The 45,044-nt window shown below is 43.5% G+C and carries 49 protein-coding genes, 1 pseudogene and 1 riboswitch; of the genes and pseudogenes, 26 read left to right on the top strand and 24 right to left on the bottom strand.

Annotated features, from left to right (window positions below; all coding sequences use genetic code 11):
• From FD12_RS14190 to FD12_RS06170, 6 genes and pseudogenes are all read left to right on the top strand, one after another.
• Positions 1 to 373, top strand: a pseudogene (locus FD12_RS14190) (hypothetical protein); the annotation flags it as partial.
• 160 nt (positions 374 to 533) lie between these two features.
• The gene (gene rpmG, locus FD12_RS06185) at positions 534 to 683 is read left to right on the top strand and encodes a 50S ribosomal protein L33 (protein WP_054748082.1); all 150 of its coding nucleotides are present in this window, start codon (positions 534 to 536) and stop codon (positions 681 to 683) included.
• A 16-nt stretch (positions 684 to 699) separates the two neighbouring features.
• Positions 700 to 969, top strand: a complete 270-nt coding sequence (gene rpsN / locus FD12_RS06180) for a 30S ribosomal protein S14 (protein WP_054748085.1) — start codon at positions 700 to 702, stop codon at positions 967 to 969.
• 33 nt (positions 970 to 1,002) lie between these two features.
• Complete coding sequence (locus tag FD12_RS13865) at positions 1,003 to 1,128, top strand: putative metal homeostasis protein (protein WP_146986072.1); 126 nt, start codon at positions 1,003 to 1,005, stop codon at positions 1,126 to 1,128.
• Between the two features lie 357 nt (positions 1,129 to 1,485).
• Positions 1,486 to 1,677: a hypothetical protein gene (locus FD12_RS06175; protein ID WP_054748086.1), complete on the top strand. Its 192-nt coding sequence runs from the start codon at positions 1,486 to 1,488 to the stop codon at positions 1,675 to 1,677.
• Between the two features lie 60 nt (positions 1,678 to 1,737).
• Positions 1,738 to 2,073: a DUF5626 family protein gene (locus tag FD12_RS06170; protein ID WP_056982217.1), complete on the top strand. Its 336-nt coding sequence runs from the start codon at positions 1,738 to 1,740 to the stop codon at positions 2,071 to 2,073.
• Here FD12_RS06170 and FD12_RS06165 read toward each other — a convergent pair.
• Positions 2,066 to 2,587, bottom strand: a complete 522-nt coding sequence (locus FD12_RS06165; RefSeq protein WP_054748088.1) for a helix-turn-helix domain-containing protein — start codon at positions 2,585 to 2,587, stop codon at positions 2,066 to 2,068. The genes FD12_RS06170 and FD12_RS06165 overlap by 8 nt on opposite strands.
• Before the next feature lie 365 nt (positions 2,588 to 2,952).
• On the opposite strand from FD12_RS06165, the gene FD12_RS06160 reads away from it, so the two are divergent.
• Positions 2,953 to 3,489 (top strand): hypothetical protein, encoded by a 537-nt coding sequence (locus FD12_RS06160; protein WP_056982214.1) that lies wholly within the window; start codon positions 2,953 to 2,955, stop codon positions 3,487 to 3,489.
• 2 nt (positions 3,490 to 3,491) lie between these two features.
• On the opposite strand, the gene FD12_RS06155 is transcribed toward FD12_RS06160, so the two are convergent.
• The gene (locus FD12_RS06155) at positions 3,492 to 4,064 is read right to left on the bottom strand and encodes a helix-turn-helix transcriptional regulator (protein WP_056982212.1); all 573 of its coding nucleotides are present in this window, start codon (positions 4,062 to 4,064) and stop codon (positions 3,492 to 3,494) included.
• A 165-nt stretch (positions 4,065 to 4,229) separates the two neighbouring features.
• On the opposite strand from FD12_RS06155, the gene FD12_RS06150 reads away from it, so the two are divergent.
• The gene (locus FD12_RS06150; RefSeq protein ID WP_054748096.1) at positions 4,230 to 4,586 is read left to right on the top strand and encodes a DUF6483 family protein; all 357 of its coding nucleotides are present in this window, start codon (positions 4,230 to 4,232) and stop codon (positions 4,584 to 4,586) included.
• A 68-nt stretch (positions 4,587 to 4,654) separates the two neighbouring features.
• Here FD12_RS06150 and FD12_RS06145 read toward each other — a convergent pair whose 3' ends face one another.
• The 7 genes from FD12_RS06145 to FD12_RS06115 are packed head-to-tail and all read right to left on the bottom strand — an operon-like array spanning position 4,655 to position 6,471.
• Complete coding sequence (locus tag FD12_RS06145; RefSeq protein ID WP_054748098.1) at positions 4,655 to 4,957, bottom strand: hypothetical protein; 303 nt, start codon at positions 4,955 to 4,957, stop codon at positions 4,655 to 4,657.
• Between the two features lie 13 nt (positions 4,958 to 4,970).
• Positions 4,971 to 5,306: a hypothetical protein gene (locus FD12_RS06140; protein WP_054748100.1), complete on the bottom strand. Its 336-nt coding sequence runs from the start codon at positions 5,304 to 5,306 to the stop codon at positions 4,971 to 4,973.
• 13 nt (positions 5,307 to 5,319) lie between these two features.
• The gene (locus FD12_RS06135; protein ID WP_054748102.1) at positions 5,320 to 5,547 is read right to left on the bottom strand and encodes a hypothetical protein; all 228 of its coding nucleotides are present in this window, start codon (positions 5,545 to 5,547) and stop codon (positions 5,320 to 5,322) included.
• The gene (locus FD12_RS06130; RefSeq protein WP_054748104.1) at positions 5,531 to 5,734 is read right to left on the bottom strand and encodes a hypothetical protein; all 204 of its coding nucleotides are present in this window, start codon (positions 5,732 to 5,734) and stop codon (positions 5,531 to 5,533) included. The genes FD12_RS06135 and FD12_RS06130 overlap by 17 nt, the downstream gene beginning before the upstream one ends.
• Before the next feature lie 10 nt (positions 5,735 to 5,744).
• On the bottom strand, positions 5,745 to 6,032 hold the full coding sequence (locus FD12_RS06125) for a hypothetical protein (protein WP_056982210.1): 288 nt from the start codon (positions 6,030 to 6,032) through the stop codon (positions 5,745 to 5,747).
• The gene (locus tag FD12_RS06120; RefSeq protein ID WP_054748108.1) at positions 6,025 to 6,270 is read right to left on the bottom strand and encodes a hypothetical protein; all 246 of its coding nucleotides are present in this window, start codon (positions 6,268 to 6,270) and stop codon (positions 6,025 to 6,027) included. Before FD12_RS06120 ends, FD12_RS06125 begins: the two co-directional genes overlap by 8 nt.
• Before the next feature lie 18 nt (positions 6,271 to 6,288).
• Positions 6,289 to 6,471: a hypothetical protein gene (locus FD12_RS06115; protein ID WP_054748110.1), complete on the bottom strand. Its 183-nt coding sequence runs from the start codon at positions 6,469 to 6,471 to the stop codon at positions 6,289 to 6,291.
• Positions 6,472 to 6,755: 284 nt separating this feature from the next.
• Here FD12_RS06115 and FD12_RS06110 point away from each other — a divergent pair, with 284 nt between their 5' ends.
• Positions 6,756 to 7,058 carry a hypothetical protein gene (locus FD12_RS06110; RefSeq protein ID WP_054748112.1) on the top strand — a complete coding sequence of 101 codons (303 nt, stop codon included), beginning with the start codon at positions 6,756 to 6,758 and terminating at the stop codon, positions 7,056 to 7,058.
• Positions 7,059 to 7,834: 776 nt separating this feature from the next.
• On the opposite strand, the gene FD12_RS06105 is transcribed toward FD12_RS06110, so the two are convergent.
• From FD12_RS06105 to FD12_RS06095, 3 genes are all read right to left on the bottom strand, one after another.
• Positions 7,835 to 9,409, bottom strand: a complete 1,575-nt coding sequence (locus FD12_RS06105; RefSeq protein WP_056982208.1) for a hypothetical protein — start codon at positions 9,407 to 9,409, stop codon at positions 7,835 to 7,837.
• Positions 9,402 to 10,169, bottom strand: a complete 768-nt coding sequence (locus FD12_RS06100) for an ABC transporter ATP-binding protein (RefSeq protein ID WP_054748114.1) — start codon at positions 10,167 to 10,169, stop codon at positions 9,402 to 9,404. The genes FD12_RS06105 and FD12_RS06100 overlap by 8 nt, the downstream gene beginning before the upstream one ends.
• 327 nt (positions 10,170 to 10,496) lie before the next feature.
• Positions 10,497 to 11,318, bottom strand: a complete 822-nt coding sequence (locus tag FD12_RS06095) for a hypothetical protein (RefSeq protein ID WP_056982206.1) — start codon at positions 11,316 to 11,318, stop codon at positions 10,497 to 10,499.
• Between the two features lie 488 nt (positions 11,319 to 11,806).
• On the opposite strand from FD12_RS06095, the gene FD12_RS06090 reads away from it, so the two are divergent.
• From FD12_RS06090 to FD12_RS06080, 3 genes are all read left to right on the top strand, one after another.
• Positions 11,807 to 12,430 (top strand): helix-turn-helix transcriptional regulator, encoded by a 624-nt coding sequence (locus FD12_RS06090; protein ID WP_054748116.1) that lies wholly within the window; start codon positions 11,807 to 11,809, stop codon positions 12,428 to 12,430.
• A 95-nt stretch (positions 12,431 to 12,525) separates the two neighbouring features.
• On the top strand, positions 12,526 to 12,840 hold the full coding sequence (locus tag FD12_RS06085) for a rhodanese-like domain-containing protein (protein WP_054748118.1): 315 nt from the start codon (positions 12,526 to 12,528) through the stop codon (positions 12,838 to 12,840).
• A gap of 132 nt (positions 12,841 to 12,972) precedes the next feature.
• Positions 12,973 to 14,148 (top strand): CPBP family intramembrane glutamic endopeptidase, encoded by a 1,176-nt coding sequence (locus FD12_RS06080; RefSeq protein WP_054748120.1) that lies wholly within the window; start codon positions 12,973 to 12,975, stop codon positions 14,146 to 14,148.
• Between the two features lie 102 nt (positions 14,149 to 14,250).
• On the opposite strand, the gene FD12_RS06075 is transcribed toward FD12_RS06080, so the two are convergent.
• Positions 14,251 to 15,636: a class II fumarate hydratase gene (locus FD12_RS06075; RefSeq protein ID WP_054748122.1), complete on the bottom strand. Its 1,386-nt coding sequence runs from the start codon at positions 15,634 to 15,636 to the stop codon at positions 14,251 to 14,253.
• Between the two features lie 15 nt (positions 15,637 to 15,651).
• On the bottom strand, positions 15,652 to 17,271 hold the full coding sequence (locus FD12_RS06070) for a malolactic enzyme (RefSeq protein WP_054748123.1): 1,620 nt from the start codon (positions 17,269 to 17,271) through the stop codon (positions 15,652 to 15,654).
• Between the two features lie 124 nt (positions 17,272 to 17,395).
• Here FD12_RS06070 and FD12_RS06065 point away from each other — a divergent pair, with 124 nt between their 5' ends.
• The 3 genes from FD12_RS06065 (at position 17,396) to FD12_RS06055 (ending at position 24,582) form a co-directional block, all read left to right on the top strand.
• Positions 17,396 to 18,289: a LysR family transcriptional regulator gene (locus FD12_RS06065; protein ID WP_056982204.1), complete on the top strand. Its 894-nt coding sequence runs from the start codon at positions 17,396 to 17,398 to the stop codon at positions 18,287 to 18,289.
• A 151-nt stretch (positions 18,290 to 18,440) separates the two neighbouring features.
• Positions 18,441 to 23,327, top strand: coding sequence for a DUF5776 domain-containing protein (locus FD12_RS06060; protein ID WP_056982201.1), 4,887 nt, complete (start codon positions 18,441 to 18,443; stop codon positions 23,325 to 23,327).
• Between the two features lie 247 nt (positions 23,328 to 23,574).
• Complete coding sequence (locus FD12_RS06055) at positions 23,575 to 24,582, top strand: D-2-hydroxyacid dehydrogenase (RefSeq protein WP_056982220.1); 1,008 nt, start codon at positions 23,575 to 23,577, stop codon at positions 24,580 to 24,582.
• A gap of 234 nt (positions 24,583 to 24,816) precedes the next feature.
• On the opposite strand, the gene FD12_RS06050 is transcribed toward FD12_RS06055, so the two are convergent.
• From FD12_RS06050 to FD12_RS06035, 4 genes are all read right to left on the bottom strand, one after another.
• Positions 24,817 to 25,566, bottom strand: coding sequence for a gamma-glutamyl-gamma-aminobutyrate hydrolase family protein (locus FD12_RS06050; protein WP_054748130.1), 750 nt, complete (start codon positions 25,564 to 25,566; stop codon positions 24,817 to 24,819).
• Positions 25,567 to 25,831: 265 nt separating this feature from the next.
• Positions 25,832 to 26,371 (bottom strand): cob(I)yrinic acid a,c-diamide adenosyltransferase, encoded by a 540-nt coding sequence (locus FD12_RS06045; protein WP_056982199.1) that lies wholly within the window; start codon positions 26,369 to 26,371, stop codon positions 25,832 to 25,834.
• 371 nt (positions 26,372 to 26,742) lie between these two features.
• Positions 26,743 to 28,992, bottom strand: a complete 2,250-nt coding sequence (nrdJ, locus tag FD12_RS06040) for a ribonucleoside-triphosphate reductase, adenosylcobalamin-dependent (RefSeq protein ID WP_056982196.1) — start codon at positions 28,990 to 28,992, stop codon at positions 26,743 to 26,745.
• A 281-nt stretch (positions 28,993 to 29,273) separates the two neighbouring features.
• Positions 29,274 to 29,879, bottom strand: coding sequence for a helix-turn-helix domain-containing protein (locus FD12_RS06035; protein WP_082622181.1), 606 nt, complete (start codon positions 29,877 to 29,879; stop codon positions 29,274 to 29,276).
• A 194-nt stretch (positions 29,880 to 30,073) separates the two neighbouring features.
• On the opposite strand from FD12_RS06035, the gene FD12_RS06030 reads away from it, so the two are divergent.
• From FD12_RS06030 to FD12_RS06020, 3 genes are all read left to right on the top strand, one after another.
• A complete protein-coding gene (locus tag FD12_RS06030; RefSeq protein ID WP_054748132.1) occupies positions 30,074 to 30,586 on the top strand; it encodes a helix-turn-helix domain-containing protein in 513 nt (170 codons plus the stop codon).
• 143 nt (positions 30,587 to 30,729) lie between these two features.
• Entirely contained in the window at positions 30,730 to 32,118 is a 1,389-nt protein-coding gene (locus FD12_RS06025) for an MFS transporter (RefSeq protein ID WP_054748134.1), read from the top strand.
• Positions 32,119 to 32,178: 60 nt separating this feature from the next.
• Complete coding sequence (locus FD12_RS06020; RefSeq protein ID WP_056982194.1) at positions 32,179 to 32,610, top strand: RrF2 family transcriptional regulator; 432 nt, start codon at positions 32,179 to 32,181, stop codon at positions 32,608 to 32,610.
• 94 nt (positions 32,611 to 32,704) lie between these two features.
• Here the strand turns inward: FD12_RS06020 and FD12_RS06015 are convergent, their stop codons facing one another.
• The 5 genes from FD12_RS06015 to FD12_RS05995 all read right to left on the bottom strand — a co-directional run bounded on the left by FD12_RS06015 (position 32,705) and on the right by FD12_RS05995 (position 34,952).
• A complete protein-coding gene (locus FD12_RS06015) occupies positions 32,705 to 32,974 on the bottom strand; it encodes a type II toxin-antitoxin system RelB/DinJ family antitoxin (RefSeq protein ID WP_056982192.1) in 270 nt (89 codons plus the stop codon).
• A 112-nt stretch (positions 32,975 to 33,086) separates the two neighbouring features.
• Complete coding sequence (locus FD12_RS06010; protein WP_054748136.1) at positions 33,087 to 33,782, bottom strand: hypothetical protein; 696 nt, start codon at positions 33,780 to 33,782, stop codon at positions 33,087 to 33,089.
• 22 nt (positions 33,783 to 33,804) lie between these two features.
• Positions 33,805 to 34,191: a hypothetical protein gene (locus FD12_RS06005; RefSeq protein WP_054748138.1), complete on the bottom strand. Its 387-nt coding sequence runs from the start codon at positions 34,189 to 34,191 to the stop codon at positions 33,805 to 33,807.
• Entirely contained in the window at positions 34,192 to 34,575 is a 384-nt protein-coding gene (locus FD12_RS06000) for a hypothetical protein (RefSeq protein ID WP_056982190.1), read from the bottom strand.
• Positions 34,572 to 34,952 (bottom strand): hypothetical protein, encoded by a 381-nt coding sequence (locus tag FD12_RS05995; RefSeq protein WP_054748142.1) that lies wholly within the window; start codon positions 34,950 to 34,952, stop codon positions 34,572 to 34,574. The genes FD12_RS06000 and FD12_RS05995 overlap by 4 nt, the downstream gene beginning before the upstream one ends.
• A gap of 122 nt (positions 34,953 to 35,074) precedes the next feature.
• Positions 35,075 to 35,173, top strand: a riboswitch (TPP riboswitch).
• Positions 35,174 to 35,234: 61 nt separating this feature from the next.
• Here FD12_RS05995 and tenA point away from each other — a divergent pair.
• The gene (tenA, locus tag FD12_RS05990; RefSeq protein ID WP_056982188.1) at positions 35,235 to 35,933 is read left to right on the top strand and encodes a thiaminase II; all 699 of its coding nucleotides are present in this window, start codon (positions 35,235 to 35,237) and stop codon (positions 35,931 to 35,933) included.
• Positions 35,934 to 36,105: 172 nt separating this feature from the next.
• Here the strand turns inward: tenA and FD12_RS05985 are convergent, their stop codons facing one another.
• Entirely contained in the window at positions 36,106 to 38,625 is a 2,520-nt protein-coding gene (locus FD12_RS05985) for an LPXTG cell wall anchor domain-containing protein (protein WP_054748144.1), read from the bottom strand.
• Between the two features lie 398 nt (positions 38,626 to 39,023).
• Here FD12_RS05985 and FD12_RS05980 point away from each other — a divergent pair, with 398 nt between their 5' ends.
• From FD12_RS05980 to FD12_RS05950, 7 genes are all read left to right on the top strand, one after another.
• Positions 39,024 to 39,920, top strand: a complete 897-nt coding sequence (locus tag FD12_RS05980) for an ABC transporter ATP-binding protein (protein ID WP_054748146.1) — start codon at positions 39,024 to 39,026, stop codon at positions 39,918 to 39,920.
• Positions 39,913 to 41,136, top strand: a complete 1,224-nt coding sequence (locus tag FD12_RS05975) for an ABC transporter permease (RefSeq protein WP_056982187.1) — start codon at positions 39,913 to 39,915, stop codon at positions 41,134 to 41,136. Before FD12_RS05980 ends, FD12_RS05975 begins: the two co-directional genes overlap by 8 nt.
• 140 nt (positions 41,137 to 41,276) lie before the next feature.
• Complete coding sequence (locus FD12_RS05970; RefSeq protein WP_056982185.1) at positions 41,277 to 42,140, top strand: hypothetical protein; 864 nt, start codon at positions 41,277 to 41,279, stop codon at positions 42,138 to 42,140.
• On the top strand, positions 42,140 to 42,415 hold the full coding sequence (locus tag FD12_RS05965; protein WP_056982184.1) for a helix-turn-helix domain-containing protein: 276 nt from the start codon (positions 42,140 to 42,142) through the stop codon (positions 42,413 to 42,415). Before FD12_RS05970 ends, FD12_RS05965 begins: the two co-directional genes overlap by 1 nt.
• Positions 42,416 to 42,825: 410 nt before the next feature.
• The gene (locus tag FD12_RS05960) at positions 42,826 to 43,575 is read left to right on the top strand and encodes a hypothetical protein (protein ID WP_054748156.1); all 750 of its coding nucleotides are present in this window, start codon (positions 42,826 to 42,828) and stop codon (positions 43,573 to 43,575) included.
• 12 nt (positions 43,576 to 43,587) lie between these two features.
• The gene (locus tag FD12_RS05955) at positions 43,588 to 44,268 is read left to right on the top strand and encodes an AAA family ATPase (protein WP_054748158.1); all 681 of its coding nucleotides are present in this window, start codon (positions 43,588 to 43,590) and stop codon (positions 44,266 to 44,268) included.
• A gap of 105 nt (positions 44,269 to 44,373) precedes the next feature.
• The gene (locus FD12_RS05950) at positions 44,374 to 44,898 is read left to right on the top strand and encodes a hypothetical protein (protein WP_056982182.1); all 525 of its coding nucleotides are present in this window, start codon (positions 44,374 to 44,376) and stop codon (positions 44,896 to 44,898) included.
• Positions 44,899 to 45,044 lie beyond the last annotated feature (146 nt).

The raw sequence follows: 45,044 nt of genomic DNA, 5'->3' as shown, positions 1-45,044 counted from the left end.
TAGCGTTTGTCTCAGTTTTCCTACGCCGCTTTTAGAGATCTCAAACAGTTTCTTAGGAAGTTTCATCTTTATAAAGCATCAAGGAATCATGGGCGCACTGTTATTATTGATCGCATTATTTAATGTTTTAGTCATGATGCGGATTAGAAATTTCAAAGAACAATTGATGGGGAAATCAACTCTTTCTCAATGGCCTACCAAGAGGAAAGTTATCTGGCCATTAGTAATTGGGTTCACAAGCATGACCGTAATCAGTTGGTATTTGAATGTTGGAGATACTAGTGACGCCAGCTGGTTAGCAATCGGCTTTTGGATTGTTGCTTTAGCTGACGAAATAATTTACTATCAGCGAAAAAAGCATGGAACACTATGATGACTATTTATCTTTAACGAAAATGGAACAAAGCAGAAATGTTTTGTTCCATTTTTATGTCAAAATTTCCTTGACATAAATTCTGATCGTGGCATAATTGTAAAACGTAATGATTACTGTTTAAACAAAAATGTAAAAAATGGCAGGAGAGGTGGTTGGCATGAGAAAAAATATTGTTCTGGAATGCGTTGAGACCAAAGAGCGACTTTACTTGACCAGCAAGAACCTAACTAACAATCCAGATCGACTTGAGCTCAAAAAGTATTCACCAAAATTGCAACGAAAAGCACTTTTTCGAGAAGTTAAATAAATAGGAGGAATGAGTAGTGGCAAAAAAATCTAAAATTGCAAAAGCAGAAAAACAAAAGAAGTTGATTGCCAAGTATACGGTATTGAGACGTGAATTAAAGGCAAAGGGTGACTATGAAGCATTGCGCAAGTTACCTAAGGATTCTAACCCGAACCGGCTTCGCAACCGAGATCATCTAGATGGCCGTCCCCGAGGCTACATGAGCAAGTTTGATATGTCGAGATTGAACTTTAGAAAGTATGCCCATCTTGGTCAAATTCCTGGTGTTCACAAAGCCAGCTGGTAATCGATCACGATTCAATGAATAAGGAGAAAGCCAATGGAAAAGCAAGATTTATCAAGTGCCTATCGGCTCCTGAAAAGTCCAAATATCAAGACCCGTAAACGGGCTTTGAAGATTATCAAGGAAGTTAAAACCCAAAAGCGCCGGACCAACCTTGATTAATGAGGTTTTGGAACTAAATAGTGATGAAAACTGGGTTAGACAAATGAGCGGTCATTTGTCTAACCCAGTTTTTGTCGAAATATGTTTAAGCAATAGCTAGTTGATAGCCAAAAAATAATCAAAAACCTAATTGCTTGACTTAGTATAAGATAATTTATAAACTGACATCAAATTATACTTATCGGAAACTGGGGTTTTCCTCATGTAAACCATGAATTGGATAACGTAAACTAATGGTTTCTTGGCTTGGAACCGACAGGTGATACGATAGAAGTAAAGTTTGTTAATCGATAATGTTTCACAATCAGTTAACACCGTTGCTTATTGACGTTACATGCTTAAAGAAGGGTGATTGCCATGAATTTGAAACGAATTTTCTTTTCAATTATATTCGGAATTTTGAACATTACGGCGCTTGCATTTTTAATGAGCCCAATCATGGCAATCGTTAATCGTCAGTTCCAAGAGAGCGATTTGTATCAGATTATTCTGGTGGTGACCATCACGTTGGTTCTTGATGTCGGAACCTTTCAACAGATTCAAAACTGAGTCAGTTTGCGCAAACTGGTTAAATGCGGTATCTTTAAAGGCAACAATTAGATTGAGGAGATGGATCACATCAAAAAGCTGATTATTGCCGCAGGATGCTTTATTTTAGTTATGTGTGCAGAGCTTCACGTCAACGCGGCGACCTATCGGGTTTCACACGTATCCGCCCTGTCTTGGGAAGCTAAGTATGACGTTACCACTCACGGCAATCGGATTACGGATGTTTCTCATGTGAAGGCGAAAGGGTTAGTGGGATCAATCGTCAAAAAGTATGTTTCCCAACCCGCCAGCAATAAAGTGACGTTACATATGACAAGAAAAGTCGGCAACGTTGTCTATCGCACATACTTGAAGACGAAGGTTGCCGACCATAAAATTCACGTGACCGCTAATTAATTTTGTATATTTTCGTTCCTGATGGATGAAGCCAATTATCACTGATAATCACGTAAACACTAATTAAACTAATTAAGATGACAACAGCCGAGACCACAATAATTGTTTTGTGGAGGCTGTTGTATTTGTTATTCCGCCAAAGCACGTACATTGGCAGAAAAACACCTACTATTGGTACCAGTGCGGACACCAACGAGAGGATGAGGAGGATAATGCCTTCATCGTTATTTTGATAAAGCTCCATTGATACCGGTTTAGGTTTGTCGTCTCCCATGGGAATGGTTTGCTGTTCCTGAATTTCCTGTTTAAGTTGGTTATTTTGTTGGAGCAGCTGATCCGTTGAGGTTTGATAGATCCGACTTAATGAAACGAGGTTGTCAATGTCTGGGTAGCCACGGCCATTTTCCCATTTAGAGATTGACTGACGGGAGATATGTAGGATGGTTGCGACTTCGTTTTGTGATAGCCCGCGATTGATGCGGGCTTTTTTGAGTTGTCTTGCTAAATCCTCCATGTAAATCCCACCTTTCTAAATTCTTCTATATACAATATAGCATTTATTAATAAGTTTTCGAAGAAAAAATTAGATCGCAAACGTAAACCGGATGTAAACCCAGAAGTTCTTTTGTTGGGTTTCCGATTATGATAAGGTCAAAACATTAATTGAATAAAGAAGGGAGGTTAATTTGGTGCTTTGGCTGTTGGTGATTGTGACCCTTGTTGCCGCATTGGTTGGTTTATTGATAAAGGTCCATTTTAAGCTTAATCAGTTGTCAGTTAAGGGATACTTCCCGTTTTTGATTCTGTCTTCGTCGATTTGTTTGACAATATATATAATCTCGATTCTTCAGCAAAATACATATTGAAGAGGTGGTTTGGATGTTTCCAAAAATTAAGATGACAAAAGGGATCATGATTAGCCTGATTGTCTATGGGATGTTTGTGATCTTGCTATTGATGAGTGCGGTTGGGAAACAGTTCTTTCAACTGCCCATTCATTTAACATTTAGCGTCTCATTGAGATCATTGATCGACCCGGTTGTAGTTTTGGGCAAGTTGATCCTCGTTTATCTAGTGGTCTCGCTTATCCCCATAAGATGGATCCTGGTAGTGCCGACATTCTTATTCTATCCAGTTGTTTTGATGGACTTACTGGGGTCAATCATCTTTTTAATAAATGGCAATATTGGCGGCTTGCTGGCAGGGCTGCTGCAAATGATAACATTTGCCATGATTCTGTACTTCCTATCGATGATAACCCTGCGAACCATTCACAATAATCAGTACATCAAAAGTACCCATTACGTGATCAGATGGGTCAAATCATTAAAAATATCGATTCCTGAATATTGGCAGCCATTGCTGTTCTGGATGGTTGTCCACTGGCTGGCTTTAGCATTTGTTCAAACTAAATAGCCTTAAAAGGACCAACCGAGCAGATAGATCCCGATTAATAGGGTTAGGATAAGTCCAATGACAGCACCAAGCAACGCCGAGAAAATGATGACAACGGTGCGTTGCTTGGTGCTCGTTTGATTCGGGGCAACCTCACCGGTCTTTAAATACTGCAGGATTTGCCGGTAAGTGTTGAGTTCAAAGCTTCTGGTTTTGGTGATGAGGGTAATCGACAGGACAACCCCAAGTGTCGCAAAAGTTGCGACCAACATCATTGCAATCCCAGCTGGCAACCATCGCATACTTATTAACGAAAGATAGGTAAACAGGACACAAATCAGGATACCGAAAATCTGCCACTGGATGCCCCGCTTTAAGAGCTTGCCCCTCATGGATTGAATGTCCCCATTCACTAGATCATCTAACGATACACCATATAAATCGCAGAGTAATTGGAGACTTTGAATGTCGGGATAGGTACGCCCATTTTCCCAGTGGGAGACGGTTTGCCTTGAAACGTGGATTTTGTTGGCAACATCAGTTTGGGTGAGACCAAATTGTTTCCGCAAATGAATTAATTGGGTCGTGACATACATGCAAACCTCAGCTCCTTAGTTTCTAGTTGGTTCTCGATTCGAATTATTCGGGTGGTAAAAGGCGTTTACATTCTTGATATCGTTTGTCGGACCACTTCTAATCCTTATTTTATCATGATATCTTAGTGACGAGCATGGATAGGGATGATGAGAAGGAGTGATCTTATGCAGGAAGATGAAGACTTTTTAACTCGACAAATTCGGGCAATTGGACAGGGACTGGGCGTGGCGATTAGCGGTAAGAATGGTGGGCCAACCCAGATTGTGTTTCCAAAAAAGCAGGCTGAACAATTACCTCATCAGGCTGATTTAAAAAAGCTGATTGCTGAACACCAGTATGGAGAAGCTGCAGAACGCTTATCCCGATTAGAATTTGCGATTCCTCACGAAAGCTATTTTAACCTTAGTTTGTGGTTTTTCACCCAGCTTAATCAACTAAGTGATGACCAACTGCGACAAGGTGGTTATTCGAAGACGCTGATTTTAATCCACTTGCAATCCTTAAAGCGGCAACGACAATAAAAACAATCTAAGGGTAGCTCCGGCTGGACGTTTCTGCGTTGTCAGCTGAAGTTACCCTTAGATTATTTTTAGACCCAGACATTTTCGAAGCGGCCTTCTTTTCGTAAGGCATCAATTAATTGGCTTGCCATGTCCTCTGCCTGATCCTCACCCAAATCGGGTTTGATACTGATTAATTCTTGGGAAAGTTCGAAGGCTTCGACGGTGAGTGTCAATGAGTCCTTCAAAGTTAGGTATTGATAAAGGTCCCGGATTTGTTCATTTGTAAATTCGTAGTTCAAAAAGATGAGGGAGCTCACTTTAATGTTGAGTTGACCACAAACTTCGTTAAGAACATCTAGCAGTAAAGATTTTTTCGTATAGCTTTCCATAAAGAATCCTCCATTAAAGGTGAAGAAGTGCGCCGACGACAAACAAGGCAATAACGCATAAAACAAAGATCGTAAAGGTGCTAAGCAAGATACTGATGATGATCCCTAGCTGATGGTTGACCAGCCAGGCATTTAAAACATCGATAAAGCCTAGAAATGCGATTCCGGCAACTAAGAAGCCAAGATTCCGCGTTTGAGAGAATATGATCAAAATTAACGCGATAATGGTTAGCGACCAGCAAAGTGTCGACAGACGAAGTGAAAGGAGGCCAATTTTGATGCTTTGTTGGTTAAGCACGGCTTGACGATAATTATCGGCGTGCTGCTTTAGAGAACGATTCACTTTCATCAGTGTGGCCTCCTTATTTAAGAAACCGGTTAACAATCCGCCAACCAATGTAGCCGCCAGCTAACGCTTCGCAACCGACCTCAACGAACGTTAATAAATAAAATAACGGTGTTTGCCGAACGGCTCCTTTGTAGTAATCACAAAAGAAGGCAACGATTAGCAGCAAGATGATGAGAAAAGCCACGAGAAAGTGATGGGGCTTCTCGGCTGCTTGATGACGTCGACTATTGATTCTTTTCATCTTGCTGGGACCTCCAGAATTCGTAAATGATAAACAGCCAGTAAAGGACTGGTAGAGAAATAAAAATCCAACTGATCACTTTATTGGCAGAAATTGCCCAGTTAAAGGCGACAATCCAACCAATTAAGGCCAAAGTGCCAACAGGATGCGTTTTAAATTCAGTTAAAAATCGCCGCAGTTTATTCATAGGAACCACCTTACTTCTGATAGTAATCCTTTTTACTGATTTCGTAGTTCAGCCAGTAGAAAAACAAGGCGACTAGGAAAATAACCAGCCAACAGGCTAAAAGTGTGAGCAAAATAACGCCGAAAACCATGAAATTGTGATTGCCAATCGCCTGAATGATCATCTGAATAAAGCCAATTAAGTTGTTGGATTTATGGAATAACCAATCAATTGGCATAAAGATCAGGTTAACGGCGATCACGACAGCAAACCACGTATTAGCGGCTCTGGTGGCTTTTTTGGCTACTTGTTTAATCATGATGATCCTCTCTAGCGATTTCGTTTCGGCGCTGCCATAGATCTAGGAATACGCAAACACTATCCCCAATGGCAGCCAATCCGCCAACGAAGCTCATGACAACTGCCAGCGTGGTGATATGAAGATAGGCGCTGACTAAGACAATTGGAATGCAGCTTAACCAAATCCAGCCGAAGATTCCGCTAATTTTGGTGTATTTGGTTGGATGTTTGGTGATGGGATCTTCCCGGGGTTTCATACGACATCTCCAATAATGCTAACTGTTTTCGAATGAATCAGTAATGTGAATCGCAATCAGTGAAAATATGATAATGGTGGTGGCGGTTAAAAGTGGTGCTTCTGCTGGAAATAAGTGAATCCAAACTTGGCTGAGCCCCCAACTCATAATTGCAAAAACAAACGAAATGGCAAATATGATCCAAAATAGGTGCTTCTTCAAGATGTGAAATGCTCCTTTGAGGTTAAGAAATAATCATAAGTATGGTTTGACGATAGCATATCAATGATTACTGAACAAGAAGCCAGTAGTTTACATAGAAAAAATCGGAAACCAGTTGGTGCGGTTTCCGATTAGCCGTTATTGATTCGGAAGTTGATAGTCATTCTGCAACCCCTTCTTCGGTTAAAGTTGATTAATAACGGCATATCCCATTTTGAGTAATTGGCAATATCTGATTACGAAAAGGGTATAATGAGGACAAAACGAATGCTGGTGGAGGACCCATGAAACTCACTTTAGCAAAATTTAAAGCGAACTATTATTATAAAACTGATTTGACGATGACGGTTGGCGATTTTATTCGGGAATATCAGCAAAATGATGACCTGGTTGATGAGACAGCGGAAGAAAAGACCTATCAGTGGAACAACTTTGTGAAGGATTTTTGCGCGGATCCCGCCAGTCAGCAGTTCCCAAATAAAATGAAAGTTGCTGCGATTCTCTGGGGTCGGGTTAAGCGGTCAATGGGGCCGAAAGAATATCGCCATCAGCTGCTCAGTGAGTATGTAAGTGATAATAGGTCATAAGTAGGGCTTAATATTAGCTGAGTGTTCAAGTTTACATTTCAAAATTTCCATGATATATTGATGTTGCAAGAAATATTGAAACTATATACACCAAAGCCCTTAACAGTGACTCGCCAGTAACTGTTAAGGGCTTTATTGTGGGCTGATTATCGCCTATTTCGCTTTACTTGCGGTGTTTGTGACTCGCCAGTCAACAAACCACGCGATGATCAATGCTACCGCAAGTGGGGCAAGAAAATATTGAAACACTATATACACCTCCTAACTGACGCTAGGTAGGCGACCTTAATAGTATACCAGGTTTACAAAAGTGGATGTATAGAAAAGAGCGTTAGTAAGCCAGCAATTCAATGTCAGAAAGATTATATTGTTAAAAGCAACATCGTTATGTAATGCCAAATTAGCTCGTACGTCCAAGTTTACATTTCAAAATTTCCATGATATATTAATGATGCAAAGAAATCATGTCAATAAGAACACCAAAGCCCTTAACAGTGACTCGCCAGTAACTGTTAAGGGCTTTTTTGTGGGCTGATTATCGCCTATTTGCTTTACTTGCGGTGTTTGTGGCTCAGCCAGTCAACAAACCACGCGGTGATCAATGCTACCGCAAGTGGGGCAAGGAAATCATGAATCAATAAGAACACCTCCTAACTGACGCTAGGTAGGCGGCCTTAATAGTATACCAGGTTTACAAAATCGGATGTATGAAAATAATGAACTTAGAAGATGTAGAGTCTATATCAGAAACATTATAACTTTAGCATGGGTCAGACCTACAAAGCCAAATTCACCTTCTGCCAATAGCGATAGTAATGCCACAACATAGCAACTGATGGGACAGCAATCAGGATCAACGCCACGGCATTGATAAGCAGTGGTGCGTAAGCGTGAACCAGCAAAATATAGGCGGCAATTAAACTAGCGCCGACAACGATCGAGCCAAAGGTCACCAAGCCGATTAGCATATTGCCACCGCCTCGGTTAAATAATTGGGTCGCATTGGTCCATGTTAAGTCCAGCAAGCGCCAGTCGCGGGTAAAGTTATACAAACTTGCCAGAATATTACCGAGAATGACGCCGAGGGCAAGTGTTAAAATATCAAGCCAGGCCAATTTGGTTAAAAGACCAAGTCCCACTGATAGAACAACTAAGACGGCTCCTTGGAGGCTGGTAATCAGTTTAAATTTTAACCAAAGATAACTTTTAAATTCGATTGGCAATGATTTAATGAATGACAAATTTTGGCGATCTAGGGAAATGAAGATGCCAGCCAACGAGCCTTGATTGATCGTCATAACGGCGACAACGATCCCAGCTAAGAAGGTGACACCCGCATCCTGAGCCGTTAATTCTGACAGGTTGAATCCATCTTGAAAGACAAAAATCAGGGTGAAAATACAAACCGGAAAAATGGTCATCGAAAACGACTGCATCAGCAAAGTTGGATTTCCCAAGAGGCCTAAATTATAGCGAATGAATTGGCGATTCATACCAGTTCCCTGATGAGATTTTCGTTTTGGTTTGCGAACCTGTTGAACATTTGCCCCACTGAGCACTTTTGGTAACAGCACCTTTTGCATAAACAAACCCAGTATCACAACGATTACGAGCATAATTGCAATGGTGATGAGGCTTTCAATACTCAATGGGTCGGCAACTGTTTGGTGAAGTTGCGCAAATCCGAGGATGATGAATGAATTGGTTGATCGGCTGTCATCACCGGTGTTCATGACGAAGATGGCCGCAAACATCGCGATCATTGATAAGCCGGTCATCAAAAAAGTCATTAATTTTTGGTGACTTCGATAGACTTTAGTTTGCGCAAAGCTGAAAATACCAACGGAACAAATTAGGAACAAGCAAAGATAAAACAGGATAAACATGAAGGTGCCGACTAGGATACTGATGCCGATAAAGCGGCCTGAATGAACACCGCCCATCACAAAGAGGATCCATGTTGGCAGTTCCATTGGCAAAATGATCAAAACAACAATTGAAAACTTCGCAATGAAAACTGCCCACTGATTTAACGGTAATGGTAGGTAATCTTTGAGATCCTTACTTTCAAAGAACACGTTATCAAGCGCTGTGATGGTTTGTCCCAATCCAAGAACCGTAAACAAGGCAAGTAGATTAGTGAAAATACCCACATTTTGATACAAATTGGCAACGAGCATGGTGCTGCCAAAAATAAAGATGAAAAGAACGCCAATTAAGCCATATTGCAACATCAGCGACCGGTACAGAGCGCCGCCGGTCTTGCCCTTTTCCCGTTGGCGCCGAGTGAGCTGGGGATTTGCGTATAGCAGGTTAACCTTCATGAGCTGCCATAACTGGTGATTAATCATTGTGATCGCTCCCCTCAAGATCGTTAACCGTCTCCTGGTCAGCGGCTCTGCCGGCCATCTTGAGATAAATGGTTTCAAGGGTGGCTTTTGGCATTGTACTGAGCAAGTGCTTAACCGAGCCATTATAGATGAGGTCACCGTGGCGGAGAATTGCTAGGTCATCGCAAAGTTCCTGAGCGGTTGCCAAAACGTGGGTTGAAAAGATCACGGTCTTGCCTTTAGCAGCGTGTTTTCGCATGAGTTGCTTGAGATCGTAAATGGCTTGAGGATCCAAACCGGTCATGGGTTCGTCCAAGACCCAAATGTCCGGGTCGGGAAGTAAGGCACCAATGACGATAGCCTTTTGGCGCATGCCGTGGGAGAAATCACCGATTGGCGAATCAGCGTGGGCGGTCATGTCAAATAGATCAGTCAGCTCGGATTGTCGTTTAGCTCGCAACTCTTTTGGGATTTGGTAAGCTGATGCGATCAGGTCCCAATAATCGTTAGCAGTGAGTTCCAGAAAAATATCAGGGGAGTCGGGTACGTAACCGATTCTTTTTTTGATGGCCAAGCGGTGGTCGGCCAAACTGATGCCGTCAACGCTGATTGTGCCGGAAGTTGGTTCGATGACGCTAACTAAACTCTTGAGGGTCGTCGATTTACCAGCGCCGTTATGGCCAAGAAAGCCGAAAATTTTGCCATCGGGAATTGTTAAGGATAAATCTCTTAGGGCTACGGTTGATTCGTAAACTTTTTGCAGGTGGTTAAATTCGATCATGGGTGAGTCTCCTTTTCAACAACGAGTGGTTTCTAAAACAGGATACTATTCCCCGAATAATGATCATTAGCTCCTCAGAATTTTGCTGGTGGATCTCTGGGTGGTTTAGAAATCAGTAATAATACCATCAGACGATTGTGTGGTTTGTCGAATCCATTCTGGTAGGAAAGTCCTTCTTGCTAAGCAGAATGTACACCGAAAGTTCCCCGAATACAATGAGTTTGTGGGCTAAGATTTTGAGACAACTGTTAAAGATGGGCTGTGAGACTAAATTTGGTTATCAATAAAGTGTAAATTCAAGATACTAAAAGAAGAACTCAAAATGACTTATTTTGGCTGAGCAAGCACTAGCGCGTAATTATTCTGGATAGTCGATGTATAGCTGATCGTACTTGGGTAACCAGACTTACCAACTGAAGTTGCAGCGCCGTCATTGATGTAAATACCAACATGGTAGCCCTGACTTATTAAGCTACCTAATTTTTTGCTTGTATATCCTTTAGCTGCAAGCATTCTTTTGATGGTAGCTGCTTTACTGGCGTTACTTGCTGCTGGTGACATTAAATAATCATGAACTGTCGTTTTATGAGTAATTAAGCCTTCGGTTGCAGTTCCCTGAATTTTCCCTAAGTCAATGACGTTTTTATAATCGATGATTTGATTGTTGGCAGCTTGTTGAGATAATCGCAAACTAACTTGTGCGTCGGGAATTAGCTTAAGTAATGCTCTAGTTAACTTTTGTGATTTATCGGTATTTAAATAATTTGTGTAGGCTTTATTGGAACTAAACCCGTTGATATCTTTGACAACTGCCGGGGTAAGATAACGATTCCAGACATAACCTTTAGCCTTACCGCCGAAGTTACTAATTTTATAATAGACCCGGCTTTTATGAACGAAAGACCGGGTTACATACCAAGTTGTGTATTGATAATTCTTTAAATTATGCAACTTTTTAGTGAAATGATAATTCCAAATATAAGCATTCTTCTTGGTGTTTGTATAGTAGATTGCTGCATCGGACTTCCCAGAACTCCAAGTGTATTTGTTAGTTGATGACCAAGCGTGTGATGTGACTTGTTGCGATCCTAGGCCAATGCCAAAGGCCAGTAAAATAATCGATAAAATTTTAATTTTTCTATTATGCATGATTAAGTCTCCCTTCAGTGCCTATATTATCCAACAGCCGGGAACGGTTTGCAAAGTTATTAATCATTGAAACGGACATGATGGAAGCGGGCGAGCACTCAATTTTTATATCAGAATGGACGGCAATTTTTTGTCAATATGGAAATATACTTCCATTTTACCAACAAAACATCAAAATATGGAAGTATACTTCCATTTGCAAGAAGAAAATAAGAATATGGAAGTTATACTTCCATTTGGTGATTAACTCACTGTAAAAGTTTGGCAAACATCCCTTAAGAGCATTTATCAGCTTGCAGTAATAACCAATTAAGCGTATAAAATATTTAAAGGGGCCAAATCGGAAACTACCAGTTTTCGGTTTTCGATTACTGTAAATCATACATATTATTCAGTTTAAAAATGGCAAAATTATGAGCTACAACGTTGATGCTAGCATGAATAGCTTGCCGTCAGGACAGGTTGGCATTACCTTAAGGAGGATCACGATGATCGAAACGTATTTTGCACAACAATTAAAAGTAAGAAGAGGTGAGGCCGCTCTTACACAGCAAGAACTGGCAGACAAATTACATGTTTCACGGAAAACAATCTCCAGCTGGGAAACTGGCCGGAATCGACCAGATATTGATACCTTAAAACAATTGGCGACCATTTTTCAAATTTCTCTTGACGATCTATTGGGCAATGCTAGTGCCGTTACTGTAAAAGCCGGCTCTAAGGCGACAAAATATCACCACGCATCGGCAACTGTTATGAATGCTCTGATCGCCGTCATCGTTGTGGAACGAATTACCCAACTTTCGACAACTCAGGGATTAATGTGGATGAATCTTTTGTTGCTGGCAACGATTGGATTGCGCGTGCTGATTTCTAAGTATGGTCAACGACTTGTCAAGCCACAAATGGTTTTCATGATTGCGGAGATGGTAATTGGCGCCGTCGCATTGATTAGTGGCTGGCTGCATGCCTTTCACATGGGCTTTGGTTTTTACACGACCTGCTGTGTGGTTGGGTGGGTGATGTTGATTGACGTTGCTATTCAACTGAAACGCCGGGTTCGTAATCGGTCCTGGTCGAATGATAATGAGACTGTTTCCAGGGAAAAATGATTTTGCCAACGATAGATATTTCTATCAAAACCTTTAAAAAGCTTCCACAGATGTTAAAGTGTGGTTGATCTATTAATTTGGAAGAAGGAACAATCATGCTATTTTTAAAATTCAAACAGATTTCAACTGCAGAATTGCAAAAAGAATTACCAATGGCACCAACAATTGTCGACGTTCGTGAAGAAAATGAATTTCAAACAGGCCACATTCCGGGCGCCAAGAACTGGCCGTTATCCCAAATCACCCGCGGTATCGATGAACCAGACTATCCCCAACCTTGGTACCTAATCTGCCATTCAGGCCGCAGAAGTAAAATGGCGGCTAAAATTTTGAGTAAATCCGGCTATCACGTTATTAACGTCAAAGGTGGGATGAACGCTTGGCAGGGTGCGGTTACGAAAGCCAATTAGCCAGGTGTAGCTAAAATGAGATTAATTTGTTGTCTCAGGCGGTCTGGTCATTTGGGCCGCTTTTAGTTTGGTCGGGGTTATTCTTCAGTTGGGGTTCGGCAAATATCATCCGAAGGAATTGAGGAACCCATTATGAAACAGAAATCGCTTTTATTGATCTTTAAGGCGGAGTGCCTATTGATCACAGTCATTGTGACGACATTATATTTACTGAAACTAGACTATCTAACATTTCACGCTAGTACGCTAATTCCTGTCGGCATCAGCTTGCTGGCAGGTGGCTTGTTGATGGGGACCGATCATAATCAATGGTTGACGCTCATCAATAACGCCTTAAAACTATTATTAGTTTGCTTGTTTCCCTTTTCACTAGGCCTCGCCATTTGCCTGCTAGGAGCGCCGTTAGTTATTAAGCTGGCCGTTTCTAAATGGTTGGTCATGGTAATTGGACTGATCGTATTTGGCATCATGTTATCTCCCTTCTTGAAGGTCGTTCTGTATTCACTTCGGGGAATTGGCTGGCAAATCGCTGGGATGGTTATCTTGATGGTCACGTTTTATTTGGCCGCGCTTAATTCGCAATTTTTAAACTTTCCGGTTAATCAAGGTAATCCCGTTTTATGGTTATCATATTTTGGCTCCTTTGGCATTGCGATTGATGGGATGAATCGATGGGGCTACCGGTTCCCTCGATTCCGAATTAATTCAACCGTCAATTATTGGTGGCTGGGATTGGCAGTGGCGACTGCCCTTTTAAATCTAGGGATGACGGCTGGCAGTTGGGTACGATTGTTTACGAAGTTTCAACTCGTTTTGAGCTCCCATTCACTCAGCTTTATTGCCGCAACCATTATTTGGGTCGGCATTAAAGAAGAACTTATCTTTAGGTACCTATTTCTTTGGCCCCTGTTAACTGTTAAAGGTCAATCAAATCAAAGAAGGATTGTGTGGGCCACTTTAATAAGTTCCGGCGCATTTGGTTTGTTTCATGCCTCAAACCTATTGAGTGGTCAGGGGTTGCTACCGACCTTGTTACAAATCTTTGCCGCCTTTGGGGTTGGGATGCTGTTTAGCGTTATTACGTTATATACCGGTACGATTTGGATTGGAATCACGCTGCACGCCACGATTGATTTAATTGGTTATCCGATGACGAGCGCGGGGGTGTTTGCTGGTGGCATGTCGCCGTATATGATCGAATTTATTATCATCACCCGAATCATCGAGCTGATCGTTGTCTTTCTTATTTTGAAGAATCAAAAGAATCAGGCGGCCTTTGCGCAAATCCTGAAACGCATTCGCAAATAGACGCACTAAGAGAACCGATTTCAATATATTTATGTAATTGAAAACCGCAATCGTTTCCTGAATTAGGAATGATTGCGGTTTTTGTGTAAAAGCAAATTATTGTTAATCTTTGCGGTCAATATTCGTCATATCAAGAGGTTTCATCCACTTATCAAAATCAGCCGCACTCACATAGCCTAATTTAATGGCGGCCTCTTTTAATTTGGTGCCATCTTGATGAGCTAACTGAGCAATTTCAGCGGCCTTATGATAGCCGATGTGTGGGGATAATGCGGTGACGGTCATCAGTGAATGATCAACCAATTCCTGCATTCGATCGGCGTTAACGGTGATACCAGCTACCAACTTATCCGTGAAGTTGTGAATAATGCCGGTCAGTAATGTGGTTGATTCCAGGAAGCTAAAGATAATGACTGGTTTGTAGACGTTCATTTCAAAATTCCCCTGGCTGGCGGCAACTTCGATTGTCGTGTCGTTACCCATTACCCGGGTGGCGGCCATCGTAATGGCTTCGGCCTGGGTCGGGTTGACCTTGCCGGGCATAATCGAGGAACCGGGTTCGTTAGCCGGGATGGTTAATTCACCATAGCCGGCCCGCGGACCACTAGCGAGAAACCGAATATCATTGGCGATTTTCAGCAAGTCAGCTGCTAAAGTTCGAATGGCGCCGTGGGTAACCGATAAGCCAGAGTGACTGCTTAGCCCAAAGAACTTATTTTGCGTTCTAAAGGGCAGTGAATATTCAGTTGTTAAAGTTTTGACCATTTCGGTGTCAAAACCAGGTAAGGTATTCAAACCGGTTCCCACTGCAGTACCGCCGATTGGCAATTCCAACAAGGTGTCACTGGTTTCTTTAATGTAATGAAGATCGTGTTCCAAGGTATTAACCCAGCCGCTGATTTCTTGGCCAAACGTCAACGGGGTGGCATCTTGAAGGTGCGTCCGCCCAATTTTGACGACTTGCCAGTATTGCTGCTGCTTTTGTTTCAAAACGGTAACCAAGTGTTCGATTTCCGGTTCTAATTTGGTGAGCGCTTGGCTGGCTGAAATGTTCATTGCGGTTGGAAAGGTATCATTAGAACTCTGAGAGTGGTTTACATCATCATTGGGCAGAATCGTAACCGTTGAATCGATTTGCTGACAAAGGTTCGCGATGACTTCGTTAACGTTCATGTTGGTTTGCGTTCCAGATCCCGTTTGAAAAACATGCAATGGAAAGTCAGCCATGAGGTCATGATCAGCCAACGATAGCAATTGACGGCAAGCCTGTTCGATCAAGGCAGCCTTTTGGGTTGGCAAGCCGTTCTGCTTCTCATTAACGGTTGCGGCGGCCAGCTTGATATGAATCAGCGAACGAATTAACTGGACTGGCATGACCGGCCCAGTTGGGAAATTATTTCGGCTCCGTTCGGTTTGCGGCCCCCATAATGCGTTTTTGGGGACTTTCACTTGTCCCAAGGTATCTGCTTCAATTCGATATTCAGTCATGACGAATGCTCCTTATTAGTAGGTTGGTTCCCATTTTACATCATTGATTGCTGCTGTGACTGACTCAATTGTTTTTTGATTCAATTTTTGATCAACCGCACTTTGCCCCACGGCAGCGGCAACTGTATCCGAAAATTGGTTGAGCTTGGTGACTGGCGGCAAAACAGCAGCTCCGGGCTGGCTTACGTCGACAATATCACCGAGGGAGTGGGCAGCCGCCGAAATCATTTGGTCGTTGAGAACTGACGCATGAGCGGCGATTGCACCAAGCCCGAGTCCTGGATAGATAAGGGCATTGTTGGCTTGACCGATTTGGTAAGTCACACCGTTATAGTCAACGTTAGCGGACGGAATGCCAGTGGCCACTAAAGCTTGGCCGTTCGTCCACTTAATCAGATCGTCCGCATTGGCTTCAATAAGCTTGGTGGGGTTCGAAATTGGGAAGATGATTGGCCGCTTGGTGTGAGCTGCCATTTCGGTCACAACAGCTTTGGTGAAGGCCCCATGTTGAGTCGAAGTTCCCACCATGATGGTTGGGTGAACGGCTTTGACGACGGCCAGCAAGTTGGTTAATTTATCAGCGTTGGCAAATTCTGCGCGTGAACGGGCAAAGGGCTTCTGCTCGGGGGTGAGATCAGTCATATCGTCAAATAACAATCCCTGTTTATCAACCAAATAGAAGTGCTTCTTGGCTTCCGCTGGGCTTAACCCGGCACTGACCATTTCATCGTACACTTTGCGGGTGATACCAGCCCCGGCCGTGCCCGCGCCAAAGCAAAGGTAGCGCTGATCGGTGAATTTTTGCTTGGAGATGTTGAGCGCCCCAATGATTCCGGCTAAGACAATGATCCCAGTTCCTTGGATGTCATCATTAAAGACCAGGTTGCGATCTTTGTATTGATTCAAAATAGTAGCTGCGTTTGAACGACCGAAGTCCTCAAAATGGAGATAGACGTCAGGAAATATTTTTTCAACGGCAGATACAAATTGATCAATAAAATCATCATAGCGTTTCCCACGAACTCGTTTAAATTTGTTACCCAAATAAAGGGGATCGTTCAGGAGCTTTTCGTTATTGGTGCCGGCATCGATCACCACTGGTAGTACAGAACTGGGGTCGATTCCGGCCGCAGCGGTATAAACCATTAACTTGCCGACGGTGATATCAACGCCTTGAGTGCCCCAATCGCCGATCCCCAAGATGCCCTCGCCGTCAGTCACACAGAGGAGACTAATCTTGCGGCCATTTGCGGCATTTTTGAGGGATGCTTCAATTGAATCAGGATCGTCGATTGATAAAAAGGCGGCTCCCTGTGGCTGGACGAACAACCGGCTGTAATTTTCGACCGTCGTTGCGATGGTTGGATCGTAAACAATTGGCATTAATTCGGCAACGTGCTGGCTGAAGACCTTGAAAAAGAGAACTCGGTTTTCATTAAAGATTGTCATTAAAAACAAGCGCTTTTCTAAGGGAGTTGAGCGTTGCTGGTACTGGCGATAGACCTCATCTGCTTGTTCTGCCAAGCTCTGAATCCTCGGCGGCAGCATGCCCACCAGGCCAAATTGTTTGCGTTCGGCTGCTGTAAAGGCAGTTCCTTTGTTGGTAAATGGATCGGTTAATTTTTGATTTGTCATAGCATCGCACCCTTTGGTTTTTCTTAAGGATAATCTTGCGAACTTTGTATAGTCAAAATAGCCATCATCTATTATGATTAATAATGGTAACCAACAAGTATCTGATAATAACGGGGTAATTCACATGAATATTAATGATCTTCAATATTATGTCTCACTATCACAAGAAAAAAACTTTTCAAAGGTTGCTCAACAATACCATGTCAGCCAGCCAACGGTTTCGGCCGCGATTAAGCGCCTTGAAACGCAATTTGCCAGTCAATTACTGGTTCGGGGGAATCCCCACCAGGCAATTACCTTGACGCCAGCTGGTGAACAACTCTTAGCCCACGCTAATGAGATGCTTTATCACTTTCGGTTGGCGACCGTTGAGATCCAAAATAGTCACCGGCAGCATTTGGTCATGGGGATGCCCCCCATCATCGAGACCAACTATTTTCCAAGGATTGCCAAACAGCTCCCGGATCATTATCTGGAGAACTTGGATACGGTGGAAGAAGGATCATTGTCGGCATTGAAGGATCTCAAGTATGGCAAACTGGATATTTCCTTTTTGGGATATGTTGACGAAATTGATGACTCGGAAATCCAGATTGATGAGTTTGACCGCCAACCATTTTCAATCTTGGTGACTAAGCAAAATCCATTGGCCAAGCGCACCACGATTGCCTTTCGAGAACTAAAGGGACAACCATTTATTTTATTTAAAAATAGCTTTGTTCATGATCAAGTGTTCCGCACACTGGCCCAAGCAAACCACATGCGGCCTGCGGTGATCTTTCGATCGATTGAGACCCAAAGCATCATTAACCTTGTTGCCCAAGACGTCGGCATTGGTCTGCTTAGCAACGCCGTAAAAGTGACGAATCCCAACGTCGTTTTGCTTAAACTAACGGACACCCCTCAGCCAAAATTTAAGCTCGGATTAGCAACTCGAAAAGACACCGTTTTTAGTCCTTCACAGGCAAAAATTATTGAGAAAATTCGCCAAGTGACGTTTCATTCATCAAAAAGTTAACAGGCTTGTAATAAAACTCCATGTGCCGGTAAATCGGCTGTAATGATTGATATCACGGCGTTTTTAGTAAGTCAAGTTGCTGGCATTTCATTTATGTAACCGTTATTATTACTATGTAGCAATGCAACCATTGGATTCGAGGGGGGAGACAATGATGAAAACACATTGGCGGATGTATAAAGACGGCAAAAAGTGGGTTTTCGCTGCAGCAACGATGACGGCGTTAACCCTTGGGCTTGGAACGCTGAACGTTCATGCCCAAGACCAACAAGGCCAGATTTCAACCGTAACAGTCAAAGATAACCGGGCGGGGGATTCTCAGGGGGAGCTTTCTCCAGCTGATCAAGGTGCTGGAACGGTGAATGAACAACCGGTTGAGCAGACTGAGGCAACGGCCCAAACTGCGGCTGCTGTGACGAATGATCAATCACCAGCTGCGCCAGAGCAATCAACGAAGCAAAATCAAACACCTGATCAGCAACCGGCCCAAACTCAGCCGAGTGCTGGGCAACAAGCGGCTTCAGATGAATCAGCAAGCCTGCAAGTGCCTACTGGGCAGTCACAACAGCCAGCTTCACAGGCTGCCCAACAGGCACCGACTCAACCAGAGCAGGTAACAGCCCAGCAACCTCAAGCAAATGACGTGGAAGAAACAACTGCCACCAAGTCTGATCAGGTAAGTCAATCTAACGACCAGCCGACTGATCCGGTGCCTGTCAAATCCCAGTCGGAGGACAAATCAGTAATAAATAAATCAGCTGTAGACAAATCAGCTGTAGATAAGTCGGTTGACCAAACGCCGGTCGTTAAAACAGCAGCGGCACTGAAAAATACTAACGCTTTGACGGTTGCAGTTGACATCAATAGCTGGATGCCTGACAAAAATATGCAATCACAGATCTTGGAATTGTTAATTTCTCAAAAAATCTTGGCGAACAATGCCACGGTTAATGACATCACCCAGGAAAATGTGGCTCAAATTGTTGGATTACAGCTAGGAGCTCATAAAACAGCGACCTATCATAATCCTTATACGGGTCAAAGTGCCGAATCACCTGATGTTTATACGGCCGATGAGACCCAGTCAGTTGCTGATTTGACAGGGATTGGCTATTTTACCGGCCTTAAGAATTTGGATTTAACCGACAATTCATTTACAACGATTCCGGATGAAATTAGTCAACTCACTAATTTGGAATCGCTGGAAATTACTCGGAATACCAAATTAACCACGATTGGCGACCTAAGTGGGTTGACCAAATTGACCTCGCTCAAGATTGTGAACAATCCTTTCTTAGCGGCCTTGCCTAGTTCAATCAACAAGTTAACTCATTTGACTGGAACCTTGGCGTTGAATGGTAACAGCTTTACCACGTTACCTGACATGTCGGCCCTTCAAGGGATTACGACCCTTGATTTGAACAATAACCGCTTAACCGATGTCAGCCAGGCAGGAATTGAAAAATTGGTCAATCTGACAACGCTGAATGTCGGAAGTTACGACGGTCTTAATTACGCAGAATGGATTAATGGGTTTGGGGCAGATTTAAATACTGGCAATAACCCAGCCCAATATGATCCTTATGATCTCGTCCCACAAAGAGAGAATAATGTGCATTTGAATTATGACCCAACCGCCAAAGTCAATAACTTTACCTTGATTGATAACAACGGCAAAGGCTTTTATGCTTACGCGGATGTCTTCAATTGGAAAGATATTGAACATTATAATCATTTGACGGCGGTACCGGATTCATGGAGCCAGCTGGTTAATTTGACCCATTTGAATTTGATTGGCAATGACTTGGTCGATTTGCCCGCAAGCTATGCTGCCTTAACCAAATTAACTGATCTTCGGCTTGGAAATAACAAATTTAAGATTATTCCAGCAGCCATCGGCCAATTGGTTCAACAGCCGAACTTCTCGGTTAACTTTAATAACTATCTGTCCAACTATCCTTCCTATGGGACTTACCGAAACCAAAATTCAATTCCACAGAACGAAATTTGGGATTCGGTTAATAAAACCTACGTCCTACCAGGTTGGAATCCAGCCAAGGATCAGGTGCTTAGTCAGGTGATTAAGTTCCCAGATCATTACGTGGTCACGTACAATTCAAACAAGTTTAATATCACTGGCGGCCAACTAGTGAATCCACTCGATGGCCAGAAGATTAACGATTCCCAGTTCATTACCTTAAATGATTACTATTACACCGGACCCGGCCACCTTTCAAATGGTGAGGATGATCCAGATGGCATTATTGTGCAACAATTCCTGCATTATCCAACCAACTGGGCAAACGGAACCGATCATACCGGCAAGTATACGGCACCAAGTAAAAATTCCTGGAACTATGGAAATGGTTATTGGGGTGGGATGTATGGTGCGACCAACGATGTTTCTACTGTTGGCTATATCACCACTTATGGACCAGATGGCAAGCCAATGGACGCCTATCCTTACCGTGATCCATACGCGGTTATTCAAAATGGCAAATATATTGATCAAATGACTTTTGCCAGAATGAACGATGGTAGGGGAAATTACTATTATGTTATTTTACTACCAAGAGAATGGTCTCCTGATGGTAGTAATCTTGGTAAGACTTACAGCTTGAACTTTAGTGTTGGCGGCCGTTATAAAGAAAATGCCCCAGATGGTGGTGCAAGTAACGGAACCGGCTTAATGGGCGGCGTCATTAGCCCTGATCAGACCGGTTATTCGATGGTGGCTTCGACCGATGTGACTTTTGTTAACGATGGCGTCATTTCAATCTCGGCCAAGAATTCCGAAGTCTTCCAAGGGCATGTTTGGGATCCTGGCTCGGGCTTTAACGGGGCAGTCATCAATAATGCCGACCAGACGAAGATTACCAATTACTACGGTCAGGATGGCCAGCCGGTTCCAGGTCTCGGGGTAACTGTCCAAGAGGTTGTTCCCGTGTATGACAGTACGGGCAATAGGATCGGCTACCGCCCAATTAGGACGTTTAAAGATGCCGATGATTTCAATAACAATGCCACCACTTGGACTTACACGGATGCCACCAACACAGAATTTGCCCGGGATACGAATGGTAACAAGATTCCCCGTTATTTCGCGGCTACCTATCACTATGGCGATGCTAATTCCAACTTGGCATTTATTTACGTCGACGACAACTCCTCAATGACGATTAAAGATGCGACAGTAACGGCCAATGGCACGTGGACAATTGCCGGTTCAGGTGACAGTAGTTCTCAGTTAAATGCTAAAGACGCGGATGGCGTGACGGTGGTTAGTGACACGGATCCGTTGACCAATAAGGATCAAATTCAAGTCACAATTACTGACGACGCCGATCCAACCAAGGTATTTACCACTGAGGCGGATTTTAATGCGAATAAGGTTGCCGGCCATACCTATACGGTGAGCGTTATCGAATACGACAAACGATCTGAAAAGGGATTAACTGGTTTGCAGTTCGTTCTCCAAAAGGGCCAGGCAAAAATTACGGTCGCTGACGCCGTGAAAGCCGGCCAAATTAAAGTTGCTTACGTTGATGAACAGGGAAACAATATTGCCCCAAGTGGCACCTCAAATGAGGCAACTTATCCGGATGGTCAATACGATGGCAACCCCTTTGAGGCTGATCAACTGACAATCTCTGGATATACATTCAAAGTGGTGAATGGCAGTGACGGGATTAGCTTCACCATGAGTGGTGATAAAGTGGTTGGTACCCTGAAAAATGATGTAACTGGCACGATCACCTTTGTTTACTATCAAAATTCAGCCGGAGTGAAAGTCAATTATGTTGACGAACAAAATAATCCGATTGCCCCAGCTGGCAATGCGACTTATCCAGATGGTCAATATACGGGTCATCAATATGAAACCAGCCCAATTACAGTGGCCGGTTACACATTTGATCAAATTTCGACTGCTGGCTTGGCAGCCAATGGCACCTTGACCCAAGCTGGTGGGACGGTTATCTACGTTTATAAGAAGACCGTGACACCGCCAACGCCACCAACCCCACCGACACCGCCGACTCCAGTGACTCCTGATACGCCGGTGACGCCAGGCACGCCAGTCAGCCCAACCGTTCCGGATAACCAGACCGTGGTGGTCGAACCGGCAATAACCATTAAAAAGAAGATTGTGAAATTAGTTTATGCTAAGCAGGCGATCAGGGTTCACAAGAATGCCACTTTCAAGAAAGGTGAGGGTACCTTCTACCAAAAGAAGCCAAGAATTTACGCGCCAGTCTTCAAAGTTACCGGCGTGGCATACTCGAAGAATGGCCTGCTGCGGTACAAGGTAAAAGGCGGCTACATTACCGCTAATCCGGATTTTGTTGCCCCAGTGTATTACAGTGGCAAGCAGCGGAAAGTGACCGTTATCAGTCCAAAGGGAATCTACCTGCACAAGGGCCCAGGCTTTAAGCAAAGTGATCGAAAGAAAGCAACCTTCTTGAAACAGGGCACAACGGTGAAAAACATTGTCAGAGTGGTTCGTCATGGTCAGTTTGCCACCCGGTTCTATCTGGCAAACGGATCCTATATCACTGGCAATAAGCTGTTTGTTTCCACGAAAGCACCATATACGCCTTACAAAGTTTATAATATTAAAGCGATCAATCGGTACAAGACGGTTAACTTGAATGGCAAGCTTGGCCACTATGCGAATAAACCACGGACCCAGCGAGCTGTTTTCAAGGTCAACAAGTGGGATTACTCACGTGGGGACGTTCGAACCATGCATGGGGTTAAACGGTACAAGGTCAAAGGCGGGTACATTACGGCCAATCCTAAGTATGTTCGGTCACTGTATTACCTGACTAAGCCTAAGACCGTTAAAGTGATTAACAATAAAGGCATTTATTATCACGTTAACAAGCAGTTCGCCAATCGCCAAAAGACCATGTATGTCAAAAAAGGCACCCAAATTAAGATTAAAGCGATCAAGCAGTATGGAAAGATCACCAGGTTCTATACCCCTAGTGGTCATTGGATTACCAGTAACAAGAAATTTGTGATTGGAAAGTATTAAAATTGGGTCAATAAGCGTTTTGATCCCAGAATTTAAGTAACAATCGCCCTGCATTCTAGTATTTGGAATGCAGGGTATTTTTGATTGAATGTCTGGGATCAGCTGCTTGTCAATTGAAGATGGCCGCCAAGCCCTTTTGACATTTAACGGTAAATGAGGTATATTATTGGCAAATTTTCATCATTTTATAATTTATTCGAAAATGATCGAATGAAATGACGAAAAAATACATTGAGTGGGTGAAATGATGAAGAAAATATTAGCTTTTAATATTTTGGATTACGAAAAAGAGTTCGTCGGTCAGTGGGCAGCCGAACATCCCGACGTTCAGGTCGACTTTAACCAAATTGAACTGCACGATGACACGGTTCACCTCGCGGAAGGTTATGATGGGATTGACTACCGTCAACGCAGCAAGCTCAGTGAGACCCCGGATCTATACCAAAAGTTGCACGATTATGGCATTAAGCAGTTGTCATTGCGATCAGCTGGAGTGGATTCCTGCAATTTGAAATGGGCTAAAAAATATGGATTGACCATTACCAACGTGCCCTCCTATTCACCGGAAGCTGTCGCCGAAATGACGCTGACCCACGCAATGAATTTAGTTCGCCACATTCCACAGTTCCAAGCGAGAATACATAAAAATGATTATATTGTTGAAGGCTTGAGATCCCGTGAATTGTCCGAAATGACGATTGGGATTATCGGGGTTGGCCGCATTGGCAGCACGGTTGCCAGAATCTTTAAGCGATTTGGGGCAACCGTGCTTGGTAATGATTTTAAGCAGAATCCCGATTTGAAAGGGATCGTTAAATACACCACTAAGGAAGATATTTATCAGCACGCAGACATTGTGACGATGCATGTGTATATGAGCGAAGACAATTACCATATGGTCAGCACGGATCAGTTCGCGCTGATGAAGCCTTCCGCATTTCTAATCAACTGTTCAAGAGGACCGGTGGTTGACACAGACGCGTTGATTGCGGCGTTGAAAAACAAGCAAATCGCCGGTGCCGGCATTGATGTCATTGAAGACGAAACCAAGATCTTCAATCAAACGTTTGAGGGCAAAGATGGCATTCCGTTGAAGGCCTACGAAACTTTAAAGTCCCTTGACAATGTTTTCTTAACGCCTCACGTGGCCTTTTACACAGACATTGCCGTGGAGAATATGGTTAAACAGTCACTGGATGACACATTGAAGCTGATTTCTGGTAAGTCGAGTGATCATGTGATTAAAGCCGTTTAGTGGATTGAAAAAATTGGGACGAAAAGCGATTTAATCCCAGAGTTTAATGAAAAGAACCAATTATTCCTGATTGGAATAATTGGTCCTTTTGTTAAATGGTCGAGATCAGCCGTTTATCGCAGCTTTGTTAATGTAAAAATGCGCCTTCATAGACAATTTGCCGATTAATGTCTCAAACGCTTTTAAGACGTTCATCTTATCAAATTGTGACGGCAGATAATGGTTGGTTAGTGATTAATCGCCACTATTTTGATCGGCGGCTTCCTTCAGGTGATGATCAACTCGCTGCAGGAAGTCGCGGAACAGGGAAGCCATTTGTTCATTGCTTTCGAACATAAATTCTGGGTGCCACTGAACGGCTAGAATGAGGTCATTATCTTCACTTTCCATGCATTCGATGACGCCATCTTTGGCCAACGCTGACAATTTGAGCCCTGACGCAAGGGCTTTGACGGCTTCGTGGTGGTGGCTGTTGACCAAATGATCGCCACTACCGATGATCGATTCCAATCGGGTTTCTGGAGTCACAGAAACGCTGTGGGTGCCCTGGTCCATCGGCGCCTTTTGGTAATGCTGGAAGGTCTGGCGATTTCGCTGCTGATTTAAATCTTGGTAGACAGTGCCGCCAAGCGCGACGTTGATAATTTGCATGCCGCGACATAATCCGAGAATGGGGATGCCCTGAATAACGGCAAGCTTGACCAGTTGAATTTCACTTTCATCCAATAGTGAATCGGTATCGCCAAGTTCCGGGATGGGTTCCTCACCGTAAAATCTGGGAGCGATATCTGGGCCACCGGGGAACATTAGACCGTCACACAGAGCGATGTAGTTAGCCATTAATTCCGGGTTACGAGTTGGAATTGGTAGCGCAACCCCGCCAGCAGTGGTGACTGCAGCCACATCAGCTTGATTGACACTATTGCGGTGAAGCCCATTGACGATTCGGTCCTCAGCGGGAATTCCAATAATTGATTTTGTCATAGAATGGCCTCCTTAAAGAGCTGTTTAGTTGAATCGTACTACATTTGAGAATCAAGTGGGTAAATAAGCATTGGCACAGCTTTAATATCATTAGCGATTGCTGGGTGGAAATTGACAGGTGCCAGTGTTGAGTAAGATTACCTCGTGGAAACGTGGTCAAAAAGTTGACTCCTGCTATTTAAACAGAAAACGCAACCACTCCAAACCCGGAATGATTGCGTTCTCTACTTAAATTCTGAAATCAGAGCGTCTTTTGGCCACGCTGTTATTTTAACTTACTCAATTCTTCGTCATACCCATCCAAAAAGTTGGCATACCTTGCCAGCATAAATAGGTAATCGGACAGCCGGTTGAGATAACTTAGGCTGTCGTCGGAAATTTTCTGTTCCTTGTCATTTAGTTCAATGACTTGGCGTTCAGCCTTTCGAGCCAGTGAACGGGCGTATTGAAGGGCCGCACCGGTCTGCTTACCACCAGGAAGGATGAAGGCCTTGATTCGTGGAAATTTAGTTGAGATGTTGTCAATCTCATCTTCAAGCGCTTTGGTTGTCTCAGCCGTAATATTGTGATGCCGTTTAACGGTGATGTCTGCTTGAAGTTCATACAGATTACGCTGCATTTGCTTTAATTTGGGCGCTAGTTCCTGCGTCTTGGGGGACAGAACAGAAATCACGTAGCCAATCCATGATTCCAGTTCATCAAGTGAACCTAGGGCACTAATTTGTAGGTCATACTTTGGCACCATCTTGCCGGTAACTTGCTTGGTCTTGCCATGATCGCCAACTTTTGTATAAATTTTAACCATTTTTATCTCCTCCAGTTTCGACTCTATTTTACAAATAAAAGCGGCCAAAAACAAAGGTATTTTGCTTTTGGCCGCTCTCTTTTCGTTGAAACAATGGCTGCCATCATTTAGTCAGCAGGGGAGCTGGTTAAATGAACAGCTGAATTAAAATGTGTGATTAGTTGATCGAGATGAGATGTGGGGATCAGCGCTCGATCGGTTGGGTAGTGAACTTTGGGGTGGGTTCTAGGCTTGCGTGGCCGAGGACCGCTCCACAAAGCAATAACCTGCACATAAGCACCACCAACAAAAATCCAAAACCAGGATTTCTGCTGGTGGCGACTTATGTTTCGGTTATTAACCGCTTTGCTCCGCGCACTTATCTTCGCTCACTATCGAATTGGGCATGCGCCTCCCGCACAATCCGTTTGGTCAACCAATTCAATGTCCTTCTTATCATGGTTGTCATTTTGTTGGGCGAAGACTTTTGCGACATCTCCTGAGATCTGGAGAACACGCTTTTCATATTCTTTTTGATCGATTGGTTCCTTAGGTGCTTGCTTGAAGCCGGCACCCGTATATGGAAGCAATGAGGTCGATTTTGTTGTGTGACGGTACTGGGTCATCAATGGGGCAATTTGGTCGCCTTCATTTGGTTGGAAAGTAACGGTACAACTAACCGCGTTATCTGACCAGTACGTCTGCAAAAATGCTTGAGTTGCAAACTGTTCAGCAATTGAGACGTTTCCAGCTGAAGCAAAGTCCTTGCTGTCAGCGTGAGCCGCTCTTACTGGGAATTCAACAACCATCGTGTTCTTGGTATAAACATCTGGTTCAACGTTATAGCCAACCGCTTTAAGAGCTGGCAACAATGGATCAGTATCTTGGAATCGAATTCGTTGAATCAAGTAGCCTGCATAGTGGAAATGCATCCCTTCTGAAACACCAGCCAATTTGGCAACAGTTCCTGAAGGCTTAACAGTGGTGTGCTTGATTGATGGGTTGCAGCCCAAAGTTTCTGAGTAATCTTTATCAGCCTTTACAACTGCTTTGTATAAACCATCAAATTCTTTAACGGCACGCTTGTCATAGATTGGCTTCTTGATTGCAGCACCAGTTTCAGGATCAGTGGCGTCTTCATAACCAACAACCACTCGGTTACCAAAGCGGGACAAAATCCAGTCCTGGATGCCTGACATTGAGATACCAATACGACGGTTCTTTTCAATGGCGTTACGGGAAACTTCCCAGTCGTAATTACTGAAGGTAACTCGCTTAGAATAACGGGTTCCAAGTGAAAAGGCTTCATGTAAGTCCCAGCCTTCTTGTTCAGCAACCGTTGGAAAGACTTCGAACAAGTTGCAAGGTTCACCATTGGCAAGGGAAATCTCGCCACATGGGTTGGTTCCTTCAACACTGCCATCGATATTTTCTTGTCGACCGTCAATCTTACGGCCGTAGTTTCTGGAAAGCTCCAAGTTAACGATGCCGGGTTCACCATTGTGACGAATGGAGTCGGCAACGGGACCATAATCGGTAAAGGAGGAGTCAACGGCAACACTGTTGTTTGATGCCCAACGGTGATGGTAGAGCTTCTCTTTGTCTTGCTTCATTGTAATGAAGGCTTCATCGTCGGCTGAACCTAATGCTAATTCAGCAGAACGACGAACGTTACCGGCAACAACTGTCTTACCAATTAAGTTACCAATATCAGTACAGTCCACTGATGACAACTTTTGGCCAACGTGGTCATTTAATAGGTTATTAATATCAAATAGCATTTCGATCAGTGGCATTGGGCCTGAAGCTGTTCCACCGAAGCCCTTAATCTTGGCACCCTTTGGTCGGATGTCACTCATATCGAGGACAAGATCCAATTGTTGAGTTGGATTAGTTTCATTAAAGTGTTGGTCAATCAAATGCGCGTTTGAAATGACCCAGCCTTCACGGGTATCTGATAAACGATAGTAGCGAACGTCTTTGATTGAATGATTCTTTAACCAGTCTTCCCGGTCAGTAGCGCCCATTTTGATGGATTCGTCATATGATTTGCTAGTCTTATCAATTAAGATGGTCAAATTGATTTTGAAATCAACTTGCGGGATCTGTTCAACGTTGTCTTTTGTGACAGAAAAACCGACACCGCCGCCCTTCATTAATTGGTCAAACATGAAAGAGTAAGGCATGGAAACGGCCTTTTGGCGACCATTCAAGTATTCTGGCACAATGTGGCTGTCACCGTATGGTTGTGGGCGAACGGCGATAAACCAGCAGTTGTTCAAGGCGTCACCGTTACGATCCTGATAACTTGAGCCAGAGATCCAAAGGTTTCGGCCGGATGGGGTAGCACCCAAACCATAAATTAACTTATAGAGCTTTTTAGCTTCTTCGGTTAAGTCATCGACCACCTTAGGATCAACATTGTCTTCATGTAAACGAGGATCAAGGTTAATGTTACCTTCAACGACCCGCTTAACGGTTTCGTCCCAGTTTTCTGTTCGTTGCTTTTCTGGAATCCAGCGTGCGTATGTCCGTTTATAGGTAACCCAACCAAGCTCTCCCCAGTGAGGTGTAACTTCATTTTTAATTTTGTTTATAAATTCGTCAGATAGTGAAACTGACGAAAGTTTCATAGCTTGCATATTGCGTTCCTCCAGTACCTATTATAAATCGTTTCGTTTGAATTAACACTATATATAGTATCTCCTACACTCCCAATAAGCAATATATGGTGTTTGATCGCGAATTGCTTGTAGCCAGCATAATGGCGAGCCGACACGGTTTTGGCGGGCTAAAAATTTTTTATTTTTTTGATTTAGGCACCCCAAAATGCCACTTTGCGTTACCTGCTGAGATACTAAAAAACGCTATAACCACAATATCTGGTTATAACGCATTTTTAGGAAGATAACAATCTGTTTTGCTAATTCGTCATATATGGTTTGCCAAATACCGCCATTAGAAAACTCACCGTTAACGCCAAAATAAGTGTGATTGAACCGGCGGCTTCCCCGGCTGAGTAAGATGTGAATGGCGCAAATCTGAATGCGGATAGGACAAACAATAGGATTAGAAACGGCACTCCCACGGCCGTGAATGTAATTTTGTGCCATTTAGTGCTAAAGAAGTTGTCAAAATCAAAATAACTCACCAACACAATTAAATTGATAAAAAGAACAAAGGGCATATATTTGAACTCAGGGTGAAAAGATTTCGTTTCAGCCAGAAACGTTACAAATAATAGGGCAATGTTCAAATAATAACTGCCGGTTCCCAGTAATCGATCGTGGCGCGTTGCTGCATCTTGTTTATCATAGTGTTTGATCATCATTGAATCCTCCCGTAGTAGTTTATCGAGAGATATCTGGTAAATGTCGCTAAGTTCGACTAAGGTCCCAATATCCGGATAACTACGGCCGGTTTCCCAACTGGAGATTGTTTTCCGGGAAACGTGAAGCTTTTCCGCGATGTCCTTTTGCGTGAGCCCTTTATCTTGCCTAGCTGATTTAATTTTACTGCCAAAATCCATTTACCATCACCTCGCTTTCAATATAGGGCGGACCATGCTAGAGAACAAGCTAAGAACTGTAGCCATCGCAAACCTAATCGGAAAGTTTGCGCTTTGTCAGAAATTAATTTGCTAAATGCTTCTGCAACCATTAAGTGCTACTCATCTATCATATAATATGTTTATACTGAAATCATCACAAAGGAGGCATCATTTTGAAAATCGCGGAACAACTTCAAATGCAACGGCAAGTTCATGGGTTATCCCAAGCGGATCTTGCCGATGAACTACACATCTCCCGTCAGTCGATTTCTAAATGGGAGAACGGGACGACTTTACCAAGCTTTTCAAACGTGGTGGCAATTAGTGACTTATTTGGAATTTCGCTTGACGACCTAATTAAAGGAGATGCTCAGTTAATGGAAAGATTAGAGAAGGCCAACAGAGTAAATAAGGTTTCAAAGATACTATTATTTGGAATTGCGATTGCCATAGTGGGGTATGTATGTTATCCACTAGTTGGGATCAGTACGAACACACTGGAAAGCTGGTTGGTTATACCAGTTCTTGGTAGTTTCTTCTTCGTGCTCAAATCAGTTAAGTGGCGCGAATTTAACAAAGCGTTAACCAAGCCAACGATTATTTGGGGTGCCATTTGGTTGGGCTTGATCTTGATTCCAGAAATTATTGATTTTGTGAGAGGATATACTCAAGGAATGAACGGATAGGATAAAGGAAATTCGAATGATCGCTGGATTTTCAATGAATCAGCGATTTTCTATTGATTTATTAGTATATAAAATATATACTAATTTCACATTAGTATAAGAACCATATACCAATGAAATTGATATAAGAAGGTTTAACAAATATGGAAAGAGAAGAAGAAAAAGCAGTCCAAGCCACTCCGACTGGGATTGCCGAAGCAGCGAAGACAACGAAAATTCAGAGAATCATTCTTGGCCTTGCCTTGATTGGCGCGTTTCTTGGGGTTCTCGACACCTCAATTGTTTATACTGGGACCGTTAAAATGGCGGCCCAGTTACAGCTAAATTCAAATGCATTATCCTGGGTGCAGGTTTCATACGCTTTAACCTATGCCGGCTTCATGCTGGTTGGTGGTAAGCTGGGTGACATCTATGGTCGCAAACGACTGTTTATCACCAGTCTGATTATTTTTGGGGTTGGCAGCTTAGCCGTTGGTGCTGCCACGAATGCGCTGACGATGATTAGCTTTCGAGCGTTTCAGGGAATTGGTGCGGCAATTTTGGCTCCAAACTGTCTGGCATTGCTGACGGATACTTTCACAGGTAAAGCTCGCCAGCAGGCAATTGGGTACTACGCCTCGGTAATTGGGGCCGGTGCGGCGGTTGGACTGGTGATTGGCGGGTTCTTTGCGACCTTCACCTCCTGGCGGGTTGGTTTCTATGTTAATGGGCCAATTGCACTCATCATGGTGATTGTTGCTGGTAGGGACTTACCGACGGCTCGTCAACAAGCTGGGAAAATTGATTGGTTGGGAACCATCCTGTCAATTTTAGCGATGACTTCGATTTCGTATGGTTTGGATGGCAGTCCGTGGCCAATTCCCACAATTCTAATTTCATTGTTTCTGTGGGTGGCGTTTATTATCAGCCAGGCCAAGGTTTCCCTGCCGACGATGCCGCTGGAGATTTTTGCTGATCGAGAACGAATGGCTTCTTATATTAGCTCGTTATTATTTAGCGCTGCCGGAATCGGTTTTTGGTTTTACACGCCGCAGTTTATGCAAGGGGCATTTGGATTCAGTCCGTTTTTAACTGCCTTAGGGATGTTGCCAATGGCGGTGCTGTTGTTCATTGTTGCCGTTAAAGCAGGTAAGCTGGTTGAGCACTGGAACAATTCCATTGTGATGATTTTAGGCTTTGTTGTGGTACTGCTATCTTTGGTGGAACTGGCAATGGTAGCTCACACAACCAATTACTGGCTGTTATTGATTGGCCCGTTGGGATTTGCGATTGGGTTTGCACTGGCGTTTGCCACCTTGGCGACTTCCGGGTTAGCACGGATTCGCCCGGCAGTTTCTGGGGCGGCATCTGGTGTGTATAATACGGCCCGTCAATTTGGTGGGGCCTTGGGGCTGGCAATTTTTGCGGCTGCAACAGCACATTTGACTAAAATTGCTGATGTTTTCGGGCAGGCAATGCTGATTGGGGCTGGACTGACTTTTATCGGGCTCGTGTTAGTGGTTGCCTTGATCGTGCCAGCAGAAAAGCACTGATTATAACTGGATAATTGGTATAATAGAATATATACAATGAATTAATCGGAGGTATATTCAATGTCCTTTTCGGTTGCTTTCTCACAAGCGTTAGAAATTGCCGGCTATGTGAATGCCAAATCGCAGGATGAGCATTTTGATTATTTAGCCATTCAAAAAATTTCCGAAATGCTCAACATTCCGGTTCCCAGCGTTAAAAAAATCTCGGCGACACTTAAAAAGACTGGTATTCTGACGTCGAAGACCGGGGTCAACGGTGGGTTACGGCTCGCTAAGGCGCCTAAAGAAATTACGATTTATGATATTCTAGTTGCAATTGAGGGGACAACTCCGTTATTTAAGTTGCCTTCAGCTGTAGATAAGACGGCATTTGTCAATCAAGGAAAAGTTGAAAATTGGCTGGAAAATAGTTCCAAGGTGCTTAATCAGGCAGAAACGGCAATGCTGAAGACTTTGAAACAGACAACGCTTGCTGATTTGGATAAGGGCTGAGAACTGGTGGATGGCTAAAATGCTGAAAATAAAAGGATCGAAATCTTATTGTATGAGATTTCGATCCTTATTATTTTCATGGAGAGATGTTTGCTTATTTATCTTTATCAATCAAATCGTGGTATTTGCCCGCTCCACTCTCCAGCTGATTGATCGACTTGCGCAAGACTGCTTGGTTTTCTTTAGCGTAAAATGGATCCGATTGTATTTCGAAAGGAATTTTTTCTTCATTAACAATCGCGCTTGAAAATAAAGTGACTGCATCTGAGTAAGTTAATCCCATACTGCTCAGCAGTTTTTCGGTTTCTGATTTTAGATGGGAATTTATTCTGACTTTAAGGGTCTCTTTTTTCGTGGCTGCCATCTTCATCACCTCTCTAGCTGATTTTAACAGAAGTTGCTATGTAAGTAATGAAATTCAGTCAACAAAAATGTTTCATAACGGACTTACTTGCGTGGCTGAGACCTCAACCGCGTTAATTCATCAACTGAATTGACCGTTGAATATTACTGGCTGCTTTGGTAATTTCGTTGGCAGGCACCGAGTAACCTTTTTGATTGAGCCACTTCGCCAGCCATTGGGTGTTTTCATCAAGACTTGCATTTCTATGGAAGAGAAAATGTTGCAGGATAGTGGCACTTTCGTCCTGACTCAGGCCAATTGTTAACTGGAAAGGTAATTCAAAGTCCGGGTCAGTTGATTTGAGCTGATCAACGATATCGACCATAATACTGTTGATTTGAAACAAAACTGCACGCAATGCCGCCTGACTGTTCGGATCAGGCAATTGAATCTCTTGCCAGTGGTTAGGCATGAATTTGACCTCCTCATAGTTAAACATGAACCATTTTCGATAAGCTTGGGTCATTCGCAAAACGAAGTCAGCTGGCATTTCATAAATGTTGTCTTTAAGCCAGCTGTTAAGCCAAGCTTGATTAGCGGTAAGACTGCCGTTATGGTGATTGCGAAAATAGGTCGTTAGTATTTGGTGTTCTGCTTCAGTCAGATCAAGATTTTCGATGAAGAACCCTGGTCGAGCAAATTGAAAACTTTCACCTTGGATTTTATCAACTAAACTGTCCAGTCCAACAGTTATTTGGTATAGCGCAGCTTGAAGCTTTTCTTCGGATTGGGGATTAGGTAACTTGATGTCAAGATAGCTGGCGGGCATTCGAAAAACTCACTTTCTATTTTTATACCGAATGAGATGTGGTGAAGGCATCCTTCACCAGAAACGTGATAACAATCGCAATGGTTCCCGGCCAGTAGGTTTGGGGAACAATGCCGAAAAATAAGTAAAAGGAAACCAAAATACCGATTGCGGTTAGGCCGGCACCTAGCTTAGTGATTTGGTGATGTTTGGGATCGTAGCTGGGATGTTTCTGGTACCAATATTTGAAGCTGAAGTAATGGGTCGGCCAGATGATAATCGCAATTAAGGCCAGAACGCTAGTGATATTGTTTAGGGCTTGGAGGCCCTGAATGCCTTGAAAGGTCTGGTTGGCCCATTCCTGAATATTCAGTAAGCCAAAAATGATGAGGACAGGGATGTTGCGGAGAAGGCTGTATTTCCAAGCCATTTAGTGGCCTCCTTGACGGACTCGAACCCAATTAGTGGTCGTAAAGACATCCTTAAGAAGAAATGTCATAATCAGCACGATTATAGTTGGTAAGTAGGCAGCCAATTGTGTGCCAAAAAATAACAGTGCAGCCCCAATTAGGCCAAAGCCAAGAATTACGTAGCCGAGCTTCGTCAGTTGACGATTGGCTGGATTATATTCGGGATGTTGGTTGAACCACCGCTTGAAGATAATACTATAAACGCCCCAAAGTAAGCCAGTGATGAGTAAGAGAATCAACATGATATGAAGGGGAACGGGAGTCAGTTGTTGAATCATAATTAAGGCAAAAATCAAAAATTCGGGAATATTGTTGAGAAGACTGTATTTAAAAGCAACTATCATGCGTTTCGCTCCTTTCTAATTGGCGTCTTAACCCCTTCTACGACGATTGCGATGATCGTGACAACCAGAAAGAAAAGCTCACCATTTTGAAGCAGTGAAAATGAAACGAGGGCCCACAAAATAACTGCTCCAACGATTATGCTGAAGTTGGCGGCTAACGTGAACGTTCGATTGGCTCGAGCGTATTCAGGATGTTGTTTGAAGTATCGCTGGCCAAAGGTGTTGCTGATGATCAATTGGACAATGATCGTACCGGCAATCAAAATGATCAGGTTGATCAGATCATTTGTCCCAAATAATTGGATAATCGGGTACAAAATTAAGATGGAGTACATTAAGTAGTTCGTAATGAGGACATATTTTAAATCAAATTTCACGGCAACAAACCTCTTTATCAAATAAAATTTCCCCAAGCCCCTCAAAATAGTTGTTAATAGCGTATCATGAATAACCGGATTGTTGCAAACAACCCAAACGTGGTAAACTTTGAGTATTCAAATGAGACCACTAGGGGTGCTAAATGCTGAGATGGCGCAACGCCAATCCCTTTGAACCTGATTTGGTTAATACCAACGTAGGGAAGTGACAGAATTGAGAATAACATGTGCCAAGTCCGGTAACGGTTTATTTGAAAATTTTTGCAAGAGGAGTTTTACCCAATGAAATTTTCACAACAGTTACTGGAAGCCGGTCAACCAATTTTACAAGAAATCTACAAGCATCCATTTGTCGAAGGCATCGGCAATGGTGATTTGCCGAAAGAAGCCCTGACATTTTATGTTGGCCAGGATTATAACTACCTGAATGCCTTTATTAAGGTCTACGCGGCGGCCATTGAAAAGTCGGAAACCCGGGCAGACATGGCAATTTTTGCCAAACAAATTGATTTTATTTTAAATAGTGAAATTCACCCCCATCACAATTTCTGTAACGTTGCTGGGGTGAAATATGAAACTTTGCAGCACGAACCACAAGCACCCGGCACTTATTTGTACAACGAGCACATGTATCGAGCAGCGCGAACTGGCGACTTGATCGATATTGTGGCCGCCATGACACCGTGTCCGTGGACGTACTTGGAAATCGCAAACCGGTTTGTGAAGCAAGGCAAGAATACTGACGATAACGTCTTTAAGCCGTGGATCGACTTTTACGCGGATATGGGCGATAGCGAGGACAGCATTCTCCAACAAATGTATGATTTGATTGATCGGGAAGCCGTGAAGTACGACCAGCACCGTTTGGACATTGTTAAGGAAGAATTCCTCAAGAGCTGTGAAATGGAATGGCGCTTCTGGGATCAAGCTTATAAGCAAACGGGTTGGCAGTTTGTGAAACCGATGAAGCAGTATTATTAAACACACAGAAAAAACTTCGAGATTGAATCCTCGAAGTTTTTTTGAACGGTTGTTTAGGACAGCTCCTCCAAGCAGCAATCTGCATGTAAGCACCTCTAAGACAAATTCCAAACCCAGAATTTATCTTAGAGGAGACTTACACTCCGATTGCTAATCGCTTGGATCCGCTCACTTAGCTTTTGCGACGTCGGCGGAATTTCGCCAAGCCAAGCAATCCTAACATAGACAATCCAAGTACCGCTAACCAGTTTGTGGTGTGCGTGTCACCGGTTTGTGGCAACATGGACGCTGTTTTGAGTTCTTGATCCTTTTGAGTGGCGTCAGTAGAAGCGGATGCAGGCTTAACCGCATCATTGCTACTGTACTTGAATGTGCTACCACCCTTGGCATTCAATGCTTGAAGGCCAGTGCCAGTTGAGCCGGAACCATTTGCACCAGAACCAGGGTTGCTCTTGAGGTAGAGCACACCGTCCTTCTTGCCAGTTGAAGTCTTACCAGTCTTGTTGCTTGAACTGGTTTTCTTCTTGCTGTTACCCTTCTTGTCGTCAGATGGGAGCGCTTGTGGAAGCTCGATGTCATCTTCGGGAGTGGTTGGGGTATCAGGAGTTTGCGTTTCTGGTGTTGGAGTAGTTTCTTGTGTTGGTGGTGTTACCTCTGGATCAGGGATTGGATCTGGATCCGGAATGGATGGACCTGGTCCTCCAGGGTTACCCGGTCCTCCTGGTCCAGGAGGCGTAGTTTCGGTTACTTTTACACCGTAGCGTTCGTTCATGGCGTAGGTATAAACTGGTTTGTCAAGTTTAGCATAGTGTTCGTGTTGACCGTAAATGTATAAGGTTTTTCCTTCTTCAACGTATGCATAATTTACATTGGCTGCATAAACGTGAAGTCCCTTTATGCCGCCCTCACAAGTGGCAAGATCAGATGGGAACCCTTTTAAGTTCTCGGTTGTTTTGAGCATATAAGTTACCCCGTTTGCTATAAATGGCTGTGTAGGATTTTTATATGCTTTTTCTAAAAGATCCTTTTCCTTATTCCCTTGTGTTTTTAAGAAGTAGCTTGTAATTTCCGGGCCCAAAGCATCTTTTGCTTCTTCATATTCGGCGTATTCAAAAGATTCAGTATCCAAGGCTTCGAATGTTAGTTCCCCATTATCATCGGATACAAGTTTATAAATAATTCCTTGATTGTCCTCGAATAAAGTCACTTGATTCTCCTGGGAAATAGGGAGCCCAGTAGGCTTGTAATATTGCTTCCCTGTTGCTTTCGATTCGAAAGATGGAATACCGGTTGGTGGTGTACCTGACTTAATAATTTTGAAGTTTTTCCATTCGGTTGCATCAGGATATTCAGCCAAGTAGGTTTGCAGGTTATTTATGTCTTCCGCATTTGTATAACCAAATTGAACCGCACCCTCACTCCTTGCAGCATCAACTTCATCAGTAACTTTATCAGCAAAACTAGTACCGTCAAACCTATAAAACTGCCCATCGTTTCTTTGAATAACATAAGTAGACTCGATATCATCAGGGACATCCTCATCATCAGACTTGAGATAATAATTGGTAAGGAGTGCAGTGCCTTCATCAGAGATAACGGGTGGTTGGTCATCCGCATGGAGAACAATCATATATGACCGAACGTTATCATCCCCATCTGCAACAGCTTTCTTTAAAGCTTCAATGTTGTCATGGGTTTCTGACAGATACTTTGTCTTCAGCACCCGTGCATCATCAGCTTGTTTAATCTGAGCCAGTAGTCCAGGATTATTTTCCTCAGTAATCTTGACAAACTCTCCCTCTCCTTCTGGATCATTTGCGTTATAAGGTTCAAACAAAAGGGCTTCGTATACAGTTTCTTTTGTTTGAGGGTTAACCGTAGGAACTCGGTAAATAATAAAGCGTTCATCGTTTTCACCAGTTGCTTTTTCCCAAAGAACAAGCTTTTTCTCAGTGGTTGTTTCTTTTGCTTGCTTACTTGTTTTGTCTTGAGATTCCGAGTCTTTCTTAGGCTGATTCTGTTTGTCAGGAGCGGATGATGATTTATCCTGATCCTTAGCGGGTGTTTCGGATTTTTCTGGGGCACCGTTATTAACTGTACCCGTGTTTCCCGATTTCTGACCACCGTTATCTGCGGGTGCCTGTGGAGCTGGTGCCGGAGTACTCTCCTGAACTGGTGCTTGTGGCGACTGTTGCACAGGGGCTTCTTGACTTCCCTGATCTACCTGGCCACCTGTTGTTGCGCCAGTTTCTTGTTGCGTTGCGCCAGATGTTTGACCTGCACTTGGTTGAGTCGTCTCAGCTGGCGTTGTGGCCGTCGAACCAGTTGGCTGACTAGTTTCAGCTGTTTCATTAGTTTCAGTCGGCTGAGTAGTTCCTGTTGGGGTAGTTGCTGCTCCTGTATCAGTCCCAGTGTCAGCTGTTCCAGCATTTCCGTACGCCTGTGGAGCTGACGTATCAGTTGTTGTCGACTCAACTGGCGGTGGTGATTGGAACGTTGTCTGATCGGTTGTTCCGGTATTAGTATCGCTGGCAGTCAGCTGATCAGTTGTAGCGGCTCCAGCGTTTGTTGTTGGAGTAGTGGCAACCTTTTCGTCGGCGTTTACGTTAGCTTGGTCGAGGCCGGTTGTCGTTGCAAGTCCAACGAGGGCACCGGTTGCCAATAGTAGTTGTGTCTTTAGTCGTTTATTCATAATTGAATCCTCCAAAATATATGAGATTTTTTAATGCATCTCGTATATTAGCAATGACTTATGAATATTATTTGAATGAAATGAGAAATAAAATATTAAATTATAAATTGGTTAACTTATTCCTAATGAGACGCGGTTTGCGAATTCCAATTAATTTTGTTTCGCGTAAAAATGAATGATCATTCTGTTGACATCGTCGATTTTAGCGGGTAATTACTAAGAATAACCGATTAGTCATGGTATTATTAAAGAAAGTTTTAGGACAGCTCCTCCAAGCAGAAGTCTACGCGTAAGCACCACTGAGAAAAATTCCAAAAGCGGGAATTTCTCTCAGCGGCGACTTACGCTCCGACTTCTAAGCGCTTGGATCCACTCACTTATATTAGGAGGCAATCAAAATGTTGGCAATTCAACATCTCCACAAACAGTTTGGCTCAGTGACGGCACTGGATGACGTTAGTTTTAACGTGCCGGCTGGGCAAATCACTGGCTTAATCGGCCAAAATGGTTCCGGCAAATCGACGACCTTTCATAGTATCTTGAACTTTTTGAAGTATGACGGCACCATTCGCTGGCAGGGCAAGCCGGTAACTGAATCAGTGTTTGACGAAATCGGCTATCTGCCAGAGGAACGGAGCTTGATGCCAAAGCTGACCATTGAGCAGCAGATCGTTTACTTGGCCAGGTTGAAGAACAAACCAGCTAGAGAAATTCGCCCGCAAATCGATCACTGGCTTGAGAAGTTTGCGGTTAAGGGCAAAAAGAACGATCAAATTAAAAGCTTGTCAAAGGGAAACCAGCAGAAAGTCCAATTGATTGTGACGCTGATTCATCATCCCAAGCTCATCATTTTAGATGAACCATTTAGCGGCCTTGATCCGGTGAATGCGGATTTGCTGCAAAATGCGATTTTGGAAGCCAAACAGCAGGGTGCAGCGATTATCTTTTCCAGCCATAACATGGCGAACGTCGAAAGCGTTTGTGATCGGCTTGTGATGCTGCGAACTGGGGATCTGGTCCTAAACGGCACGATTAGTGAAGTGCGCGATCAATTTGGTAAGTCAGAGGTCTACGTCACCACTGCTTGGAGTGAGGCCCAATTAAGCGAGTTGCCCCACGTTGTCCAAGTGACCCACATCAGGGGCCAACGTTATGTCTTGCGGCTGGATGATCCAGCTGCCGGGCCCGAAATCTTTGATCAATTAACCAAAGGCCACTATATTGAAGAATTCAGCCAACAGCCGCCGACACTTGACGAGATTTTCAGAATGAAAGCGGGGATTAATCATGAATAAAACTTGGATTGTGGCCGCTGAAACCTATTTGCGGCAAGTTAAATCGTGGAGCTTTGTGATTTTAGTTCTGTCACCGTTTTTACTGCTGGGAATTTCGTTGGGGGTTGGCTACATGAGTGCGGCTACTGGTAGCGATCAACAGCGGATTGCCGTTGTTTCGGATCAGCCAGCGCTGCGGCAGCAATTTGTTAACCAAAATAAAGATGACGTGAATGCCAAAGTGCAAACCGTCGCCGCGGCGAAGCAAAAGATGACGAAAAATAATCTGGCGGGCTATCTCGTTTTAGCCACCGATAAGAATCACGTTTCGGCAGTTTATCATTCTGATGATGCCATCGATTCATCTTTGAAGACGCAGGTTACCGGTTTTCTTGGCAAAGCCCAACAAACGTTGAATGTTCAAAATGCCAAGCTAAGCGCCAAACAGTTGACAGCTTTATCCCAGCAGCCGGCGTTTCAACAGAAAATTAAAAAACAATCCGGCGGCTCCAACATCGCCAAGATTGCCTCATTTTGGATTATTGTCGTGATGGTTTACATGATTATGATCACGTATTCGTCAGTCACTGCGCAAGAAATTGCTTCCGAAAAGGGCACTAAGATCATGGAAATTATTTTTTCCAGCACCAAGGCGTCCAAATACTTTTTTGGCAAGATCATTGGCGTGATGATGGTCATTCTGACTCAGATTGTCGTCTACCTGGTCGGCGGGTTCGCGTTCTTTGAAGTTGCCATGCAACTCGACAAGATTAAGGATTTCATTGATCAAAATCAGTCGCTGGTTAAGTCGATTATTGGTAACTTGTTGAACGTTAACCTATTATTTGTGTTCCTTGGTGTGGTGATTTACACAATTGTCTCGGCATTCAGTGGTGCATTGGTTGCTAAAGCCGAAGACGCTCCTAAAGCCGCCCAGCCGGCCATTTATCTCAGCATGGTTGCGTTTTTCCTAACGATTCCATTTGAAAGCAACTCAGAGGCGCTGATTGCCAAAGTGTTGTCCTACGTGCCATTCTTCTCGTCGTACTTTATGCCACTGAGAATCATCAACGGCAATGCCAGTGGGCTGGAAGTCAGTATGTCATTGCTCATTCTCATTGTCAGCATTGGACTTCTCATGATGTACATTAGTCGCATCTATGAAGGGCTGATCTTGCAAACTGATGATACTGGCTTTTTCAAACGATTGCGGCGAGGGTTGAGCTATCAAAAGTGATTTTATAATGATGAACTGAGGAGACTGGGACAGACGTTTTGATCCTGGCCTCCTTTTTTTGCGGATAATTTCAAAAATGCACACATTTGTTCCCCTGATTCTGGTATAATAATTAGGCTGATATTAGGAGGAAACATAAAATGAGAAAACGATTAACGTGGTTGGCTCTGATCGCATTCGGTCTCTTGATCGGTGGAGCTGGTCGCTCTGTTTCGGCAAGTACCGTCACAACCGAACAACAGGTTTCAACCACTCAATACGTCTGGACAAAGGTAAGCCATCGAAACTCGGCGATCGCCTATCATCCAAAGACCACAAAGTCGGTTTATTTGTGGAACCAGCTGCATACGCAACGACTACATAATTTGAGAAACTATCCCACGACAACTTGGTATGTCAAAAACAGCGTTGTCATGCAACATGACGGCGTTAGTCACGTTTATTACGAGCTCTATAATCAACACAATAGCGTCAGTGGGTATGTGTGGCGTGGCTATCTCACCAAGGGGATTAATCCAAAGCAAACAGGGATTTCGGATTTATCCAAAATGGCCTATACAAAAACAGAATGCTACCAATTTTTCAAAGATAACTTGAAAATGTTGGCAAGCTTGCCGCAGACGGAGTTTCAGGACTTAATCATCAATCAAGTGAAGCAAGATCTAAAGGGTAAGGGGACCAATAGCCAGCAACTGAATATGATGGCAAAATTGTTGGCCACTTCAAATATGAGCTCGCGGGATGCTGCCGCAAATGCCAATATTTTGAATTATGCGACTGTCAAATTTGCGGTGAAGGATGTGAATCCAGCCGTCATCACAAACTACGAGGCATATTGGAAGGCGGACCAAAGAACTCAAGCGTTGACTTATTATGTCAAAGCGGTTGAAAGCCAGCTGAGAAGTCTAGTGGCCGATTCTGGTAATCGGGATTATGGCTTGTACCTTGTCCCGACGACTTCACGAGACGCTTGGAAGCCTAAAGTCATGATGGTGGTGGAATGATGAGCACGATTAATTTGGACGATTTTTTAGCAGCAGGAACTCACAAATTAACTGAGAACCCGGGATTTCAGTTGGAATACACCAAGGTTGCCATTGCCGCAACCGTGATGAAAGCCAGAGAAGCGCAGGGCTTGTCGCAAGCAGCCCTGGCGAAGAAAGCGGCTTTACCATTGGCCACAGTTGTGAAAATCGAAAAGGGCAGCAATACCACAATTGAGACCCTGAGCCGGATTGCTTCGGCGCTGGGGAAGACGCTTCAAATCACGGTGAAGTAGGGTTAAACAAATTCAATAAAATCCATGGGGTGGGATCGGAACAATTAGTGATTTGATCCCAGAATTTAACGAAAAGAACCAATTATTCCTGATTGAATAGTTGGTTCTTTTTGTTAAATGGCGGGGATCAGCCGTTTGGCGCAACTTTTTTCAATATAGGGATAGAAAGTTACGTTGCTTTTTTTAAAATTTTGCCGACTAGTATCTGAGCCACTCTTTATCAAAATGGCCAGCATCAGCAAGAATTGGTTGATGGCTCAGCCGCTTATTGGCTATTGAAATTTCCTAATAAACCTTTAAGATTATAATAAAAAGCGATTGACCCCAAATGGGGGGTGATAACATGTTAAATACGGATCACACTAATTTTTCATGTTCTAATCTGGCCGTGGCAAAGAAAGGAAACGCTCATGATCAAAAAGCTCTATGCGCTTAGTAAGTTCGAGACCAATATTGTTTTGAGTGACAAAGCAATTTTTCTGTTCACCTTGTTATTTCCGACAGTTTATTTCCTGTTCAATGCGTTTACCGCTAACAGCGTTCATTCGGTTCGCAATTTCTACGATGTGATTCCGGGCTTTTGGACCTACATGGTCCTGGTGGGCGTCATCAACCAAATTACTTCGGCGATCGTCACAATGCGGGAGAATAACTTTTTGAAGATGTTTACCTTTATCGCCGGTGATAAACGGCTGATTTACTATGCCAACTTAATTCCCCAGATCTTTATTATTCAAGCTGAAATTTTAATCTTTGATGTGGTGGCGGCGCTTGTTTATCGAGTCGATCCAGCTGTTATCGAATTTATGGCACTGACTTGGCTGGCCAACTTCCTGATTATTCCAATTGTTTCATTTTTCACCAGTCTGATTCTTCTTGCCCCGGTTAAGGTCCAAACGATGGGCGCCCTGATGACGGGCTACGTCTTTTTAGGGTTGGCCTTGGCTTATATTTCGACTGGATCATTTGCTCTAAACACTGTCTTGGCTGCGATCAATCCCGGTAACTTCATTATCCGAGCATACATCCTGATGATTCCCGGCGTTCCTCATCACGTCAGCTATTTAGTGATGTTGGCAGTGGTGGCGGTCGTATACACGATTGTGAGCAACGTGGTTATCTCGCACATGAGCCTCAATTCGTCTACCAGTCGGGCTTAAAGGAGAAATAGGATGGAAATTACACATTTCAGCTGTCAGTTACCTGATGGCAGACAGTTATACGATGATTTGAACGCGAACTTTGCGGATGACAAAGTAAACGTTTTGCTGGGCCCAAATGGCGCCGGTAAGACAACATTATTAGATTTCATTTCAACGGTTAATCCGCGACCCGCCGAGAACTTTGTTGGGTTTCCGGACTTCAAACAAATTGCTTATCAGCTGCAGGGAGTTCCTTTCATGGCTGAAGCAACCGTGTTTCAAACATTCAAAATGGTGATGGCAATCGAAAACACAAACCAGCAGTTTTCGATTGCCGATTTGCCAGATGGCCTCACAAAAGTTGCAAATACTAAATTTGGTAAACTTTCCGGTGGCCAGAAACGGTTGGTGATTATTGACATCATTTCCCGTTTGAATCGCGAACTGTATCTTTTTGATGAACCAGAAAGTGGTTTGGATCCAAAAATGGCGAACCGCGCTATTGGCAAAATTCATGAATTGAATCAACAAGGCAAGAAGGTAATTATGACCTCCCACCAATTTCAGAATATTACGAGCGATGATTATAATTTGTTATTTCTAGAGAATGGCAAAATTCGGTTTACGGGAACGCCGGCTGAGTTTCTGGAAGACCAACGGACCGACAATCTCGTTGATGCATATATCAAGCAGGATGGTATGACCGGGTAAGGGTGATTTTCAAAATTTATCACATCGGCGCAGGTATAATCTGGTAAAATAAATAGGGACGGCCGCAAAGATAGCTGCCCCACATTATTTCAAAGGAGTTTTATCGTGTTAGCCAACCTCAAATTACACCGATCAACTTACATATTTTTAGCTATCTGGGCGGCCTTGGCAATTGTCTTCTGTGCCATGACATATAAAGCCCAGCCACTCACCGTCACATTTATGAGAAACGATAGTCGAATCTTACAAGGGTTGCTGCGGGGGATTATTCTGTTGGCCGTTTACGTGGTATTCTCACTGATTCCATACCGCTTTGCAGTCCTGATTCCCAACCTGGCCTATTTTGGCTTGCTGGTTACCTATATCTGGCAGCTCGTGTTTATCGCGATGGGCAGCAGTATGGCTGGCATTGGGGCTGATTTTGCGTTCGTCATCGTGTATGCATTATTGGTCTATTGTGCGACGATCACGGCCTTTCAAATTATCGAGCGGGTCAAATCCAGCCGCAGTGTTTATTATTTCCATAAATGGTCCAAAACCACTAAGAAGGTATTATTCGCCCACTGGTTGCCGCTGATTGTCTTGATATGTGGCTACGCGTTTCTTTGGGCGACGGTTAATCCGGGATAACCCATTGTCTTTGATGGCTTATCACAAGCTTGAGTGGGACGAAAGGCGATTTGATCCCAGCATTTAAGTGAAAAAAGTAATGCATTCTGGTTTGAACTGAACCCCTTGAATTGGAGAAATCTAATTCAAGGGGTTTTATTATGTTT

Origin of the sequence: Lentilactobacillus rapi DSM 19907 = JCM 15042 (genome assembly GCF_001436255.1) — a bacterium.
GTDB classification, from domain to species: domain Bacteria; phylum Bacillota; class Bacilli; order Lactobacillales; family Lactobacillaceae; genus Lentilactobacillus; species Lentilactobacillus rapi.
This window is presented reverse-complemented; position numbering and strand designations above follow the sequence as displayed.

What these genes read in the sequence shown, in the direction of transcription:
- FD12_RS06085 (WP_054748118.1), top strand. Translation starts at nt 12,526, where the DNA reads ATGCTATTTTTAAAATTCAAACAGATTTCAACTGCAGAATTGCAAAAA.
- FD12_RS06055 (WP_056982220.1), top strand. Translation starts at nt 23,575, where the DNA reads ATGAAGAAAATATTAGCTTTTAATATTTTGGATTACGAAAAAGAGTTC.
- FD12_RS05960 (WP_054748156.1), top strand. Translation starts at nt 42,826, where the DNA reads ATGATCAAAAAGCTCTATGCGCTTAGTAAGTTCGAGACCAATATTGTT.
- FD12_RS06110 (WP_054748112.1), top strand. Translation starts at nt 6,756, where the DNA reads ATGAAACTCACTTTAGCAAAATTTAAAGCGAACTATTATTATAAAACT.
- FD12_RS06160 (WP_056982214.1), top strand. Translation starts at nt 2,953, where the DNA reads ATGTTTCCAAAAATTAAGATGACAAAAGGGATCATGATTAGCCTGATT.
- FD12_RS06175 (WP_054748086.1), top strand. Translation starts at nt 1,486, where the DNA reads ATGAATTTGAAACGAATTTTCTTTTCAATTATATTCGGAATTTTGAAC.
- FD12_RS05975 (WP_056982187.1), top strand. Translation starts at nt 39,913, where the DNA reads ATGAATAAAACTTGGATTGTGGCCGCTGAAACCTATTTGCGGCAAGTT.
- FD12_RS06105 (WP_056982208.1), bottom strand. Translation starts at nt 9,409, where the DNA reads ATGATTAATCACCAGTTATGGCAGCTCATGAAGGTTAACCTGCTATAC.
- FD12_RS05965 (WP_056982184.1), top strand. Translation starts at nt 42,140, where the DNA reads ATGAGCACGATTAATTTGGACGATTTTTTAGCAGCAGGAACTCACAAA.
- FD12_RS05955 (WP_054748158.1), top strand. Translation starts at nt 43,588, where the DNA reads ATGGAAATTACACATTTCAGCTGTCAGTTACCTGATGGCAGACAGTTA.
- FD12_RS06095 (WP_056982206.1), bottom strand. Translation starts at nt 11,318, where the DNA reads ATGCATAATAGAAAAATTAAAATTTTATCGATTATTTTACTGGCCTTT.
- FD12_RS06005 (WP_054748138.1), bottom strand. Translation starts at nt 34,191, where the DNA reads ATGGCTTGGAAATACAGCCTTCTCCGCAACATCCCTGTCCTCATCATT.
- FD12_RS06000 (WP_056982190.1), bottom strand. Translation starts at nt 34,575, where the DNA reads ATGATAGTTGCTTTTAAATACAGTCTTCTCAACAATATTCCCGAATTT.
- rpmG (WP_054748082.1), top strand. Translation starts at nt 534, where the DNA reads ATGAGAAAAAATATTGTTCTGGAATGCGTTGAGACCAAAGAGCGACTT.
- FD12_RS06060 (WP_056982201.1), top strand. Translation starts at nt 18,441, where the DNA reads ATGATGAAAACACATTGGCGGATGTATAAAGACGGCAAAAAGTGGGTT.
- FD12_RS06100 (WP_054748114.1), bottom strand. Translation starts at nt 10,169, where the DNA reads ATGATCGAATTTAACCACCTGCAAAAAGTTTACGAATCAACCGTAGCC.
- FD12_RS06010 (WP_054748136.1), bottom strand. Translation starts at nt 33,782, where the DNA reads ATGCCCGCCAGCTATCTTGACATCAAGTTACCTAATCCCCAATCCGAA.
- FD12_RS06035 (WP_082622181.1), bottom strand. Translation starts at nt 29,879, where the DNA reads ATGGATTTTGGCAGTAAAATTAAATCAGCTAGGCAAGATAAAGGGCTC.
- FD12_RS06120 (WP_054748108.1), bottom strand. Translation starts at nt 6,270, where the DNA reads ATGAAACCCCGGGAAGATCCCATCACCAAACATCCAACCAAATACACC.
- FD12_RS06025 (WP_054748134.1), top strand. Translation starts at nt 30,730, where the DNA reads ATGGAAAGAGAAGAAGAAAAAGCAGTCCAAGCCACTCCGACTGGGATT.
- FD12_RS06050 (WP_054748130.1), bottom strand. Translation starts at nt 25,566, where the DNA reads ATGACAAAATCAATTATTGGAATTCCCGCTGAGGACCGAATCGTCAAT.
- FD12_RS05970 (WP_056982185.1), top strand. Translation starts at nt 41,277, where the DNA reads ATGAGAAAACGATTAACGTGGTTGGCTCTGATCGCATTCGGTCTCTTG.
- FD12_RS06150 (WP_054748096.1), top strand. Translation starts at nt 4,230, where the DNA reads ATGCAGGAAGATGAAGACTTTTTAACTCGACAAATTCGGGCAATTGGA.
- FD12_RS05980 (WP_054748146.1), top strand. Translation starts at nt 39,024, where the DNA reads ATGTTGGCAATTCAACATCTCCACAAACAGTTTGGCTCAGTGACGGCA.
- FD12_RS05985 (WP_054748144.1), bottom strand. Translation starts at nt 38,625, where the DNA reads ATGAATAAACGACTAAAGACACAACTACTATTGGCAACCGGTGCCCTC.
- FD12_RS06130 (WP_054748104.1), bottom strand. Translation starts at nt 5,734, where the DNA reads ATGAATAAACTGCGGCGATTTTTAACTGAATTTAAAACGCATCCTGTT.
- FD12_RS06045 (WP_056982199.1), bottom strand. Translation starts at nt 26,371, where the DNA reads ATGGTTAAAATTTATACAAAAGTTGGCGATCATGGCAAGACCAAGCAA.
- FD12_RS06135 (WP_054748102.1), bottom strand. Translation starts at nt 5,547, where the DNA reads ATGAAAAGAATCAATAGTCGACGTCATCAAGCAGCCGAGAAGCCCCAT.
- FD12_RS06145 (WP_054748098.1), bottom strand. Translation starts at nt 4,957, where the DNA reads ATGGAAAGCTATACGAAAAAATCTTTACTGCTAGATGTTCTTAACGAA.
- FD12_RS06075 (WP_054748122.1), bottom strand. Translation starts at nt 15,636, where the DNA reads ATGACTGAATATCGAATTGAAGCAGATACCTTGGGACAAGTGAAAGTC.
- FD12_RS06015 (WP_056982192.1), bottom strand. Translation starts at nt 32,974, where the DNA reads ATGGCAGCCACGAAAAAAGAGACCCTTAAAGTCAGAATAAATTCCCAT.
- FD12_RS13865 (WP_146986072.1), top strand. Translation starts at nt 1,003, where the DNA reads ATGGAAAAGCAAGATTTATCAAGTGCCTATCGGCTCCTGAAAAGTCCA.
- FD12_RS06065 (WP_056982204.1), top strand. Translation starts at nt 17,396, where the DNA reads ATGAATATTAATGATCTTCAATATTATGTCTCACTATCACAAGAAAAA.
- FD12_RS06140 (WP_054748100.1), bottom strand. Translation starts at nt 5,306, where the DNA reads ATGAAAGTGAATCGTTCTCTAAAGCAGCACGCCGATAATTATCGTCAA.
- FD12_RS06125 (WP_056982210.1), bottom strand. Translation starts at nt 6,032, where the DNA reads ATGATTAAACAAGTAGCCAAAAAAGCCACCAGAGCCGCTAATACGTGG.
- FD12_RS06155 (WP_056982212.1), bottom strand. Translation starts at nt 4,064, where the DNA reads ATGTATGTCACGACCCAATTAATTCATTTGCGGAAACAATTTGGTCTC.
- FD12_RS06080 (WP_054748120.1), top strand. Translation starts at nt 12,973, where the DNA reads ATGAAACAGAAATCGCTTTTATTGATCTTTAAGGCGGAGTGCCTATTG.
- FD12_RS06165 (WP_054748088.1), bottom strand. Translation starts at nt 2,587, where the DNA reads ATGGAGGATTTAGCAAGACAACTCAAAAAAGCCCGCATCAATCGCGGG.
- FD12_RS06090 (WP_054748116.1), top strand. Translation starts at nt 11,807, where the DNA reads ATGATCGAAACGTATTTTGCACAACAATTAAAAGTAAGAAGAGGTGAG.
- nrdJ (WP_056982196.1), bottom strand. Translation starts at nt 28,992, where the DNA reads ATGCAAGCTATGAAACTTTCGTCAGTTTCACTATCTGACGAATTTATA.
- FD12_RS06170 (WP_056982217.1), top strand. Translation starts at nt 1,738, where the DNA reads ATGGATCACATCAAAAAGCTGATTATTGCCGCAGGATGCTTTATTTTA.
- FD12_RS06020 (WP_056982194.1), top strand. Translation starts at nt 32,179, where the DNA reads ATGTCCTTTTCGGTTGCTTTCTCACAAGCGTTAGAAATTGCCGGCTAT.
- FD12_RS06070 (WP_054748123.1), bottom strand. Translation starts at nt 17,271, where the DNA reads ATGACAAATCAAAAATTAACCGATCCATTTACCAACAAAGGAACTGCC.
- tenA (WP_056982188.1), top strand. Translation starts at nt 35,235, where the DNA reads ATGAAATTTTCACAACAGTTACTGGAAGCCGGTCAACCAATTTTACAA.